Raw genomic sequence first — 56643 nt, 5'->3', positions numbered from 1 at the left:
CGTCGTCTGCGACGACGGCTCGGCCGATTCCACCGGCACGGTGATCAGCCGTGCGGTCACCACGGGCCGCGTCCCGGTCGTGCATCTGCGCCAGGAGAACAAAGGGGCCAACGCCGCCCGCAACCACGCAATCGGGGCGGCACGGGGCGAGCGGCTGCTTATCGTCAACGACGACACCATCCCGTCCCCCGGCCTCGTCGCGGCGCATGTCGCCGCCCATGCGCGGCGGGGCGGGCGCGAGACCGCGATCCTCGGACGCATGACCATCGACCCGGCGCTGCCGTTCTCGCCGTTCTCGGCCCTACACCACGACGCCTCGTACGACGCGCTCGAAGGCCGCGTGGAGGTCGGCTGGGACGCCTTTTTGACCTGCAACGTCAGCGTCGACCGGCGCCTGCTGGAGGAGGCCGGCGGCTTCGACCCGCGGCTGACCTGGCACGAGGATATCGAACTCGGCGAGCGGCTGGCCCGGCGCGGCATGCACCTGTTCTACGCCCCGGAGGCGTTGGCCTATCACCACCACCTCCTCGATGAGGCGGCCTATCTGCGCATCGCCGAGCGCGAGGGCGCGGCCCTGGTGCTGTGGTACCGCAAACGCCCGGACCTCGCGGCCGACCTCACCCGGCTCGGGCTCGTCGGCCCGCCGCCGCTGGCCGCCTCCCCACGCCACCGCGTCGCCGACCTGGCGATGCCGACGGCCCTGCTGCCCGGCTGGCAGATGGCGGCGCGGGCCTTGACGCGAGTCAGCCCGGAAGCCGGCCGCACGATCTGGCGGCGGCTGTTCCAGCGCCAGAAGCGCCTCGCCATCGCCCGGGCGCTGGCGGCGTGATGCTGTACGCCCGACACGTCCTCGCAGTCCTGCTCCTGCCGGCGCTCGCCGCCTGCGGCCCAGCCGATGCGCAGTCGCAGCAGAACATCCTAGTCGATCCCGCGGGCGGCGCGATGGACGGTTTTCGCACGGTGGCGCGTCTCGCCGACGTGCCGTTCGCGAGCCTCGGCCCCGGATCGAGCGTGCTGATCCGCGGCGGCAGCTACGGCGACGTGGCTCTGATCGGGTCCCGCGGCAGCGCCGCGGCGCGGGTCACCGTGGCGGCGGTGGCCGGGACCAAGCCCGTCCTGTCGAACTCGGTGGTGTTCGAGAATGCCGCCTACGTCACGGTCACCGGCCTGACCGTGCAGGGCGCGGTCAATTCCGGCTTCATCATCCGCCGGGGCTCGCACCACGTGACCGTCTCGGGCTCGACCGTGTCGAAATCCGGCCTCGGCATCTGGATCGGGGACGGCGCCGGGGCCGGCCACCGCATCACCGGCAACACGCTCGCCGACAACAAGACCCACGGCGTCGCCGTCGACGTGATCAACGTGCCCCCCGAGGACCCGAGCTACATCCTGGCCAACACCGTGACCGGCAACGGCATCCACGGGATGGAGATCAACGGCTCCGGCTACGTGGTCGAGGGCAACCGGGTCTCGGGCAACGGCGTCGGGATGTCAGGCACTTCCGGCATCCACGTCTACGCCAAGGACGCCGGCCAGGACGCCGGCGACCGCAACACCATCCGGTACAACATCGTCACCGGCCAGAAGGAAACCACCGGCCAGGACGGCAACGGCATCCAGATCGACCAATGGTGCGACGGCAACACCGTCGCTTTCAACGTCGCCACCGACAATGACGGCTCCGGCATCAACCTGTTCGACGCCGGCTCCAATACGGTGGTCAACAACACCGTCACCGGCAACATGCGCGATTCCGGCGGCAAGCATGTCTATCGCGGCGAGATCGTGCTGGCCTCCGACTACACCAAGAAGGTCGATCGCACCGCGGGCAACCGGGTGCTCAACAACATCGCCTTCGCCACGAGGCCCGGCATCGCGGCCATCGCGGTCGAGGCGACCACCGCCGACAACGGCAACGCGATCGGGCCGAACTTCATCGGCAGCAGCGTCGGCGCCCCTCTCTATCGCTGGGCCGCCACGGCCACCAGCGACGGAGCGAGCCTGCCGCTGAACAGCCAGGGCCCCGATCTCGCCGGCACCCCCGCCTTCCGCGACCGCGCGGCTCCGTTCGCGGACGGCCTCGCGCTGACCAAGCCCCCCGCCCGCGCCGGCATCCCGCTCGGCGCGACCCGCGACCTCGCCGGCCGCGCCTACGCGCCCGGCGAGGCCCCGACCTTCGGCGCGTACAGGAGCCCGTAACCATGCTTCGCATCGGCATCGACGCGCACGTGCTGACCGGCAAGCCCCAGGGCAGCCGCACTTGGCTCGTGAACATCATCGGGCGGGCCGCCGCCCGCCATCCGGACGCGACCTACGTGGTCTATTCCGGCGACCCGGAGGCCTGCGCACGGATCGTCTCGGGGCCCAATATCGAGCACCAGCGGCTACCGCGGGTGCCGGCGAGCGTCCGCCTGCTCGCGATCTGGCCCTGGCTGGTCTTCCGCGACCGGCTCGACACCCTGCTCACCACCTACATCGCCCCGCCGCTGGTGCCGGGGAACCGGCAGGTGGTGGTGGTCCACGACATCCTGTTCGAAACCCACCCCGAGTTCTTTTCCTGGCGGATGCGCTGGCGGAACCGCGTCCTCACTCGGCTCTCGGCCAAACGGGCCAAGCTGGTCCTGACCATCTCCGACTACAGCCGCGATTCCATCGCCAAGGTCTACGGCATCGAGCGCGAGCGGATCGCCGAGGTGCGCTGCGGTTCGACCCCGCCCAGGGCCTCGGCCGAGCGGAGCCCGCTGGCGGACGGGCGCCCGTACCTGCTGATGGTCGGCCGCCTGGAGCCCCGCAAGAATCTCGGCCTCGTGCTCGAGGCCTTCGCGCGCCTGCCCGCGGGCGCAGCCCGGCTGATCGTGGTCGGCAAGGGCGACGGCGAGCGGCCCGAGACCCTCGACCGCCTGACCCGGACCCCGGATGCGGTGCACATCGCCGGCATCGACGATAACGGCCTGTCCGATCTCTACGGCCGGGCCGCCGCCCTGGTCTTCCCGAGCCGCGGCGAGGGCTGGGGCATCCCGGTGCTCGACAGCCTCGCGCGCGGCACCCCGGTGATCGCCTCGAGCCTGACCGCGATCCCAGAAGCGGGCGGCAATGCGGCAAGCTATTTCGATCCCGACGCCCCGGACCGGGTCGAGCGGCTGGCCGAGCTGATGCGCGCGGCGATCGACGGGCGCCTGCCCTTCGACGCGGGCGCCGCGAGAGCGCACGCCGCCCGCCACGATTGGGACGGCCCGGCCGCCACCTTCGTCGACCTGATGCGCCGCAACTTCCGAGCCCGGATTCCGGCGCGGGACCTTCACGCGCCGGTTCCGCATCTGCGCGGCTGAGTTCGCCTACTCGGCTACGATGTGACACATCGGTTTGTGGACGGCGGAACGCGCTCCCCCCCCCCCTGCGGGGAGGAGTTGGAGGTGGGGGTGGCTCAGAAGGCACCGTCAGGCTCGATCCTGCACCACCCCCACCCCTATAACCCCTCCCTACAAGGGGGGGGGGGAAAAAGCGTCGCGCTGCACGTGCTTGCTGCTGAATGCGGATCCGTTCAGCTTACTCGGCGGGGGTGAGGCCGGCGGCGAAGGGCTCGGTGGGCGCCTGCGCGGCGATCGGGTCCTGGATCAACACCCAGTATCCAAGGGCCGCCACCACGGCGATCCCCGCGCCGGTGATGAACGCCATGGAAAAATGACCCGTGCCGCCGACGATGAAGCCGGTCACCATTGGGGCCAGGGCACCGCCGATATAGCCGCCGAAATTCTGCATGGCCCCGAGCGAGGCGGTGGCGTTGGCCGGCGCCGCCACGGAGGCCATCGCCCAGGCGGCCGACGAGCTGACATAAACCAGGAACAGCGACGCCGAGATGCACGCCATGGCGAGCGTATCGCTCGGCGTCAGCGCGGCCACCACCGTGCAGGCTGCGGTCGCCAGCAGGCCCAGCACCATCGGGATCTTGCGACTGCGGATCGGATCGATCCCGCGCCGGACCAGGATGTCGACGATCCGGCCGCCTAGAACCCCGCCGATCACCCCGAACGCGAACGGGATCGCCCCGATGATCCCGGTCTTCTGCAGGGTGAAGTGCCGCTCGATCTCGAGGTAGCTCGGCAGCCAGGCGGTGTAGAGCCAGGTCATGTAGATGCAGCCGAAATACCCCATGATCATGCCCCAGCTGGTCCGGTAGCGGAACAGCCGCTTCCACGCCTTCCAAGTGACGCGTCGGTCGGTGTTGGGCGCGTCACCCTCCTCCAGAAAGGCGCGCTCGGCCGGGGTGAGGGTCACCTCGGGCGGGTTGCGGAACACCAGGTAGACGATTCCGGCAAGCACCAGCCCGACTGCGCCCATGATGATGAACATGGCCCGCCAGCCGAAACTGACCATCAGGAAGGTCAGCAGCGGCAGGGCCAGGAAGGTGCCGAGCGAGGAGGCGCAGTTCCAGATGCCCGTGGCGGTGCCGCGCTCGCGGATGTTGAACCAGTCGCGCGAGACCCGGGCGCAGGTCGGGAAATGCGGCGCCTCGCCGAGGCCGAGCACGATGCGCGCGCCCACGAATTGCCAGAACGAGGTCACGGCACCGCCGAGCATCTGGCCGAGTGACCAGCAACTCAGTCCGATAGTCAGCGTCAGGCGCGGTCCCAGCCTATCGGCCAGGGCACCGGCCGGAAGCTGCGCGAAGGCGTAGGCCCACAGGAACGCCGATAGCAGCAGACCCATATCGGGGATCGACAGGCCGAGATCCTGACGGATCAGTGGGTTGGCCACTGCCAGGGTGGCGCGATCGACGTAATTGACCACCCCGGCCGTCACCAGCAGGGTGAGTGAGATCGTCTGGATGCGCTTCACGCGCGGCGTTGCAGCCGTGGCCATTGCGTCCTCCCATTTTAGCTGGCGCGCACTCTTCATGGTGCTGCGGGTCCAACCATGCGTCTCGCGACTCACGGGGCCCGGGCATTATTCTGCATCGAATGCCGTCGAGGGGAAGCTGCTGGCTGACACACCGCCCCCTCGCGTCGCGGCGCCGGGCGTCGTAGACCCCTCGCACCCGTCACCGACCGAGACCGCCCCGCGTGCGCCTGATCCAGATCACCCACCACGACCTCGACGGCTACGGCGCCGCCACGGTTGCCGCCGCCTGCAAGGCGGCCGAGCGCGTGGTCCACGTGCCGCGCTACAGCGATGTTGGTCCGGTCTTCGAGGACGAGACGAAGCGCCTGGCCCGGGCGGGAGAGAGCGAGATCCTGCTCATGACCGATCTCGGGCTGGAGGAGCAGACCATCGCGGGCCTGAAGAAATTTGCCGCCATGAACCGCCGCCGCGAGGACGGCCGGAAGCACCGGCTCGTGGTCCTCGATCACCACGCCTCCTCGTTGGACCAGTTGCGCCGCCAGGGCCTGGAGCCGGTGGCCGATCCGGAGCGGGCCGGTCTGAACCGGATTGACCTCGGCGATCCGGACTGCACTGTGCTGATCGACGAAAACGTCTGCGCCACCCGGATGACCTTCGATCACCGGGCCCTGTTCGCCACCCGCGAGCCCGCGACCGACCTCACCGCCTTGCTGGCCGCGATCGACGCGGTGGACCTCTGGCGCAAGGACAGCCCGGCCTTCGCGGGAGGCTTGGCGCTCGACGAACTGTTCTGGGAGAGCGTGTCGAGCTTCGTACCGGTCGGCCATCCCTGGCATGAGGCCTTCATGTCCGGCCTGCTGCTGGCCGCCGCTGCGGCATTGCGGGAGGGTGCACGGCCAGCCGATCTGGAGCGGCAAGCCCTTGCGTTCCGCTCCGACGTGACCGAGACCCTTCTCCGCGACGCGCCGGACGACGACCGGGCGCTCACGACGCGCATGCGGCTCGCCCGGGCGCTCGCTCGCTCCGACGCTCTGTTCCGTCCACTGAAGGACGGCACGCTCCTGTCCTTCGCCCTTGATTCGGGGACTTTCCAGCGGGTCTCCGACCTCATCATGGATGCGGGCCGGGCCAAGCGCGTCGTCAACGTGCAGCGGATGGGCACGCTGTCGTTCCGCTCCAACGACGGCACGGCCCTCGACGGCGCCCGCCTGTTCCGCGGCGGCGGCCACCGCGACGCCGCCGGCGGCCGGCTTCAAAGCGGCTCGGCCTTTTCGATGGCCGATGCGATCGCACAGATCGAGCCGGTGCTGAACCCGGACAAGCCCCCGGAGGCAGACAGCCCGTTCGCAGCGCTGAAGAATTGGAAGGGGTGAGGCCACGCGCCTGACGCGCGATGGAACTCCTACGACGTCAGAGCCGGAAATCCTCACCCAAATACAACCGCCGCGCATCCGGGTTGGCGACGATCTCCTCCGGGGTACCCTCGGTGAGGATACGACCGGAATGGGCGATGTAGGCGCGATCAATCAGGCCCAGGGTTTCGCGCACGTTATGGTCTGTGATCAGCACGCCGATGCCGCGCTGCTTGAGATGTTTGACCAGATCCTGAATGTCGCCCACCGCGATCGGGTCGATGCCCGCGAAGGGCTCGTCCAGGAGCATGAAGGTCGGCGAGGAGGCGAGTGCCCGGGCGATCTCGCAGCGCCGCCGCTCGCCGCCCGACAGCGCGATTGAGGGCGACTTGCGCAGGCGCGCGATGTCGAATTCCTCAAGCAATGAATCGAGCTTGCGTGCGCGCTCCTTGCGGTCTGGCTCAGCCACCTCAAGCACGGCGCGGATGTTATCTTCGACGGTCAGCCCCCGGAAGATCGAAGCTTCCTGCGGCAGGTAGCCGATGCCGAGCCGCGCGCGCTGGTACATAGGCAGGTGGGTGATCGGCAGGCCGTCCAGGGTGATGTGGCCGCGATCAGCCACCACCAGCCCGGTGATCATGTAGAAAATCGTGGTCTTGCCGGCGCCATTCGGGCCGAGCAGACCCACGGCCTCGCCGGTGCGCACTGTCAGCCCCGCTTCGTGCACAACGGTGCGGGCGCCGTAGCTCTTGCGCAAGCCACGCACGCTCAGGATGCCGGGACCACCCTCTTCGGTGGCCGCAGCCTCGTCCGCGTCAACGAGGGGCGGGCGGGCGCGCCGGCCGAACATGCGGCCGAGGAGCGTCGGGCGGGCCGCCGCATCCTGCGGCTCCGCCCGGAAAGCGACCGCGTCGCTCAATTGACCTGCGCCCGCGGCTTGACGGGCGGCTGCGCGCAGCCCTTCGGCTTGCCATCCTTCGCGTCGGCCTTCTCGCCGGGCACGAAGAGGGCCGAGACACGCCCACCCGCCACCGGGTCCATGTTCGCCCGTCCGGTGCCCATATCGTAGACCAACCGCTGGCCGCGGGTGACGTTCTGGCACTGGCTCAGCACGACGTTGCCGGTGAGCACGATCCGCTTTGCATCCTGGTCGAACACCGCGTGGTCGCCGGTGGCGACCTGATCCTTCTGGACCACCGTGACCGGGCCCGCGCAATCGACCTTCTGGATGCCGTTCTCGGCCGGATTTTTCGGCGCCGGCGCCTCGTCGCCGTCTGCGGTCTTGGCCTCTGCGTCCTTGCTCGCGGAACTCTTGCCGGCACCGTCTTTGCCGCGCTTGTAATAGACGGTCATGGTTGAGCAGCGGATCGTGCTCTCGCCCTGGACGGCCACGACGTTACCGACGAATACCGCGCGGTTCTCCCGATCGAACACGTCGAGCCGGTCGGCGTCGATCTTGATCGGATCCTTGCCGCCGCCGCCGATATTGCCGAAGGGTGAATCCTTCTTTGCCGGCTTCTCGGCGAGCGCCCGGCCGGCGAGCGCGAGGCAGGCGGCGAGGGCCGCGCAAAGCGTTGCGCGCGCACTCATCGGCTGCCTTCCACCGGGTCGGCGTTCGATGTCAGGATGCGCGGTGGCGCCTTGTCGGCCTGGTCGTCGCTCACGATCACCACGTGGACGTTGCCGACGAACGAGATCCGCTTACCGTTCTCGACCACGTCGAGGGCGTTGGCATTCACGGTGGCGCGGGGGGTCGAGACCGTGACTGGCTCCTGAGAGCTTACGGAACCGGTCTTGAATACCACGGCCGCCGAGCGCAGGCGCGCCTCCTCGCCCTTGTCGGTCCAAATCCGGATGTCGTCCTTCAGGTCCAGCGCCTCGCGGGCGGTGTCGAACAGGCCGGACGCGGCCGAGAGCTGGGCCATGCCGCCCTGGTCGTCGGTGGCGAGGTGGCCGCGCATCCGCTCCAGCTCGATCAGGCTCGGTTTGCGCACGTCCTGAAGGGCGGCGTCGGCCGTCACCTCGTAGCCGCGGTTGCCCTGGCGGAAGCCCGCGAGCCGGGGGCTCTCCATACGGACCTTGGAGCCGGCCACCGTCACCGGGCCGACCGACACGCCCGGCAGGCTCGCAGCGAAGGGATTGAACAGGTAGGCGAGCAGCAACGCCACCGCGCCCCCGGCCGCCACCGGGATGAGGCGACGCATGGTGCGCACGCGACCGCTGTGGCGGTACGCCCGGGCGTGAGCCCGCGTGCGCGCTGCCGCGACCGCCTGTCCGTTGCCGGCTGAAGCCTCGACCGGGTTCATGCAGCGTCCGTAAGGCGCGCAGGCCGCGCGCACGAGAGGGATCGGCTTAGACGCCTGCGGCCCCCACCGCGCCCGCGCCTCCAGCCGGGGAATGGCCCCGACCAGTGGCGAAGTTATGGCTCTCCCGTTTCCGAATGATCAACCGAACTTGGAAACTTTCGACGCGCAGGTGCGTGAACACACATCCGCCTGTTGCAGCAACGTACCCGCGAAGAGCCCCGCTGAGCGGATCGCAAGCACCTTTCCGGTCGAAGCCGGGCGCGCATGTCGGGCCCGGCTTCGATCTTCAAGCGCGAATCGCTCGCGTCAGGCGCCCCTGGCCGCCGCCAGGGCCGCCGCGATCGTGCGGGCGAAGCCGGCCGGGTCGCGGGGGCTGTCGCCGTCCTGGATGCGGGCAAGGTCGAGCAATGTGCCGGCCTCCTGCGCGATCTCCGATTCGGACGCGGCAGCGAGAGCCCGGATCAGCGGGTGACGGGGGTTGATCTCCAGCACCGGCTGGGCGGCGCCGGCACGGCCGGCGCGGCGCATCAGGCGCTGCATCTGCAGGTCGGGCCCGGCCGTGCCGGCAGAGAGCACCACGGCCGAATCGACCAGCCGGTCGGTGGTGCGCACGTCGGAGACCTCGGCCCCGAGCGCCGCCTTCACGGCGGCCACGAAGGCGTCGATGACCTCCGGCGCGTCCGGCTGCTCGCCCTCGGGGGCGAATTTGGAGAGGTCGAGACCGCCCTTGGTGATCGACTTGAGCGGCTTCTCCTCGAAGCTGCCGAGCTGGTCGGGCCAGAAGGCGTCGACGTGGTCGGAGAGCAGCAGCACCTCCAGCCCGCGCGCCCTGAAGCCTTCGAGCTGGGGCGAGGATTTCAGCGCCTCGGCATCGTCGGCGACGAGGTAGTAGATCGCGTCCTGGCCGTCCTTCATGCGCGACACGTAGTCGGGCAGCGAGGTCCAGCCCTCGACCGCCGAGGAGCGGAAGCGCAGCAGGGGCGCGATCTCACCGCGGCGCTCGAAATCCTCGTAGATGCCTTCCTTAAGCACCGCGCCGAAATTTTCCCAGAAGGTCTGGTAGCTCTCGGCATCCTTAGCCCGGGTGGTCAGCTCGGAGACGACACGGCCAGTGACCGCGCGGCGGATCCGGGCCAGCGCCGGCGTCGATTGAAGCATCTCACGGGAGACGTTGAGGGGCAGGTCCTCGGTGTCCACCACACCCTGGACGAAGCGCAGCCACGGCGGCAGCAACTCGGCCTCGTCGGTGATGAACATCCGCCGGACATGCAGGCGGACCTTGCTCTGCCGGTCGTTCTCGAGGGCCTGGAACGGCTTCGCGCCGGGCACGAACAGCAGCGCGGAGAACTCGAGCTGGCCTTCGGCCCGCCAGTGCAGCGTCGCCCAGGGCTTGTCGAAGTTCATGCCGATGGCGTGGTAGAACGCCTCGTACTGCTCCTCCGTCACCTCGGATTTGGGCTTGCGCCAGAGCGCGGTGCCCTGGTTGGCGGATTCGTCCTTGCCGTCGCGGGCGATGGCGATCGGCACGGTGATGAAGTCGGCCCATTTCCGGACGAGGTGATCGAGGCGGTAGGGCTCGAGATACTCGTCCGCATCCTCCTTGAGGTGCAGCACGATGTCGGTGCCGGGCTCCGCGCGGGTCGCGGTCTCCAGCGTGTAGCTGCCCTGGCCTTCGGAGGCCCAGGTCCAGGCCTCGTCGCTGCCGGCCCGGCGCGACGGCGCGGTGACCCGGTCGGCGACCATGAAGGCCGAGTAGAAGCCGACGCCGAACTGGCCGATCAGGCTCGGGCGGTCCTCGGCCTTGGCCGAATCCAGCGTCTGCGAGAAGGCCCGCGTGCCGGATCGGGCGATGGTGCCGAGATTGGACGCCAGATCCTCCTTGGTCATGCCGATGCCGGCATCCGAGACAGTCAGGGTGCGCGCCTCCTTGTCGGGGACGATCCGGACCTTGGCGTCCGGCGGCAGGGCGCTCGCCGCCGAGGTCAGCGCCTCGAACCGGCGCCGGTCCATGGCGTCGGCGGCGTTGGCGACGAGTTCGCGCAGGAAGATCTCGCGGTCGGAATAGAGCGCGTGCACAACGAGATCGAGGAGCCGACCCACCTCCGCCCCGAACTCGTGCCGCTCAATCGTCTCGCTCACAGGGAATGCCTCCGCGTAGGGGAAAATGCGGGGCCGATATGTCGGCTTGGCCGGCGGTTTTCAATGAGGCTGCGAAGCGTAAGCGTGCTCGCCCTCAGGCGGCGCTGATTGCGGCGTGTCCGGCGACATCACCGGGAATCGGCGGTCCCAGCATGCGGTCGAGCTGACGGCATGCCAGGGCGATGTAGCAAGGGATCTCCCGATCCCTGGCGAAGTAGGCCAACCGGCGGCGGGCGATGCCGAGTTGGGCCGCCGCCGCGTCGAGGGTCAGGCGGTTGCGCCGCAGAAAATCTGCGAACTCCGCGTTGGTCATCGACGCCGCGGCCAGATCCTCGATCGTCTCGGCTCCGATATCGAGGTCCTCGTCGCCCTCCCAGACGATCGATGCACCCCAGGCGCCTAGCCGTACGGCGCCGAACGGAATCGCACCGTCGCGCAGGGGCCGGAACACTTTGTAGGTGAAGATCACCGGCGCGAGATCGACCCTGTCCGTCCGGCCGATCCGGTCGCCGGCGGACCAAGTCACCACCACATCGAAGGCGCCGCCCGCCGGTGCGACGCTGGACAGCTTCGGCAACGCCCGCCCGACGGTGACGATGTCATCCGCGCTCATTCAGCCGTCTCCATTCGGTCATCAGCGCCTCGGTGTGCACCGACGCCCAATCCACCACGTCGGCCAGGGCTTTGCCGAGATCCAGACCGCCCGCACACAGAACCGCCTTCTCTGGCTCGGTCGTTTCCTGCTCTCAGCGCGAGATACACCTCGTCATTCCGGGGCGCCGCAGGCGAGCCCGGAATCCATAGCAGCCGATGGTTCAAGGCCTTGATCTGTCTGCGGTTATGGATCCCGCGCTCTGCGGCCCCGGGATGACGGGGTTGAAGTTCGAGCGTGATGGAAATCTGAAATTCGGGGGGAGGAAAATCTCGATAGTCGATTGCTCTGTGATTGCCGCCGCTGTCGTGAAGCCACGAAGAAATCAGATCTCGATCTCGGTTCCGACCTCCACGATCTGCCGGGTCGGCAGGCAGAAATGGGCGCCGGTGCGCTCGGCGTTGCGCTTCATGAAGGCGAACAGGCCCTGGCGCCACAGGGCCATGCCGGGCTTCTTCGACGGGACGACCACCTCGTGGCCGACGAAGAAGGTCAGGTCCTCCAGGTATTCGGGCGGCAGCAGGCCGCTCTTCACCGCGCAGTGCAGGCCCTCGGGAATCGAGGCGGTCTGCATGAAGCCGTAGCGCAGGACGACGCGCTCCATCCCGGGGGTGTATTTCGAGATCGCCTTGCGGATGCCCTGCGCGACCAGGGTCACCTGCGCCCGCTCCTCGGCCGGGATCACCGGCGCCTCCTCGTAGATCACGGTGATCAGCAGGATGCGCTCGTGCAGGCAGCGGCTGCGCTCCACCAGCCGGCCCAGGGCCATCGGGATGCCCTCGGTGGCGGCGGTGAGGAACGCCGCGGTGCCGGGCAGGGTCACCGGTGGATGCGAGGCGAGGCGGGCCAGGAACGTCGCCTCGGGCTGGCGCATGGTCTCGCGCACCGCCTCCAGGACGTGGTTGCCCTTCATCCAGGTCAGCATCAGGAAGGCGACGGCCGCGGCCAGCACCAGGGGAAACCAGCCGCCCTCGAACAGTTTCACGCTGTTGGCAGCGAAGAACAGGGCGTCGATGGCGAGGAAGAAGCCGTTGACCGCGAAGACCAGGATCGGGTTGTAGCCCCAGCGCAGCGCGATCAGGGCGGCGAGCAGGGTGGTGATGCCCATCAGCGCCGAGACCGCGATGCCGTAGGCGCCGGCCAGCGCGTCGGAGGAGCCGAACACCACCACGGTGGTGAGGGTCCCCGCGGCGAGCAGCCAGTTCACCGCCGGCACGTAGATCTGGCCGCGCTCGTCCTGGTCGGTGTGGACCACCCGCATCATCGGCATGAAGCCGAGCTGGATCGATTGCTGGGTCAGCGAATACACGCCTGAAATCACCGCCTGCGAAGCGATCACGGTGGCCATCGTGGCGAGCGCGACCAGTGGATAATGCGCCCATTCCGGGGCCAGCCGGTAGAACGGGTTCTCGATCGCGCTCGGGTCGGTGATCAGCAAGGCGCCCTGGCCGCAATAATGGATCAGCAGCGCCGGCAGCACGAGGCCGAACCAGGCCACGCGGATCGCCGGGGCGCCGAAATGACCGAGATCGGCGTACATCGCCTCGCCGCCTGTCACGGCCAGGAAGGCCGCGCCGAGCATCATGAAGCTTACATGCCAGCCGGCATGGGACAGAAACTCCACCGCCCGCCATGGATTGGCCGCTCCCAAGATTTCGGGGGCGCGCAGGATGCTCGGGATCGCCAGCAGGACGAGCACGACGAACCAGACCAGCATCACCGGGCCGAACACCCGGCCGATCACCGCCACGCCCTTGTGCTGGACGGCGAACAGCGCGACCAGGATCGCCAGGGTAAGCGGCACCACGAACGGCGTCAGCACCGGCGCATCGACCTTCAGCCCCTCGATGGCCGAGAGAACCGAGATCGCCGGGGTGATTGCACCGTCACCGTAGAGCAGGGCCGCCCCGACCAGCCCGACCACCAGCAGCACGGCCTTCCAGGTCCGCGGCTGGGCCTGTCGAGCGCCGAGCAGCGCCAGCATCGCGACGATGCCGCCCTCCCCCCGGTTGTCGGCCCGCAGGATCAGCACCGCGTATTTCAGCGACACGATCAGGATCAGCGACCATAAGATCAGCGAGACTGCCCCAACCGCCGACGCCGGCACCGCGGCGCCCCCGGCGGTCGCCGCCTTCACGGCCTCCTTGAAGGCATAGAGCGGGCTAGTGCCGATATCGCCGTAGACGACGCCGAGCGCCCCCAGCATCAGCGCCGGTCCGGGCCCGTGCCGGACGGCGCCGGGCTTTCGTGCCACCGGCGCGGCAGGCAGAGCGACCGGCGGGGCAGCAGCGGGACTGGAGGCTTGGCGCACGGGCGTATCCAGTCGAGGGCATCGCTGTCGTGCGCGACCTTAGCAAGCCGGATGCAGGGCGGAAGACGCAAATCCTCTTCGCCGCGAGCGCGACGACGACCTGTCACCTGAACGTGATGACAGTGGAATGAAGATCAACGTCACTCTCTTGCCGTACAGGGCGACAGAGTAATGCCGATTAGGCCGCGTCCAGCCCGAGGTCGATGATTGCCGCCGAGTGGGTGATCCAGCCGCAGGAGATCAGGTCGACGCCGGAGGCCGCCACCGCGCCCACGGTCTCGCGGGTGATCCGGCCGGAGGCTTCCGAGAGGGCGCGGCCGTCGATCATTGCCACCGCGCGGGTCAGCAGGTCGGGCCCCATATTGTCGAGGAGGACCGCGTCCACGCCGACCGAGAGGGCTTCTTCCAGCTGCTCCAGACTGTCGACCTCGCACTCGATCTTGACCAGATGGCCGGCCCGCGCCCGGGCACGCTCGATCGCCGGCACGATGCCGCCGGCCACCGCGACGTGGTTGTCCTTGATCAGCACCGCGTCGTCGAGGCCGAAGCGGTGGTTCGAGCCGCCGCCGGCGCGAACGGCGTGCTTCTCCAGGGCCCGCAGACCCGGCGTTGTCTTGCGGGTACAGACGATCGACGCCTTGCCATGCGGGCGCGCCGCCTCAACGAGACTGTTCGTCGCCGTGGCGACGCCGGACATCCGGCACAGCAGGTTCAGGGCGACGCGCTCGGCGGTTAGGATTGCCCGGGCCGGCCCTTCGAGACGCAGGACCACGTCGCCGGGCACGACGCGGGCGCCGTCGCCGCGCTCAACCGTGACCGACACAGCCGGATCGATGAGCGCGAAGGCGATCTCGGCCGCATCGGTGCCGGAGATCACCCCGGCCTGACGGGAAGCGATCACGCCGCGCATCCGCTCGCCCGGGGGCACGATTGCGTCGGTGGTGATGTCGCCGGCCCGGCCGAGATCCTCGACCAGGGCGGCGCGCACGATCGGCTCGACCAGGAGCCGCGGCAGGGGCAGGATTCCGTCCGGCAGGACCGATTGCGTCATGGCGTCAGTTCCGTCCCTGCCTTGATGGTCTCGCGGCTTTCGGCCTTCAGCGCGGCGAGGGTCGTCTCGGTATGTGCGGCCGGAGCGGTGTGAGGGAAATCGCTGCGCCAATGGGCGCCGCGGCTCTCCTCGCGGGACAGCGCACCCCGGGCGATCATCAGCGCCACCAGGGCGGCGTCACAGTGCTCCGCACGGGGCTCGAGGACCGCTACCACCTCGGAGAGGCCGGCGGCGTCGCGCACGACGCCGACCTTGGCCTCCATCAGCCGGCGGATCGATGGCAGCTCGGCGATCGCCCGGGGCGCCGCCGCCTCGGGCACGATCGCGCCCGGGAGCGGCGCGTCGAGGGCGTCGGCGATGAAGCCGGCATAGGCCAGCCCCTCCAGCAGGGAATTGCTGGCGAGACGGTTGCCGCCATGCAGGCCGGTGGAGGAGACCTCGCCGCAGGCATAGAGGCCCGGCACCGAAGTGGCGCCGTGGGCGTCCACCTTCACGCCGCCCATGTGGTAGTGCGCCGCCGGGCGCACAGGGATCGAATGCACGGCCGGGTCGATGCCGGCGGCGGCGCAGAGACCCGCCACCGTGGGGAAGCGCTTTGGCATCGCGGCCCCGAGGGCACCGCGGGCATCGAGATAGACGATGCGGCCGCGCTGCAGGGCCTGGAAGATACCCCGGGCGACCACGTCGCGGGGGGCGAGGTCGCCGCCGGCAATACCGGCCATCACGGCCGCGCCGGTCTCGTCGATCAGCCGGGCGCCCTCTCCGCGCAGCGCCTCTGTGGCAAGCGGCATCGGGTCGGCGCCGGCCGCGATGGCGGTCGGGTGGAACTGCACGAACTCCATGTCGCGCATCACCGCCCCGGCCCGGGCGGCGAGCGCCAAACCGCCGCCGACGGCGCCGGGCGGATTGGTGGTCGCCGCATAGAGGGCGCCGACGCCACCGGTGGCCAGCACCACGGCCCGGGCCGGGATGCGGAACCGAGCGCCGTCGCGCTCGGCCACGATGCCAGCCACCGCGCCGTTTGTGTCCCGCAGCAGGTCGCAGGCGCGGGCTTCGACGACTTCGATGGAGGGCGCGGACAGGACGGCCCGCACCAGCCCTTCGAGGACCCGGGCACCGGTGGCGTCGCCGCCGGAGCGGACGATGCGGCGACGACCGTGGGCCGCCTCCAGGCCGAGGGCCATGGCACCGTCCTCGGTGCGGTCGAACGGGACGCCGATCCGCACCAGCCAGTCGATCAGCCCTGGACCCGCCTGGGCGACCCGGAGCGCCACGTCGGGCTCGGTGAGCCCGGCGCCGGCGGCTTCGGTGTCGGCAGCGTGGAGCGACGCCGCATCGTCGGCGCCCACGGAGGCGGCGATGCCGCCCTGCGCCCAGCCGGTTGCTGTGCCCAGCCCGAGGGCGGAGGCGGTGATCAGCGTCACGGGACGCGGCGCGAGCCGCAGCGCGACGCTGAGGCCGGCGACGCGGGCGCCGACCACGACGACACGATCGGCCATGTTGGGAGAGACGGCGTTCATGGCTAGCGCACCAGCAGCATGCGTTCGACCGCCGCCCGGGCTCGGTCGGCGAGCGCCGGATCGACCGTGACCTCGTGGGTCATCGTCTCCAGGGCGCGGCGGATGTTCTTCAGGCTCATCCGCTTCATGTGCGGGCACATGTTGCAGGGCTTGATGAACTCGATGTCCGGGTTCGCCGCCGCGATGTTGTCGGCCATGGAGCACTCGGTCACCAGCACGACCTGTCTCGGCCGCTTCTGGAGCACGAAGTCCATCATCATCGCGGTCGAGCCAGAGAAGTCCGATTCGGCGACGACGTCCGGCGGGCATTCCGGGTGCGCGATCACGGTGACGCCGGGGTAGCTGTCGCGCACGTCGCGGATGTCGCCGGGCGTGAACCGCTCGTGCACCTCGCAATGGCCGGCCCAGGTCAGGATCTCGATCTCGGGGATCTCGGCCTGGACGTTCTGCGCTAGGAACTCGTCCGGGATCATCAGCACCCGGGGGGCGTTCAGCGACTTCACCACCGCGACGGCGTTGCCGCTGGTGCAGCACAGGTCGGACTCGGCCTTCACGGCGGCCGATGTGTTCACGTAGGTGACGATCGGCACGCCCGGGTACTTCGCCCGCAGGCCGCGCACGTCGGCCGCGGTGATCGAATCGGCCAGGGAGCAGCCCGCGCCCATATCGGGGATCAGCACGGTCTTGGCCGGGTTCAAGAGCTTGGCGGTCTCGGCCATGAAGTGGACGCCCGCCAGCACGATCACGTCGGCGTCGACGTTCACCGCCTCGCGGGCCAGCGCCAGGCTGTCGCCGACGATGTCCGCCACTGTGTGGAAGATCTCCGGCGCCTGGTAATTATGCGCCAGGATCACGGCGTTGCGCTCGCGCTTGAGCCGCAGGATCGCCTCGATGTCGGGGGCGAGCGCCGGCCACTCGATCGCCGGAACGTGGCGGCTGACACGGGCGTAGAGATCCGGCAGCGGCAGGCCCGGAACCGACATACGAGAAACGGGTGATACGGTCGCCGTCATGGCGTCCTCCATTATGCTCAGTTTGAGCATTGTGCCGTCTAACTTATGGGCGTCGGACCCGCCTGTCTAGATATGCTAGCCTTGAGCATAAATCTTTTGCGGCGCGGTGTTACGCGGCGTCGCAGCAAGCTGTCTCCTCAGCAAAATGTCGCCGGGTCAGGCCCGATCCGCCCGTCCGGCCGGTCCAGGGCGGCCATCTGCGCCATCTCGGCATCACTAAGCGTGAAGTCGAACACCGCGATGTTCTCAATGAGCCGCTCTGGCCGAGCGGTTTTTGGGATCGCGACGCAACCGCTCTGCACTTGCCAGCGGAGCACCACCTGGGCTGCGCTCTTGCCGTGGGCGCGGGCGATCGCGACGATTACCGGGTCGTTCAGTTCCTTGCCCTGGCCCAGCGGGCTCCAGGACTCGGTCACGATCTTCTGGCGACGATCGTCGTCGCGCGGTTCCGTCCGCTGAAAATGCGGGTGGAGTTCGATCTGGTTGACAGCGGGCGCGACACCGGTCTCGCCGATCAGCGTGGCGATGTGCTCCGGGGTGAAGTTCGAGACGCCAATCGACTTCGCGCGGCCCTCGTCGCGCAGTTGGATCATCGTCCGCCAGCTTTCTACAAACAGGTGCCGCTGGGGACAGGGCCAGTGGATGAGATAGAGATCCACATAGTCCTGCCCCAGGCGCTTCAGGCTCTCGTCGAAGGCCTCACGCGTTGCGTCACGGCCTTGCCGGTCATTCCAAAGCTTGGTGGTGAGGAAGACGTCAGCCCGTGGGACCTGCGCTTCGCGGATACCGCGGCCGACTCCGGCCTCGTTGCCGTAAGCGGCGGCGGTGTCGATCAGACGATACCCGGCCTTGAGCGCGTGACCGATGAGATCGGGCGCCTGCGAGTCCGAAAGTTGCCAGCATCCGAACCCGATCTGCGGGATGCGATGCCCATCGTTGAGGGGCAGGGTCGGGACGGTGACAGCCATTCTTGGGCTCCGGAGACGAGGGGCTGACCGTTCACCTGGGCCGCGTTCACGGATCGCCTAGGGTCCGACGATGCTGGTCATGGATGAGCCGCGGTGAAGGGGCGCAGTCTGGACCGGATCTAAACGACTGACGCTGGCGTTGGGACATTGAATTCCAGGCTGCGTCGCGCCGTGGGCGTCGCGCATGGGCGGGATAGCAGCATGACAGAACCGACTCCGACGAAGCCGTTCGCCCTGACGCGGCGCGCTGTCGTGGAAGGCTGCGCGGCCGCCGGTGCGGTCGGCGCACTGGGTTTCCGGGCGGGACCCGCTGCGGCCGCGCCCGGCGATCCCGCGCCACAGACCATGCCCGTTCGGCTGACGATCAACGGCCAGCCGCGAGACCTAATTCTCGACACACGCACGACTCTGCTCGACGCTCTGCGCGAGAATTTGGCGCTGACCGGCACCAAGAAGGGCTGCGACCACGGACAGTGCGGTGCCTGCACAGTGCTGGTCGACGGCCGGCGGATCAATTCCTGCCTGACGCTCGCGGCAATGCACGAGGGTGACGAGATCACGACGATCGAGGGCCTGGCCTCCGGGGACAACCTGCACCCAATGCAGGCGGCCTTCATCGAACATGATGGTTTCCAGTGCGGTTACTGCACACCCGGCCAAATTTGCTCGTCGGTCGGCATGCTGAGCGAGGCCAAGGCCGGATGGCCCAGCCACGTTACCGAGGACATCGTCTCGACGCCGAGCTTGAGCGACGCCGAGATCCGCGAGCGGATGAGTGGCAACATTTGCCGCTGCAGTGCCTATCCGAACATCGTCGCGGCAATCCGCGATACCGCCGCCAGCAATCTCTGAGGGGGCGGACATGAAGGCTTTCACCTACGAGCGTCCCGCCACCGTGCAGGAGGCGGCCAAGCTCGCGGCCGAGCAGCCGAACGCAAAGTTCATAGCCGGCGGAACCAATCTACTGGACCTGATGAAGCTGCAGATCGAGACCCCGGCGACGCTGATCGACGTCAATCGGCTGCCTCTCGACAAGGTTGAGTCGACGCCGGAGGGCGGTCTGCGTATCGGCGCGCTGGTGCGCAATTCCGACCTTGCTGCCGACCCGCGGGTCCGCAAGGATTACTCGGTCTTAGCCAAGGCGCTGCTGGCCGGCGCCTCCGGGCAGTTGCGCAACAAAGCAACGACCGCTGGCAATCTGCTCCAGCGGACGCGCTGCTATTATTTTTACGATACCGCAATGCCTTGCAACAAACGTGAGCCCGGGTCGGGCTGCTCGGCGATCGGTGGGTTCAACCGGATCATGGCGGTGCTCGGCGCGAGCGAGGCCTGCATCGCCACCAATCCGTCCGACATGAATGTTGCGATGCGGGCCCTGGACGCCACGGTCGAGACTGTCGATCCGAATGGGCAGACCCGCACCATCGCGATGGCCGATTTCCATCGGCTGCCGGGAGACACACCGCAGATTGAGACCGACCTGCGCAAGGGCGAGATCATTACCGCGGTCACGCTGCCGAAGCCCGTGGCCGGCCAGCACATCTACCGCAAGGTCCGCGACCGGGCCTCCTACGCCTTCGCGACCGTGTCGGTGGCCGCAATCATCACAGGTGCCGAAGGCGGCAAGCCTACCGCCGCGCGGCTCGCCTTCGGCGGCCTGGCGCACAAGCCCTGGCGCGTGGCCGAGGCCGAAGAGGCGCTGGTGCGGACCGGCTCCGCCGATGCCGCCGCCGACGCCGCTCTGAAGGGTGCCCGCGGCTACGGCGCCAACGACTTCAAGATCCCGCTGACGCGGCGGACCCTGCGCGCCGTCATGGCGCAGGCGACCCGCGCGTAAAATCCGGCAAGGACCAATCCTATGGAGATGAACCAACCGATCGGCCGGACGCCCCTCGACGACCGTCCGGATGGTCTCGTCGGCAAGCCGCTGGACCGGGTCGACGGCCCCCTGAAGGTCACTGGGCACGCGCCCTACGCTTACGAGACCAAGGCTCTCAAGAACCCGGCCTATGGGTTCATCGTGCCGGCCGCCATCGCGGCTGGTACGATCCAGTCAATCGACGCGGAGGCCGCTCGCCGCGCCCCCGGGACGATCCTGGTCCTGACTCACGAGAACGTCCCTGAGCAGGGTGAAAAGAAGGAACAAGTCTGGCCGCAGCTCCAGGGCACCGAGGTCAAGTTCTTTGGGCAGCCTGTCGCGTTCGTGGTCGCCGAGACCTTCGAACAGGCCCGGGCCGCCGCGATGTTGATCAAGGTGAGCTACAAGACAGCCAAGCCGAAGGCGCTGCTCAAGGACAACATGGCGGCGGCCTACGAGCCGAAGCCGATGAACTCGCCGCCGGATTCCAAGCTCGGCGACTTCGATGCGGCTTTCGCTGCGGCTCCGGTGAAGCTCGACGTCGAATACACGACCCCGCCCCAGATCCACGCCCAGATGGAGCCGCACGCCACCATTGCCTCCTGGGAGGGGGACGGCGTGGTGCTGTACACTGCGAACCAGATGCCGAACCGGGGCCAGAAGGCGCTGGGGTCTGTGCTCAAGCTGGCACCTGAGAAGGTTCGGATCGTCAGTCCGTATATTGGCGGCGGGTTCGGGGCGAAATTGCAGGTCCAGCCTGAGGCGACGCTGGCAATCCTGGCCTCCAAGGTGATCCAGCGGCCGGTGAAAGTGGCCCTGACGCGCCAGCAGGAGTTTCACGTCGCAACCCACCGCACCGATACGGTCCAGCGAATTCGACTCGGTGCCGACAAGGACGGAAAGCTGTCAGCGATCAGCCATGAATCCTGGTCCGACACGGCCGAGGGCGATGGCTTCTTCGAGACCTCCGCCAACGTGACCCGCTCGCTCTACGCCGCGCAGAACCGCGTCACGCGCCACCGGCTCGTCAACCTGAACATGCCGATCGCATCTTCTATGCGGGCACCGGGCGAAGCCGTGGGGCAGCTCGCCTTCGAATGCGCCATGGATGAGTTGGCCGAGCTTCTCAAAATCGATCCCGTCGAGTTGCGGGTGCGCAACGAGCCGGCCGAGGATCCCGAAAAGAAGGTGCCGTTCTCCACACGCCAGCTCGTACCCTGCATGCGCGAGGGTGCCCGTCTGTTCGGCTGGGACAAGCGCCAGGCGGCGGGCAGCCGCCGCGAGGGCAACTGGCTCGTCGGCATGGGCATGTCGGCGGCCGCCCGGCTCAACCCGCTGATGCCGTCCTCCGCCAAGGTCCGGCTCGGCTCGGACGGGGTTCTGGTGGTCCGCATGGCCATGACCGATCCGGGCACCGGGACCTACACGATCCTGACCCAGATCGCCGGTGAGATGCTGGGCCTTCCAATTGAGCGGGTGCGGGTCGAGATGGGCGATACGGATTTCCCGTTCGCGGCGGGCTCGGGCGGCTCGTTCGGCGCCGGCTCGTCGGGCTCGGCACTTTACGTTGCTTGCGACAACCTTCGGCAGGCGCTGCTGAAGGCGGGCGACCTCAACCCGGAGGGCGCGACCTTCCGGGACGGCGCAGTGACCTCCGGAAACCGAACGGAATCACTCCAAGACCTGGCCGGTACCGGCCTGGAAGCGTCCGGTGAGATCAAGCCGGGGGAGATGAAGCAGAAATTCTCGCAGTACTCCTACGGCGCACACTTCGCAGAAATCGGGGTTGACGCCGATACCGGCGAGATCAGGCTTCGAAGAATGTTGGGCGTTTTCACCGGCGGTCGCATCCTCAATGCGAAGACTGCGCGAAGCCAAGCGATCGGCGGCATGACCTTCGGAATCGGTGCGGCGTTGATGGAGGATGCCGTGGTCGATTCGCGCTACAGCTTCTTCGTCAACCACGACATGGCTGAGTACCACGTCCCGGTTCATGCCGACGTTCCCGAGATTGAGGCCGTGTTCCTGCCCGAGCTTGACGACAAATCGAATCCCTTGAAGAGCAAGGGCCTCGGTGAGCTCGGCATCTGCGGCGCCGGGGCAGCGCTCGCCAACGCGATCCACAACGCCACGGGCATCCGAATCCGCGAATACCCGATGACCCTCGACAAGGTGCTCAAGGGCTTCGAGGAGCAGGAGGGCCAGGCCCAGCGCCGGACCTAACGGTGGTCGCATCGGCGCTCGTCCCCACCCACGGTTGACGGGCGGCGCGCCGATGCGGGACACCCGGGCAAAATCCGAGCCCCGGGGAACGCCCTTTGCCCGACGCCGTCCGACCCCATGATCGCCGACCGCCGGCCCGCTTCAACGCGGCCAGGTACTGCCTTGCCGAGAATGCACGGCTGCGCCCCGATAAGACCGCGCTGGTCCTCGTCGGCGACGGTACCGCCAGCTACCTCAGCTTCAGCGCGGTCGACCGGGCGGTCCGAAGCATCGCGGCGGGCTTTCTCGGGCTCGGTCTGACGCCCGGCGACCGGGTGATGATCCGGATGGGCAACGAGGCCGATTACGTCCTGGTCTATTTCGGCGCTCTGGCGGCGGGCTTGGTGGCATTGCCGTCCTCGCCGCAGCTGACCGAGGGCGAGGCCGCGTTCCTGATGGAGAATTCCGGTGCGGCGGCGATCGTGGCCGGCGGCGGCTGCACGGTCCCGCCGGAGGCCCTGGGCACCCGGCTTTTGCTCAATGCCGCCGCCATCGCCGCCCTGAAGGCCGGCCCGCCGCTGCCGGATTACGCCGACACCGCCGCCGACGACCCTGCGATGCTGATCTACACCTCCGGCACCACCAGCCGGCCCAAGGGTGTGCTGCATGCACACCGGGCCGCCTATGGCCGTTGGCCGATGGTCGCGCACTGGATCGGGCTTACCGAGTCCGATGTGATGCTGCATGCCGGCACCATGAACTGGACCTACACGCTGGGCGTGGGCTTGAGCGACCCCTGGTCGGTGGGCGCCACGGCGGTGCTCTACAACGGCCCCCGCGACCCGTCGGTCTGGCCGCGCCTGATCGCGGAATACCGCGCGACCCTGTTCGCCGCGGTCCCGACCCTCTACCGTCAGATCCTGAAGTACGGCGCCCTCGAAAGCCACGACCTGTCGAGCCTGCGCCACGGCTGCACCGCCGGCGAGCCCCTGTCTGTGGAGCTGCTCGAGGCCTGGACCCGCGCCACCGGCAAGCCGCTCTACGAGGCGCTCGGGATGAGCGAGATCTCCACCTACATCTCCAGCGGACCGACCATTCCGGGCCGGCCGGGCTCCCCGGGGCGGCCGCAGCCCGGCCGGCGCGTTGCGATCCTGCCGGTGGAGGGGGAGCCCGAGCCGCTGCCGGCCGGTGAGACCGGCCTCCTGGCGGTCCACCGCTCCGAACCAGCGTTGATGCTCGGCTATTGGAACCGTCCCGACGAGGAAGCCGAGGTGATGCACGGCGACTGGTTCGTCGGCGGCGACATCGCCCGGTTCGATGCGGACGGCTACGTCTGGTTCGAGGGCCGCAACAACGACCTGATGAAGGCCATGGGCTACCGGGTCTCGCCGAACGAGGTCGAGGTCGTGCTCTCCGCCCACCCGTCCGTGGCGGAGGTTGGTGTGGCCGAGCTGCCGGTGCGCGCCGACGTCTCGGTCATCTGCGGCTTCGTCGTGCTCCAGCCCGGCGCCGAGCCAGACGCGGCGGAGCTGATCGCCTGGTGCGAGAGCCGGCTCGCCGCCTACAAGCGCCCGCGGGAGATCCGCTTTCTCGACGCCCTGCCCCGGACCGCCAACGGCAAGGTGCAGCGCAAGCGGCTGTTTGAGGCTATGGGTTGAGTTGGCATCCTCCAAGTCCCTTGCAGGATGAGCGATTGCTTATCGAAATCTAGAATTTTTGGGACGCGTGAAGTTACGCACGGCACGCAAACATCCACTGTGTCATTCCGGGGCCGCGAAGCGGAGCCCGGAATCCAGGACCACAGTCAGTTCAAAACTTCGCTCCGTTGGCGGCTCTGGATTCCGGGTTCGCCTGCGGCGCCCCGGAATGACAGGGCGGCTTATTCTGCCGGCCCCGCAATTTTGAGCCCGGAGGCACCCGCAATCGCCGCTCTACAGCAGCGTCCCCCGCAGGATCAGCAGCGCCACGGAGAAATAGATCACCAGCCCGGTGACATCGACGAGGGTCGCTACGAATGGGGCCGAGGCGGTGGCGGGGTCGAAGCCGATCCGTTGCAGGATGAAGGGCAGCATCGAACCTGTGAGGGAGCCGAACATCACGATGCCCACCAGCGCCGTGCCGACTGTAGCGGCGACCAGCGGCCAGTGCTCGCCGTAATCGTAGAGGCCGAGCTTCTGCCAGGCCACGATCCGGATCACCGCGATCACCCCGAGGATGCTGCCCAGCACGATTCCGGTGGGCAGCTCGCGCAAGGCCACTCGCCACCAATCCCCGAGCCGGATCTGGTGCAGGGCCAACGCGCGGATCAGCAGCGACGTCGCCTGGGAGCCGGAATTGCCGCCCGAGCTCATGATCAGCGGGATGAACAGGGTCAGGACGATCGCCTTCTCCAATTCGCCCTCGAAGCCCTGCATGGCGGACGCGGTGAGCATCTCCGAGAGGAACAAAGCGCAGAGCCAGCCGGCGCGCTTCCGGATCATCGTGAAGAAGCCGATATCCATGTAGGGCTCGGGCAACGCCTCCATGCCGCCGAAGCGCTGCACGTCCTGCGTCTGCTTCTCGACCATGGCGTCGATCATGTCGTCCACCGTGACGATGCCGATCACGTGCCCGACCGCGTCGACCACCGGCAGCGCCAGCAGATCGTATTTCGAGATCAGCCGGGCGGCCTCCTCGCGGCTCGCCGTGGGCGAGACGGCCAGCGGCCGCCGGCCGGGGGCGACGCTGAGCACGTTGTCGTTCGGGTCACCCGAGATCAGCCGGCGCAGGGGCACCGCCTTGGTGAGCGCCCGGGTGCGCGGGTCGAGCACGAAGATCGCGTAGATGGTCTCGCGGGTCTTCTCGACGTGGCGGATGTGCTCCAGGGTCTGGCCCACCGTCCAGGTGCCCGGCACGGTGACGAACTCGGTTGTCATCAGCGAGCCGACCGTCTCCTCGCCGTAGGCCGAGAGGCGGTCAACGGCGCCGCGGGTCTCGGCATCGAGGCGGGCGCGCAGGTCGGACCGGCCGGGCTCCTCGATCTCCCGGAACACGTCCGTGACCCGGTCGGCCGACATGCCGGACAGGTAGCCGGCCACCCGGTCGCGCGGCAGCATCTCGATGATGTCGGCGGCGCAGTCGAGCTCCGGCTGGTCGAGCACCTCGATCGCCCGCTCCATCGGCAGGCCGAGGAGGATCGCGGCGGCGACCTCGGGGGCCTCCTCGTTCAGCGCCTCGACGATGTCGGGCGCGCGCTCGTCCGACAGGCGTGCGGCCAGCACGGACGGGTCGACACGCGCGTCGATGGGGGCGATCTCGTTCATGGCCTCGCCTCGCGGGTTACGAGACGGCGCGCCGCCGGTCTGCTGGCTCTCAGGGCCGCGACCGGTGAGCCACGCCGCTCACCCCGCGGCCGGGCCTCTCAGCGGCTCAGGCGGGATGACGGCGCGTCGCCGGGCACGGCAGGCACGATCGGTCTGGCACGTCGCTTCGCTGGTCGATGCTGAAAGGGAGCGCGGCGTCCCCGGATGGCGGCCCCGCGCGGCTGCCTCGTGCCCCTACGGGAAAATTCCGTCAAGCCGAAACCGATGCCCGTCCCGAGCCGGTTTCGCGCGCGCGACGCGCTGTGGCCGGGACGCCGCGGCGCTCGCACGGCCGAGATAGCCGGGCGCCTATGAGAAATATAAGTGTTGTGCTCACTTGTATTGCGTCCAAGATATTGCCTATATGGATCTCAGCAACAACGAGGAGAAACGCCATGGCTTGGTCTGCCCCGATCGTGTCCGAGATCTGCGTCGGCATGGAAGTCACGAGCTACGAGTCGGCTGAGATCGACACGTTCAACTGAGTCGGCCCAGTTCCCGGGTCGTTGACGAGCCGGGGATAACGGTCTTCATCATTAACCATTCGTCACTTGGAGAAAATCATGGCCTGGTCCGCTCCCGTCGTGTCCGAGATCTGCGTCGGCATGGAAGTTACGAGCTATGAGTCGGCTGAGATCGACACGTTCAACTAAGACGTCACTCTGACGTTTATGGGCGCCGCTTCAGCCGAAGCGGCGCTTTTTGTTTGTGCGTTGTCCCGCTGCACGATCTTGATCGTCGGCGGCACTTCAGATTTTCTCGCCCCGACCTCATCCCTCGGCGCTCGCGTGCAGCGGACGCCGTCCGGGATCCTCCGAGAAGTCGTGGCGCCCTCCGAAACGGGGACGCCGATCCTTTAAGGTCGGGCCATGCACGTCCTGCTCACCGGTTCCTCCGGCTGGCTCGGCCGGTTCCTCGCCCCGCGCCTGCGGGCCCTCGGCCATCGCGTGACCGGCCTCGACGTGGCCCCGGGGCCCGACACCGATCTCATCGGCTCCGTGGCGGATCGGAGCATCGTCAGTCGAGCGTTCGATCGCGGGTGCGAGGCCGTGATCCATGCCGGTGCCCTGCACAAACCCGATATCGCGCGCTACTCGGCTCAGGCCTTCGTCGATTGCAACGTCACGGGCACGCTGAACCTCCTGGAGGCGGCAGTCGCGGCCGGGAACGACCGATTCGTGTTCACCTCCACGACCTCGCTGATGATCAGCCAAGTGATCCGCGACGAGGCCGGCGATGCCGCGATCTGGCTGGACGAGACCAGCGGGCCGCTGGCGCCGCGCAACATCTACGGGGTGACCAAGCTCGCCGCCGAGGGCCTGTGCCGCCTCACCGCCGCCGAACGCGGCCTGGCCTGCGTGGTCCTGCGCACGAGCCGCTTCTTCCCGGAAGAGGACGACACCCATCGCGAACTGTCCGGCGAAAACCTCAAGGCCAACGAGTTTCTGAATCGGCGTCTCACCGTCGAGGACGCCGCCGAGGCGCATGTCGCGGCGCTGATGCGGGCGCCCGCGCTCGGGTTCGGCCTGTTCATCCTGTCCGCGCCGACGCCCTTCGACCGGGCCGAGGCCCGGACCCTGAAGGAGGACGCCACCGCCGTCATCGCGCGCCACTTCCCCGACGCCGCGGAACTCTACGCCCGGCGAGGTTGGACGCTGCCCGCCAGCATCGGGCGGGTCTATGATTCGCGTCTCGCCGAGACCGCGCTCGGCTTCCGCTGCCAAACCGGCTTCACAGAAATCCTGGACGCCCTGCGGGACGGACGGCCCCTGCCCTTCGCACACGACCCGGCTTACGTTTCGCCGAAGGAGAGCGGATACGGCGGGCCGGTCTTCGGTCCCTGACGCGCCTTCTCCTCAGGCCTGGCGGATTTACACATCGCTCCAGCAGCAAGCGTTTGAAGCACCGCGCTTTTCCCCTCCCCCTTGCGGGGAGGGGTCAGGGGTGGGGGTGGTGCAGGAGCGCGTAACAGGGCCGTCTGAACCACCCCACCTCCAACTCCTCCCCACAAGGGGGAGGAGAGCGCGTCGCGCCTCAAGCGATGCGATGTGTGAACATGCCCTCCCCTCAGGCCACGAACATCCCGGCGATCGCCGCGCTGGTGAGGTTCGACAGCGTCCCGGCTAGGATCGCCCGCAGTCCGTAGCGGGCGACCTCGGCCCGGCGCTCGGGGACTAGGCTGGAGAAGCTGGCGAGTTGGATCGCGATCGAGGCGAGGTTGGCGAAGCCGCACAGGGCGAAGCAAACGATCGCCTGGGAGCGTGGCTCGAGGGCGCCGCCCTTCAGGGTCGGCGACAGGTTGGCGTAGGCAAGGAACTCGTTGAACGCGATCTTCTGGCCGATCGCGCCGCCGACCAGGGTGGCGCTCTCCCAGGGCACCCCCAGCAGCCAAGCCAGCGGCGCAAGCGCCCAGCCGAGCACGCCCTCGATCGAGGCCGCCGGATAGCCGCCCAGACCGCCGAGATAGCCCACGATCCCGTTGGCCAGGGCGATCAGGCCCACGAAGGCGATCAGCATCGCGCCCACCGAGACCGCCACCGCGAGGCCCTTCTGGGTGCCGTCGGCCGCCGCCTCGATGATGTTGGCCGCCCGGGTCTCGCCGAACTCCACGCGGGTGGTGGCGATCCGGGTCGGCTCGGTGGAGGGCATCAGGATCTTGGCGTAGAGCAGCCCCCCGGGGATCGCCATCACGGAGGCCGCGAGCAGGTAGGTCATCGGCACCCCGAGCGCCGCGTAGCCCGCCAGGATCGACCCGGCGGTGGAGGAGGCGCCGCTCGCCATCACGGCGAACAGCTCCGCCCCGGTGAGCAGCGGCAGGAACGGGCGCAACGCCACCGCGATCTCGCTCTGGCCGATGGCGATGGTGATCACCGCCGCGAACGATTCGATCGGCGAGGTGCCGAGGATCCGCCGCAGCACTGCGCCGAGGCCCCGGGCGAGCGCCTGCATCACGCCGAGATGGTACAGGACCCCGATCAGCGCCGAGACGTACAGGATCTGCGGCAGCACCCGCAGGGCCAGGATGAAGCCGGAGCCGCCGAACAGCTCGAACATGCGCGGCTCGACCAGCCCGCCGAACAGGAACGCGGTGCCGCGGTCGCCATAGGAGAGCCCCGTCGCCACCACGTCGGCGGCGGCCCTCAGCGTCGCCTGCCCGGCGGGCAGGAACAGCACCAGGGCGCCGAGCCCAACCTGCAGCGCCAGGGCGGTGAGCACGACCCGGGGGCGGATCGCCCGGCGGTTGGTGGAAAACAGCGCGGCGATCGCCAGCAGCAGCAGGATGGAGAGGCCGGCATGGCTCAGTCGGTCGAGCATCGTGTCCTTGGGTGTCTTGCCTGGCAGCCGGATGAAAGGTTCGGGCCAAGCGCGTATCAGCCCGGGCGATCCACCACGAGGTAGGGGGCGAACAGGTCGCTGACCTGCGCGAAACCCCAGTCGAGATCGGTCTGGGTCAGCTCGGTGCCACCCTGGAGCCGGTGGCTCATCCAGTGGCTCGACACGATCCAGGCGTTGTCGATGAGCCGCCCCAGCGCGTCCGGCTCGATCCGCAGCCGCCCGGCCTGCTGGGCCGCCTCGAACACGCCCCGCGCCAGCGCCTGCGTCCGCGCCCGCAGGGCATGGACCCGCGGGCGCAAAGCCGGGGCGATCTCCACCATGGCGATGCCGTCGCGATAGATGCAGCGATAGCGCCAGATCAGGTCGAACCAGCCCCGCTGATAGGTGAGCAGCGCCTCAGGCGCGGCGGGATCGGCCGGCATCCGCCCCGCCCCCGCCTCGGCCTCGACCTCGAAGGTAGAGAACAGCGCCTCCACCAGCCCGCTCTTGCGCGGGAAATGGTACTGGAGATTGCCCTCTCGGATCCCGGACGCCGCGGCGATTTCCGCGGTGGTCACCCGGCCGAGGCCGCGGCCGTTGAACAGGGCGAGGCTCTGCGCGAGAATTTTTTCGCGCGTCCCCGTCGCCCGCTCCAGCGTGGCGGCCCCCCGCCCCGTGCGGCTGACGCCTTCCTGCATGGTCCCCAAATCCGCTTTAGGGTATTCACCCTAGACAATCTGCGCGGCCAGGGCTATCCCCACGATAGCGTCGGGTATGCCCGGCGGAACGGGAGGTACGGCTTGGCCCAGAAACTCCAACTCGCGGGCGCCGTCGTGCTCCTCACCGGCGCCGCGAGCGGTATTGGCGCCGCCCTGGCGGTGGGCTTGGCCGCCAAGGGTTGTCGCCTTCTGCTGGTGGATCGCGACGCTACAGGCCTGGAGACCATTGCCGGCAAGGTGCGCGCCACCGGCGCGGCGGTGGAGACCCAGGCCCTCGACCTCGCCGACGCTGAGGCGATCCAGCGGCTGCCGGAATGGGCCGCGGGCCGGTTCGGCCGCCTCGACATCCTGATCAACAATGCGGGCGTGGCGCTCGGCGGCCGGTTCGAAGAAACGCATCTCGAAGATTTCGAGTGGCTGATGGACATCAACCTGCGCGCCGTCGTGCGGATGTGCCACGCCTTCCTGCCGATGCTGCGGGCCCGGCCGGCGGCCCAGATCGTCAACCTGTCGAGCCTGTTCGGGCTGATCGCCCCGCCCGGCCAGGCCGCCTACGCCACGAGCAAGTTCGCGGTGCGCGGCTTCACCGAGGCCCTGCGGCATGAATATGCCGGCACCGGTCTCGGGGTGACGGTGGTCCATCCGGGCGGCGTCGCCACCGCCATCGCCCGCAGCGCCCGCGGCACGCGCCCGCCCACCGATCCGGATGCGGCCGAGCGCGCCCGGGTGGAGGACGAGAAGGCCCGGGAGGCGTTCGGCAAGCTGCTCACACTCTCACCCGAGGACGCCGCAGCCGCGATCATCCAGGGGATCGAGCGCCGACAGCCCCGCATCCTGATCGGCAAGGATGCCAAGAGTGCGGCCCTGATCCAGCGCCTGATGCCGGCAGGCTACTGGAAGACGATCGTGCGCCTGTCCGGCGGGAAGGTCTGAGATGGCAAGCCTGCGCGCGTATCTCGGCACCTGGATGGTCCGCAACAAGGTCCGCGGTCCTCTGGCGAAGGCCCGGGACGCGGCCGCATTCCGCCGGATCTTCGAGGCCCCGGCCTTCCTCGACCCGAAGGGCGTGACCTACGAGCCCGGCACGGTCGGCGGGATCCGGGGGGAATGGGTCCGGCCGAAATCAGGGGCCGGACAGCAGCGGATGCTCTACATCCACGGCGGCGGCTTCATCGCCTGCTCGCCGAAAACTCACCGGCCGGTGACCGGGGCGCTGGCCCTCCGCGGGTTCTCCCTGTTCGTCCCCGATTACCGCCTCGCTCCCGAGAACCCCTTCCCGGCGGCGGTCGAGGACGCCGTCGCTGTCTGGCAGGCGTTCAGCGCCGAGGGAGCGGCTTGCGTCGCCGGCGAGTCGGCGGGCGCCAATCTGGCCCTGGTTCTGATCGGCGAGGCGCGGGCCCGCGGCCTGCCGATGCCCTGGGCCGCGGCCCTGTTCTCACCCGCCACCGACTTCGTCTCCGAGGACGGCTCCCGGCGCAGCAATGCGTGGCGCGACGCCATGTTCGACCCCGGGGCGCTCGCCGTGATCCGCACGATGTATCTCGGCAAGGCCAACCCGGCCGATCCCCGGATCTCGCCGATCAACGCCGACCCGACCGGCTACCCGCCCCTGCTGTTCCATGTCGGCGAGCGGGAGGTCCTGCGCGACGATTCCATCCGCATGGCCGAGCGCGCCCGGGCGGCCGGGGTCGTGACCGAGCTGAAGGTCTTTCCCGTCGTGTCCCATGCCTGGCAGTTCGCCGCCCATGTCCTGCCGGAGGCGCGGACCTCCCTCGACGAGGCCGCCGCCTTCCTGAAGGCGCACGCCCCGCAGGGTGCTGCCGCATCGGGGAGCCTTTCGCGATGACCGCGCCCGACACCGTCCCTGACATCCTCGAGGTCCTGATCGTCGGCGCCGGATTCTCCGGCCTCGCCATGGCGATCCGCTGCAAGCAATCCGGGATCGGTCCCCTGCGGGTGATCGAGAAGGCCGAGGGCATCGGCGGCACTTGGTACGAGAACACCTATCCGGGCGCGGCCTGCGACGTGCCCTCGCACCTCTACTCGCTGTCGTTTGCCCCCAAGGCCGACTGGACGCGGATGTATGCGCTGCAAGCCGAGATCCACGCCTATCTGCACGAGACAGCCGAGCGCAACGGGCTGATGCCGCTGATCCAGCTCAAGACCACCTTCACCGGCGCGACCTGGGACGAGGCCCGCGCCCTCTGGCACGTGGAGACCGATCGCGGGCCGTTGACCTCCCGGGTGATCGTCTCCGGCATGGGCGGCCTGCACCATCCGGCCTATCCCGACCTGCCGGGCCGGGACAGCTTCGCGGGTCCGGCCTTCCACACCGCGGCCTGGGACCATTCCGTCGCTCTCGCGGGTAAGCGGATCGGGGTGATCGGCACCGGCGCGAGCGCGATCCAGGTCGTGCCGGAACTCGCCAAGGTGGCCGGCCACCTCACGCTGTTCCAGCGCACCCCGCCCTGGATCATGCCCAAGCACGACCACGCCATCGCGGAAGCCACCAAGGCGCGCTACCAGCGCCTGCCGCTGCTCCGGCGGATCGAGCGGGCGCGGCTGTTCTGGCTGCACGAGCTGCGCGCGCTGTTCGGCTTCACCAAGGTCTCGAAGCTGACCAAGCAGGCGGAGGGCCTGGCACGACACCACCTCGCCAAGACGGTGAAGGACCGGGACCTGCGCGCGAAGCTGACGCCGAACTACCGCCTCGGCTGCAAGCGCGTGCTCATCTCCGACGATTACTACCCGGCCCTGCAGCGCTCGAACGTCACCCTGGAGACCGGCGACATCGCCCGGATCACGGAGTCCCGCGTGACCACGGCGGACGGCACCACCCACGATCTCGACGTGATCGTCTACGCCACCGGCTTCGACGTCACCGGGAGCTTCGCCCGGATGGACCTCGTCGGACGCGGCGGCCTGCGCCTGGCCGATGCCTGGGCCGGCGGCGGGATGGGCGCCTTTCAGGGCATCACCGTCGCTGGATTTCCAAACTACTTCATGCTGCTCGGTCCCAATACCGGGCTGGGGCACAACTCGATCATCGCGATGATCGAGGTTCAGGTGCACCACGTGCTTGACTGCCTGGCGGCCCTGCGCCGCGGCGCCCGGGCGATCGATGTCCGCCCGGAAGCGCAGGCTCGTTTCCTGGACCGAATCCGGACCCGGCTCGCCGACAGCATCTGGCAGGCGGGCGGCTGCCGCAGCTGGTATCTTGACGCCGAGGGCCGCAACGCGACCTTGTGGCCGGACTCGGTCATGGCCTACCGCCGCAGCGCCCGGCGCGCCCGGATGACGGATTACCGGCTGGGTTAAGCGACTGCCGCTTGCGGCGCGACGAGCACCGTAGTCTCCAAAGCCTGCACCGGCATCGGCCGGCCGAGATGATAGCCCTGCAGGAACGGGCAGCCCATCGCCTGCAGCGTCTGCAGATCCTCCTGCGACTCGACCCCTTCGGCCACCACCTCGAGCCCGAGCAGGTTGCCGAGGCCGAGCACGGCGAGGACTAGGCCGCGCTTGTCGTCACAGGTGCTGAGGCCGGTGACGAAGCTCCGGTCGATCTTGATCCGGTCGGCCCGGAGCTGGCGCAGGGACGACAGTGATGAGTAGCCGATGCCGAAATCGTCGAGCGCGACCCGGATGCCGGCGCGCGAGAGCGCCTGGAGCTTGCCCTGCACCGCACCGAGATCGAGGGCGGTCTCTTCGGTGATCTCGATCTCCAGTTGGGCTGACGGCAGGCCCAGCGCGCCGAGGCGCGCGATGACGATCTCGTCAACCGGGATCTGCGCCATTTCCCGGGGCGAGACGTTCATCGCCACCCGGACCGTTCCGCGACCCTGGACGCTCAGGATCTGCATCATCCGGCAGACCTGATCGAGGATGAAGCGCAAGAGCGACTCGGTGAGGCCTGCCATCGCAGCCGCGGCGATCAGGTCCGGGGGCGCGATCCAGCCGAGTCGCGGGTGGTGCCAGCGCACCAGCGCCTCAAGCCCGACCAAAGTCCGGGCATCGAGCGCGTAGATCGGCTGGAACCAGACTTCGAGGGCATTCTCGACCAGGGCGTGCGAGAGGTCGCGCTCGAGGTCCCGCCGCATCTCCAGGCGATCGCGCAGCCCCACGTCGAACAGCCGGAAGCGGTTCCGCCCGGCAGCCTTGGAGGCGTAGAGCGCCTCATCGGCGCAGCTGAGCATGGCCATCAGGTCGGGCTCGGGCTCCGCATGGACGCCGATGCTGACACCGAGCCGCGCCTCGTCGAAGCCGTCGAAGGGCTGCGCCACCGCGGCGATCAGGGCGGCCGCCAGGGTCTCGTAGGGCAGGCCGGTGGCTGCCGGATCGTACAGCACCGCGAACTCGTCGCCGCCGAGCCGAGCGGCCAAGCCACCAGGCGGCAAGGCGGCGCGCAGACGGCGCGCCACTTCGACCAGCACCCGGTCGCCGGTCTGGTGGCCGTAGACGTCGTTGACCGACTTGAAGCCGTCGAGGTCGAGGAGCAGCAGGCAGGCGGTCCCGGCGTCCAGACGCGTTTCCGCTTGCTGAATGAAGCCGGCCCGGTTAAGCAGCCCGGTGAGGTCGTCATGGGTCGCGCGCCAGCGCATCTCATCGACCAAGGCGTTGGCGCTGGCCTGAGCCTCGGCCCGGGAGCGGGCCAACGCGGTGGCGTCGTTCTTCAGCCGGCTCGCCTCGCGGAAGCCGGCCTCGCTCTGGAACGCGGTTCGTGACAGGGCGGCCAGGTAGAGCAGCACGCAGGCTGACAGGCAGACGCGGTCGAACCCGCCGGCGGCGAACAGACAGAAGGCCACCGAGAGCAACGGCAGCACAATGAAGCTCAACGGGATCCGGGCATACGCGGTCCCATGCGTGACCGCGCCAGCGGTGATCCCACAGGTTATGGTGAGGTAGAACAAGGTCTGTGGGGACGTGTAGCCGGCACAGAGCAGCGGCAGAAACGCCCAGACCAGTCCCGACAGCAAAGCCGCCAGCGTGCTGGCGCGCAGATGCCCCTCGACCGAACGTGACGCGGCCGCAGCCATAGCTGGTGCCGTCTCGGCCGTCAGCACGAGACCCGGACATGCGGCCCGGCACAGGCCGATGCGCAGGAGGTTGGCCCCGGTCGAGGCCGCGTACCAGATCATCCCGGCGCGGCCATGACCGCTCTGGAACGCCACCAGGACGCTGGCCAACCCGAGTAGCATGTTGACCGGGATCGCGGTGAGGACGCTGCCGCGTACGGCCTCGAGCTGATCCCGACGGACCAGAGCCTGCAGCCGTCCCGCGTCGCCGGAGGCTGCCGTCCCGGGGGCCGTTTCCACCAGGTGGTGAATCGTCATCGTGCGTCCAATCAGAGGCACACGATAATCAACCAAGAGTCGTAAGAGAGTGTTGAATTTAGAGATCCGCACACTCTCCTGACTTGGCGCGCGGCCTTGGGGCGGCGCGTCGCAAGCCATTCCGGTCGCGCCGCCCCGCGCCATATTCGATCCAGGGCCGCCACCGGGCCCCGGATCCTTCATGGCCCTGACCAGTGACCTCCTCGATATCCGGACCATCTATCACGAGCCGTCGGTGGGCGATTTCCCGATCGGCCGAGAGATCCTGACGCGCTTTCCCGATGCGGAGCGCATCCCGGTGCCATCGCACTGGAACATCCCGGCGCTCCACGGAAATGCGGGCTCGGTGGAGGACTGGGTGCGGATCAAGCGCTCAACCCTGGTGCTTGGCGTGAAAAAGAGCCTGACGATGCGTCCGAACGGCCGCAGCGCGCACTTCATCGCGCCCTCCACCTCGAACGGCTGCGCCATGGCCTGCGCCTATTGCTACGTGCCGCGGCGCAAGGGTTTCTCGAATCCGATCTCGCTGTTCGTGAACATCGATCAGGCCTGCGCAGCGATCGCCCGCCATGCCGGACGCCAGGGGCCGTTACCGGAACCCGATTCGATCGACCCGATGTACTGGATCTACGATATTGGCGAGAACGGCGACCTCTCGGTGGACGCGGCTGTGAGCCGTGGCGTCCGCACCTTCATCGAGCAATTCCGCACCCTGCCAAACGCGAAGGCCTCCTTCGCCACCAAGGCGGTCAATCGCGACCTGCTGGCCTACGATCCACAACGCAAGACGCGGATCCGGTTCTCGCTGATGCCGGCCCGGATCGCCAAGATCGTCGACGTCCGCACGACGCCGATCCCGGAGCGGATCGCCGCGATCGACGACTTCGTGGCCGCCGGATACGAGGTCCACGCCAATTTCTCGCCGGTGATCCTTTACGAGGGTTGGGAGGCGGATTGGCGTGCGCTGTTTTCAGAGATCGACGGCACGCTATCGGACGCTGCCAAGGCGCAGCTCAAATGCGAGATCATCATGCTGACCCACAATGCGGGCCTGCACGACGTGAATCTCGGCTGGCACCCGAAGGCCGAGGAGCTGCTGTGGCGGCCCGACATCCAGGAGGCGAAGGTTTCCGAGGGCGGCGGCACCAACCTGCGCTACCGAACCGGCTGGAAAGGCCAATGGCTCACCCGGTTCAAGGCCCTGCTGGCCGAGACCATGCCCTATTGCACCGTCCGGTACGCGTTCTGAACCCTCGGGCCGACGGCGCGTTGGCGCGGGCAGTTCGGGAGTGTCGCAGCGATGTCGGATCACGAGACCTATATCCGCGAGGCAGTCGCGCTGGCCGAGGCGAATGTGCAGGCCGGCGGCTCCCCCTACGGTGCGGTCATCGTGCGCGACGGCGCCGTGCTGGTCCGAGCGGCCAACACGGTCCATGCCACCAACGACCCGAGCGCGCATGCCGAAATGGTGGCGCTGCGAGAGGCCAGCCAGATGCTGGAGCGGCGCGACCTCTCCGATTGCGTGATGTATGCGAGCGGGCGCCCCTGCCCGATGTGTCACGCCGCGATGCGGCTCGCGGGCTTTCGCGAGGGGTACTTCGCCTACTCGGCCGAGGAGGCTGAAGAACACGGCGCGGGCAGCGCAACCATCTATGCGGAACTGTGCCGTCCCCTGGAGGAGCAGCCGATGCGCCTCAGGCAGATCCGGCCCGCTGGCGAGGCACCCTACGCCGCGTGGGAAGCGCGCCGGAAGACTTGAAAAGCGGCGGTCGCTTCACTCGACGATGCCGGAACGGCTCAGTGGGTCCAGGGTGCCGTACGGTTGAACTTGAAGTTGTCCGAGTAGGACAAACCCTTGCGGAACACCGGTTTGGCCGGCTGTTCGACCCGATAGGCGATGCCCTCGCGCTTGGCGTAAGCCACCGCCTCCTCCTCCGTGTCGAATTCCAGACGCACCTGCTGCATCATGTCAGCCGATCCGTTCCAGCCCATCAACGGATCGATCTCGCGCGGGCTGGTCTGGTCGAACTCCAGGATCCACTGCTTGGTGCGAGCCAGGCCCGACTGCGTGGCGTCCCGGGATGGACGGAAGATGCGAGCACTCGGCATCTGAACTCGACAAGCTCCTGATCGAATGGTCGGGGCGATAGGATTCGAACCTACGACCCCCTGGTCCCAAACCAGGTGCGCTACCAGACTGCGCCACACCCCGACTGCCCGTTACGGCACGTAAGCCCTAGCGTTTCGGGGGGGCTGACGCAACGGGGCAGCCGGCACTAGCTGACCCGCCAGGCCGATTAACCGCATCGGGCAAGGGCCGATCGGCAAACGCGTCGATCACTTGTCAGACAATTCTACTGCGACTAAGCTCTTCCTTGGGACGGCGAGGGCTGATTCTCGCACCGACGAACCGGCTGCATGTCCATTGGGGGGCGGTGGAGGTGCGGCTCGGAAACAGGCGGTGGGGGATCTTGGTCCTCGTCGCGCCCGCGAGGTCGCGCTGCGGGTTTCTTGTCTTAAACCGCAAGCGCCCAAGCTAGCGTTTGCGCGGCGACCAAGCCTTCGGCAACGTGGTAGCCTTTCCTCCTCTGGCATCTCTTCGGCGATTCTGTATCGCGGGCGCCGCGCGCCGAATTGCGCGCCGATGGGGGAGATCAGATCCGTGTGGATACCGAGCACCCGCTATCCGGATCCGGCCATCGAGATCCTCGATGCGTCCTTCGCCCGCTATCGGGTGTTCAGCGCGGCGGTCGAGCGTCTGGCGACCGGCTGCCGCTGGTGCGAGGGCCCGGTCTGGTTCGGAGATGGGCGCTATCTCCTATGGAGCGACATCCCCAACAACCGGATCCTGCGCTGGGACGAGGAAAGCGGTGCGGTCGGCGTATTCCGCAAGCCGTCGGGTTTTGCCAACGGCAACACCCGCGACCGGCAGGGGCGGCTCGTCACCTGCGAGCATGGCGGCCGCCGAGTCGTGCGGACCGAATATGACGGGGCCATCACGGTGTTGGCGGAGGCGTTCGAGGGCAAGCGCCTCAATTCGCCGAACGATGTCGTCACCGCCCGCGACGGCTCGGTCTGGTTCACCGACCCGACCTTCGGCATCGCCGGGTTCTACGAGGGTGAGCGGGCCGAGTCGGAGCTGCCGCAGAACGTCTACCGGGTGGACGCCGAGACCGGCGCGCTCGCGGTGGTCGCGCACGACATTGCCGGTCCGAACGGCCTGTGCTTCTCACCCGACGAATCGAAGCTCTACCTTGTCGAGTCCCGCGGGCTGCCGACCCGGCGCATCGTCGCGTTCGACGTGGTCGGCGGCCGTACCCTAGGCGACCGCCGGGTTCTGATCGATGCCGGGCCGGGCACCCCGGATGGGATCCGCTGCGATACCGACGGCAATCTGTGGTGCGGCTGGGGTATGGGCGACGACGCGCTGGACGGCGTGATGGTGTTCAACCCGGACGGCCGCCTGATCGGCCGCATCCGCCTGCCGGAACGCTGCGCCAATCTCTGCTTCGGCGGTCGGCACCGGAACCGTCTGTTCATGGCGGCGAGCCAGTCGCTCTACGCCCTCTACGTGGACGTTCAGGGCTGCGCCGGCGGGTGAGGCCGCGATGGATCGGCTGGCCCGGGCCATGCTTGACCGAGGCGCGTCGCGGGCCCACCTCCCCAGAACAGGGGCTCGGGGCCTCCGCCGGATCGTGCATCCACGAGGCGGCGCGCGAGCTTTGTTTTGGCATCATCTTTTCCGAAAGCCGGCATCGCCGCCAGGGTGATGCGTCAACAGGACACAATCCGATGATCGATCTGTACTATTGGCCGACGCCGAACGGCCACAAGATCACGATGTTACTCGAAGAGACCGGCGTTCCGTACCGGATCAAGCCGGTCAACATCGGCAAAGGCGAACAATTCAACCCGGATTTTCTCAAGATCGCGCCGAACAATCGCATGCCGGCGATCGTCGATGATGAGCCGGCCGATGGTGGCGCGCCGGTTTCTCTGTTCGAATCGGGCGCGATCCTGTTGTATCTCGCCGAGAAGACCGGGCGCTTCATCGCGCGTGATCTGCGCGGTCGGGCCGAGGTCCTGCAATGGCTGTTCTGGCAGATGGGCGGATTGGGGCCGATGCTCGGCCAGAACCATCACTTCTCGCAATACGCCCCCGAGAAGATCGACTACGCGATCAAGCGCTACGTCAACGAGACCAACCGGCTCTACGGCGTGCTCGACCGGCGCTTAGCCGACCGCCCCTACATCGCGGGTTCCGAGTACTCGATCGCCGACATAGCCAGCTACCCGTGGATCGTGCCGTGGGAGAAGCAGGGCCAGAACCTCGACGAGCACCCCCATCTCAAGCGCTGGTTCACCGCCATCGCGGAGCGGCCCGCCACCAAGGCGGCCTATGCCCGGGCGCCCGAGGTCAATCCCGACCACGGCAAGACCATGAGCGAGGACGCCAAGAAGGTCATGTTCGGCCAGACCGCCGCGACCACCCAGCGCTGATCCGTCCATGACCGGCACGCAGACCGCCCTCCCCCTGCGGGTGATCCACAGGGGCTGGAACACCTTCGGCATCGCCACGCTCACCCAGCCCGACGGCAGCACGGTGCCGCGGGCCCTGGAGGACCACGGCGAGGCGGCATGCGTGCTGCCCTACGATCCCGGGCGCCGGGTCGCCCTGCTGGTCCGGCAGAACCGGGTCGGGCCCGCCTTCTGGGGCGAGCCCGCTTCCCTCGACGAGGCGCCCGCGGGTGGCCTCGACGGCGGCGAGCCGGAAGAGACCGCGATCCGTGAGGCGATGGAGGAGGCGGGCCTGCGGCTTGAGCGGCTCGAGCCCGTGACCCACGCCTACAGTATGCCGAGCGTCTCCTCCGAGCGGCTCTGGCTCTACCTCGCGCCCTATGCCGAAACCGACCGGGTCGGCCCCGGCGCGGGCCTCGCCGGCGAGGGCGAGCAGGTCGCGGTGCTGGAGCTGCCCCTGTCCGTCCTGGCAGAACAGGCGCGTTCCGGCCGCCTGGTCGACCTCAAGACCCTGGTGCTGGTCCAGGCGCTGATGCTGCGCCGCCCGGATTTGTTCGCCGCATGATTCAACCCGACGCTTCGATCGACGCCGTTTTGGCCGAGATGCTGGCCTTCACCGAGGCGGCCGCCCTGCTGGCCCTCACGATGCGCGCATCCGGGCTCGACATGACCAACAAGGGACCGGATCTCGGGCAGGCGCTCACCGAGGCCGATCTCGCGGTCAGCCGTCTGCTGCACGCCCGCTTCGGGCCCGATCTGATCGAGGAGGAGACCGCCGGCGATCTGGGCCACGCGGCCGCGAAAGCGATGCTCGCCCGGGATGCCTGGACCTTCGTGGGCGACCCGATCGACGGCACGCGGCCCTTCGCGGGCGGCCTGTCGGGCTGGGGTGTCATGGTAGCGGCGTGCCGCGCCGGCTGGCCCCGGGCAGGCGTGATGAACCTACCGGCCTGGAACGAGGACCGGTCCGGCCCCGCCCGCATCGAACCCGCGGACGCGGCCCGGGGTATCCTATTCGCGGCCTATGAAGGCCGGGCGTTCTGGGCGCCGACCCGGGGCGGCCGCCGGACGGAGGCCCTGCGCGCGCTGAAACCCTCCACCAGCCGCACGGGCCATGTCGGCTGGCTCGCCGTCGCGGCGCAGCGCTTCACCCTGGATTATGCGCGGGCCTGGTTCCCCTGGAGCGAGGGCGGATCGATCTCGGACGCCGCGCTCCTGGCCACCGGGCGGCTCGACGCGACGGTCGTCAACAGCATGCTCTGGGACCTGGCGCCGATCCTGCCGCTTTTCGAGGCGCTGGGCTTTCGCCTCTACCACTGGCCGGACCTCGCCGCCCCACCGACCGCCTTCATCGATCTGTTCGATGCGGAGCTGTCGGCCCACGACGACCTGTGGATGGTCTGCCGCGGCCGCGACCAGGCAGCCGATCTGGCGAAAGCGATCCGCAAGGCCTAGCGGCCTGCCCGACGCTTGAAAAACCCTGGTTTCAAAAGGTCTTCGACTTTTTGCGGGTGCAGGGCCGAGCCCTGCAACATCGGGGCTCGGCCCTGATAACCCGCCGAAGGGCATGCCCTTCGGAAACCCGTTCCTTACGGCGCTGACGCCTCGGCCCCGCCATGAGCCATGATCGCGTCGAGGAGCCCGGGGAAGCGCGCGTCGACATCCTCCCGGCGCAGCGAGATCAGGCAGCGCATCCCCTCCGGCCGGGTGCGCGTCACGCCGGCCTCCCGTAGGATCTTGAGATGGTGCGTCATGGTCGAGCGCGGCACGCTCTCGGCCAGGAGATCGCCCGATGCGCGCTCACCGTCCTTCAGCAGATCCAATACCACCGCCAGGCGAGTCGGATCGCTCAGGGCGAACAGGATCCGGTGCAGGGTCAGCTCGGAAACGTCCGGATGGAAGAACTTGCGAGGGCTCATGACGCCGTTTATGTACGATTTTCGTCGTACATCGTAAAGAGGCGGCGAGACATGAGACGAATCGCGGTTCTGGCGCTCGGGATGTTCGCCCTGGGCTTGGATGCGTATGTGGTCGCGGGGCTGCTGCCGGGGATCGGCGCCGCGTTCCAGGTCGAGCCCGGCGAGGCCGGGCAGGCGGTCACGGTCTTCACCCTGGCCTACGCGCTGGCGGCCCCGGTCTGTGCCACCCTGCGGGCCGGCAAGCCGGTGCGGCGGATCCTCGGGCTGGCGCTCGCGGTCTTCACCATCGCGAACATGCTGAGCGCCCTCGCCACCGGCCTGTTGGGGCTGCTCCTGGCCCGGGCGCTCGAAGCCGTCGCGGCCGGTCTGTACGCGCCGGTAGCGATCGCGTCCGCGGCCACTCTGGTGGAGCCGGGCCGCAAGGGCCGCGCCCTTGCGCTGACCCTCGGGGGCATGAGCACCGGGACGGTCATCGGCGTGCCGGCCGGGCTGCGGATCGCCGAACGGCTCGGCTGGCAGAGCGCCCTCTGGATGGTGACACTTCTGGGCGCCGTCGCCACGGTCGCCATCCTGGTCCGCCTGCCCGACATCGAGGTTGCGGAGCCGCCCTCGTGGCGGGCCCGGATCGCCCTGCTGACCGACACGTCGGTGGTTGCGACGGTGGCGGTGACCTTCCTCACCGCCATCGCCAGCTTGGGGCTCTACACCTACCTGGCCCCACTCCTCGACCGGGTCGGGCTCGGCAACGCCGCGGCCTCCTATTTCTGGGCCTGGGGCATCGGCGGGATGGTGGGCAGCTTTTCGGTCGGCCCGGTGATCGACCGGACGCGCGATCCCCGCCGGGTGATGGCCGTGATCCTGGCCGCGCTGACGCTGGCGCTCGCATTGCTCCCTGGCCTGCTCGGCACCCCGCTCCTCGGCTACCTGCCGCTACTGGTCTGGGGGGCGATGGGCTGGGCCTCGCAGGCGCCGCAGCAGCATGCCCTGCTGCACCTTCAGCCCGATCACGGCAGCGTCGCCGTCGCGCTGAACAGCTCGGCGAACTATTTGGGCGGCGCGGCCGGTGCGGCGCTCGGCGGCGTGGTGGTCACGCTGGCGGGAATCTCCGCCCTGCCGATCACCGCCGCCGCTGTGGCGGCTGCGGGCCTCGCGCTGCAGGTGGCGATCCTCGCTCGCGTCAGGCGCATCGCTGTGGGCTGAGGGTCCAGAACGCACGACTCACACGAAAATGGCGGCGCACCGTCATCCGGCGCACCGCCCCGCTCGCAACCAAGCCGCTCAGTTCAAGGCCACGTTGGCCGGCCGGCGCTCGGCGCCGACCGTGACGTCGCCGATCATCAGGCCCATCGGGCCCAGCCGAACCGGCACCGTCTCGCCGTCATGGATCTTGCCCGAGAGCACCAACTCGGCCAGCGGATCCTGGACGTTCTTCTGGATCACCCGCTTGAGCGGCCGCGCGCCGTAGGCCGGGTCGTAGCCCTTGTCGGCGAGCCAGATCTTGGCTTCCTCGTCGAGGTCGAGGGTGATCTTGCGATCCTCCAGGAGCTTCGCCAGGCGGCCGAGCTGGATCTCGACGATCGCCCCCATCTCCGACCGCGCCAGGCGGTGGAACAGGATGATCTCGTCGACCCGGTTCAGGAATTCCGGCCGGAAGTGGCTCCGCACCACGCTCATCACCTCGTCGCGGACCGCATCGGTGTCCTCACCCGCGGGCTGGTTCACCAGGTACTCGGACCCGAGATTCGAGGTCATGATCAGCAGCGTGTTGCGGAAATCGACCGTCCGCCCCTGCCCGTCCGTAAGCCGGCCGTCATCGAGCACCTGCAGCAGGACGTTGAACACGTCCGGATGCGCCTTCTCGACCTCGTCGAACAGCACGACCTGATAGGGCCGGCGCCGCACCGCCTCGGTCAGCGCGCCGCCCTCCTCGTAGCCGACATAGCCCGGAGGCGCGCCGATCAGCCGGGCGACCGCGTGCTTCTCCATGTATTCCGACATGTCGATGCGCACGAGCGCCGTGTCGTCGTCGAACAGGAAGCCGGCCAGCGCCTTTGTCAGCTCGGTCTTGCCGACGCCCGTGGGGCCGAGGAACATGAACGAGCCGATCGGCCGGTTCGGGTCCTGCAGCCCGGCCCGGGCGCGCCGGACCGCCCTGGAGATCGCCTCCACCGCCTCGCGCTGGCCGACGACGCGCTTGGCGAGCGCGTCCTCCATGGCGAGCAGCTTCTCGCGCTCGCCCTCCAGCATCTTGTCCACCGGCACGCCGGTCCAGCGGGAGACCACCCCGGCGATGTGGGCGGGCGTGACCGCCTCCTCCATCATGCCGTCGCGACCGCTCTCGGCGTTGCCGTCCGACTGGGCCTCGATCTCGGCGAGCTGCTTCTCCAGGCCCGGGATCACCCCGTAAGCGAGTTCGCCCGCGCGCTGGTACTGGCCCTGGCGCTGCGCCGCGGCCAGCTCGTTGCGGGCCTCGTCGAGCTTCTTCTTGAGGCCGGCTGCCGTGCCGAGCTTGTCCTTCTCGGACTTCCACCGGGCGGTGATCGACGCAGAGCGCTCCTCCAGGTCGGCCAGTTCCTTTTCCAGGCGGACCAACCGGTCGCGGGAGGCGGAATCGGTCTCCTTCTTGAGCGCCTCGGCCTCGATCTTCAGCCGCACGATCTCGCGGTCGACCGAATCGAGTTCCTCGGGCTTCGAATCGACCTGCATGCGCAGGCGCGAACCGGCCTCGTCCATGAGGTCGATCGCCTTGTCGGGCAGGAACCGGTCGGTGATGTAGCGGTTCGACAGCGTCGCCGCCGCCACCAGGGCCGAATCCTGGATACGCACGCCGTGATGCTGCTCGTACTTCTCCTTGAGGCCGCGCAGGATCGAGACCGTGTCCTCCACGGTCGGCTCCGACACGAAGACCGGCTGGAACCGGCGGGCGAGCGCGGCGTCCTTCTCGACGTGCTTGCGGTACTCGTCCAGCGTGGTCGCGCCAACGCAGTGCAGCTCGCCGCGAGCCAGCGCGGGCTTGAGCAGGTTCGAGGCGTCCATCGCCCCGTCCGCCTTCCCGGCGCCGACCAGCGTGTGCATCTCGTCGATGAACAGGATGATGCCGCCTTCGGCCGCGGTGACCTCGGAGAGCACGCCCTTGAGCCGCTCCTCGAACTCGCCGCGATACTTAGCGCCGGCGATCAGCGCGCCCATGTCGAGCGCCAGCAGGCTCTTGTCCCGCAGGCTCTCGGGGACGTCGCCGTTGACGATGCGCAGGGCCAGCCCCTCGACGATCGCGGTCTTGCCGACGCCGGGCTCGCCGATCAGGACGGGGTTGTTCTTGGTGCGCCGGGACAGGACCTGGATGGTCCGCCGGATCTCCTCGTCGCGGCCGATCACCGGGTCGAGCTTGCCGTCCCGGGCGGCGGCGCTGAGGTCGCGGGCGTATTTCTTGAGCGCGTCGTAGGCGTTCTCGGCCGAGGCGTTGTCGGCGGTGCGGCCCTTGCGGAGCGCGTTGATCGCCCCGTTCAGCGACGCGGGCGTGACGCCCGCCGCCTGCAGGGCGCGGCCGGCCTCGGATTCCTTCTCCACCGCCAGGGCGAGGAGCAGCCGCTCCACCGTGACGTAGGAATCGCCGGCCTTCTTCGCCGCCTGCTCGGCGGTGTCGAACAGGCGCATCAACTCGCGGGTCGCCTGCGGGGCCGACGCGTTACCGGACACCTTCGGCTGCTTGGCCAGCCACTGCTCGGTCTGCGCCAGAGCGACCCGCGACTGGCCGCCCGCGCGGTCGATCAGGCCGGCGCACAGGCCCTCGGGATCGTCGAGCAGCACCTTGAGCAGATGCCCCGGCTGAAGCTGCGGATGGCCCTCGCGCATGGCGAGGTTCTGAGCCGCCTGGACGAAGCCGCGGGCGCGCTCGGTGTAGAGTTCGAAATTCATGCGTGTCTCACCCTCCCGTGCCGGCATCCGCCGCCCGAGATGGCGCGGCCCTGCCGAAACGTCGCCCCCCGGCACTCTGCCGCGAGGGGCCCCGGCGCCGAAGGCCACCGGTAGACCCGATGTGGTGTTGTATTTGCGCACCACAAGGGGCTCGGGCCTTGCGCGACGCAGGTTTTCCGAGCCACCCTCCGCGTATGCAAACCGCGCTCAGAATCGCCCTCCTGGGCCTCTACCGCTACCCCGTGAAGGGCCTGAGCCCGGAGCCGCTCGACCGAGCCGAGCTGGAGACCAGCGGCTTCTTCCCGGGGGACCGTCTCTACGCCATCGAGAACGGCCCTTCGGGCTTCAATCCGGTGGCGCCGCGGCACCAGCCCAAGACCAAGTACCTGATGCTGATGCGCGACGAGGCGCTCGCCCGCCTGCGCACCCGCTACGACGATTCCTCCGCCACCCTCACGGTGGAGCATGCCGGGGAATCGCTGGCCTTCCGACTCGACACGGAGGCCGGCCTGGACGGGCTCGCCGACCTGATGCGGCGCACGCTGCCGGAAAGCCTGCGGGGCGAGCCGAAGGTGCTGGCGGCGCCACCGCAATACCGATTCACCGATTCGCCCACCGGCTACGTCTCGCTGATCAACCGGGCGAGCGTGGCGGCGGTGGAAGACTATCTCGGCGCGCCGGTCGATCCGCTGCGCTTCCGGGGCAACCTGCTGATCGAGGGGCCCGCGCCCTTTGCCGAGTTGGACATGGTCGGCCAGGTGATCGAGGCGCCGAGCGGGCTGCGGCTCAAGATCACCAAGCGCACGGTGCGCTGCGCCGCCACCAACGTCGATCCGGTGAGCGGCGTGCGCGACCACGACATCCCCTGGACCCTCGACGCGCGACTCGGCCACCGCGACCTCGGGGTTTACGCCGAAGTGATTGCCGGTGGAGCGCTCGCGGTGGGCGATACGCTCCGCGTGGTGGGGTAGGCGCGGCCCTCAGAGCCGTGACACGTAGGCCGCGAGATCTTGGATGTCGGCTTCGCTCAGGCCCTGCGCGACCTCATTCATGGCGGGGTCGTAGCCCGGCCGGTCGTTCGACTTGTAGGCCATAAGCGCCCGAGCGAGGTATTCCTCCCGCTGGGCCCGGATTCGGGGAATCGCATCCCGGCCGGCCAGATCGGCGCCATGACAGGAATTGCACTGGTGCTTTGAAACCAGCGCCTGTGCGCGCGTCACCAGGGCCGGGTCTGCGGCCGGCCCCGACCACGCGGGCGGCGGCAGGGTTGCGACGGCATCGGCATAGGCGCGCAGGTCGTCGTCGGAGAAGCCGGCGGCGACGTCGTTCATCGGGGGCGCTATGCGCTGCTTCTCCCGGAACTGGAACAGCTGCGTCACGACGTAATCCGCCTGCTGGCCGCCCAGGGAAGGTACGCCCTCCGTCTCCGAGGCTCCACCCCCGTGGCAGGCGACGCAGGGGGCGAGACGCTCCTGCATCGCCGCATCGGGCGCAGCCAGCGCCGCACCCGCCAGCGGGACACCGAGGACGGACGCAAGCCCCCGGATCAGCCCCATCCTCACCCCAAGGCGCATCACTGACCGTAGCTGACGCGGTAGATCGCGCCATTATAGTCGTCCGAGACGAGCAGAGACCCGTCCTTAGCAACCAGCACGTCCACCGGTCGGCCGGCGTACTTATTCTCCTGAAGGAAGCCGGTCAGGAACGGCTCCACGGATGCAACCTTGCCGTCCGGGCCTGGCCGCGCCACCACCACGTCGCCGCCGAGCTTGGTCGTTCGATTCCAGGAGCCGTGCCGAGCGATGAACATGGCATCCCTGTAGCCTTCCGGGAACTGAGCGCCGGTGTAGAACCGCATGCCGAGCGACGCCGTATGCGGCCCGAGCAGGGCCGCCGGCGCCGTGAATTCCGTGCAGGAATGGCCCCAGCCGTATTCCGGATCCGTGAATGTGCCCTGGTGGCAGAACGGGTAGCCGAAATGCTGCTTGCCCGGCTCCGTCAGCACGTTCAGCTCGTCGTTCGGGATGTCCTCCGAGACCCAGTCGCGGCCATTATCGGTGAACCAGAGTTGCTTGGTCTTCGGGTTCCAGTCGAAGCCCACCGTGTTGCGCACCCCGCGGGCGATCACCTCGGCGTTCTTGCCATCGAGATCGATGCGTCGGATCTGGGCGTGCGTGTCCGGGGGCATCACGATGTTGCCGGGCGCGCCGATCGGGACATAGAGCTTGTTGTCCGGCCCGATGGCGATGAACTTCCAGCCATGGGCCTCGTCCTTGGGCAGGTCGTCGTAGACGAGGCTCGGCTTCTCGGATCCGTCGAGGTGCTTGGCGATGTCGTCGTAGCGCCAGATCTTCGAGAGCTCGGCCACGTAGAGCGCGCCGTCGTGGAACGCGACGCCGTTCGGCCGGTGCAGGCCGGACGCAATGGTCTTGACCTCGCGCTTTCCGTCCGAGCCGGCCTGCGGCAGAACGGCGTAGACCTTGCCGACGGTGCGCGTGCCGACGAACAGCGTCCCGTCCGGCGCCTGAGTCATCGAGCGGGCATTGGCGAGGCCGCTGGCATAGACCTCGACCTTGAAGCCCTCCGGCACCTTCAGCTTGTCGAGCGGCAGCTTGGCGGCAGCTGTCGCCAAGGGCGGCCCCGCGACGGGCGCGAGCTTGGCGGCGTCCCCGCCTTCGGGGCGTCCGTAGAGGGCCGAGCCGCGGTCGATCTGCACGCTGGCCGGCGGCGCGGAGCTGGCCTTCGTCTCCTGCGCACGCGACAGGCCTGGGGCCAGGGTCCCGAGACCCAAGCAGGCGAGCGCGGCGGCGAATCCACGGTTTCGAGTCGGCCTGCTGGCTGGCGTCATGATATCTCCCGATACAGCCGGGATTTTGGATCGCCCGGTCCGGTCTGCACGCGTTATTCAACGTTGAGCCGCAGGACGCGAGTCCATGGACAACCCTGGCGCGACAGCGGAGTGCTGTCGTCACCCACGCGGGCGCATCAGCGGATCACCGACCGCCTGTTTGCCAGAGATGGCGTCGCGCCCCGGCCGTTGACACGCATGGCCTGCTCCACACGCGAAAACCTTGCGTTTTGGCGGGTGATCTCCGACAACGCGCGCGTCCGGAACGCTTGAGCTTGACCGGGGGCTGCGGCCCGGCGGGGGGCGACGTTCCGATCCGGTTCGAGGACACGTATCGATGATCGATTACGCGCAGGCGCGGCGGATGATGGTCGACTGCCAGTTGCGAACCTTCGACGTGAACGACAACGCGGTTCTCGACGCGTTCGACACGGTGCCGCGCGAGACCTTCGTGCCGAAGGGCCGTGAGCCGTTCGCCTATATCGATCAGACCCTGCAACTTGATGGTGCGAACGGTGGGAGCCGCTGCCTGCCGGCCCCCATGGTGCTGGCCCGCCTGGTCCAGGCCCTGAAGATCCGGCCCGACGCCAAGGCTCTCGATGTCGGCACCGGTACCGGCTACGCCGCAGCCGTGATGGCGAATCTCGGGGCGCAGGTGACGGCGCTGGAATCGGTGCCAGACCTCGCCGAGAAGGCCCGCGCCAAGCTCGGTTCCTCGATCCAGGTGATCGAGGGCCCCCTTCAGGCGGGGGCCCCCGAGCAGGGGCCGTTCGACGTGATCCTGATCAACGGCCGCGTTGAGGTCCGGCCGCAGGCACTGCTGGAGCAGCTCAAGGATGACGGCCGCCTCGCCTGCGTGTTCGGCCCGCATCGCAACGCGAAGGCGACTTTGTTCGTCCGCGCCGGAAACGCGTTCGGGGCCCGCCCGTTGTTCGACGCCTCGCTCCCAATCCTCGACGCCTTCGCGACAGAGGTCGGGTTTGCGTTCTAGGTTAGATGATAGCTGTTTGAGAGAGCGAACCTCAAACCCACGGCATGAATGCGGGGTAAAGGGTGGGGCTGGCAATATTTCGGAGCAACATGATTTATACGGTAGCAACGTTCGCTGCATATAGATACACTAACGTTTGCGCTTCTGTTCGCGGTGGATTACAACGGCAAGGCAGCAGGTTTCTGATCGTCAGCTTGTGGTGCACAATGGTAACGCCGATAGACCTCCTCGCTCCGGTAAAGAGTCCCGCATGGGTTCAGCCTCGCAAACATCCGGCCTATCTAAAGAGGGTAAGCCGCGCGTCAGGGGCAACCGTAGCAATTTGTCCGGACCTTGCGGCAACTAGTCGGCAGGCCTCCAGGTATTGACTTGCAGAAAAAATTATCAAATTGTTCTGACGTGCGTCATGTCTCTAGAACCCGACTTAAAAATCCAAAATGATCTTAAATGAACAAAAGTAATCATTATACAGATCTCATTTTAAGGATGACGTATGCCCCCGCCGGATGAACTTCCATCAAGCGCTATCGAATATAATTTAAGCGGCGCAGGTGCGCTATGGCGCAGGATTTATCGCTTCGTATCATTTGCGAGACTCCGAGCGGGCAATACGGAATTCGTTTCTGTCTCCCCAGAACAATACTTAGTACTGGATAGGCTGTCGAAAAGTAAGTTACACTCGATTTTTGATATTAATTCTGCTGACGGTCAATTTATTAACGCCTGTGTTGATCGGTTTTCGACCGCGAAAATACATTCCTTTGAAACCGATCCAATCGCTTGTAAATGGCTTGAGCGCGCCTTTCCGGCGAGTAAGGTTTCAATTCATCGACTTGGGTTATCCAGTAAGCCTGGACTGCGTGTGATCGAGTATATTGCAAATGTTCGAGAAACGTCGACCCTGATACATGGCAGTCCAGTCAAAAATGGTAAACCTGAGAAAATCATAATTGAAGAAGTTGTGGGTGACGATTTCTGTAAAAAACACAATTTGGTGGCAATAGACTTGTTAAACGTGAATCTTGATGCTCATACCGATCGCGCACTGAAAGGATTTAGTCAAAAACTTTCCGCGGGCAGTCTTGCTGTAATAATGTTAAATTGCCAATTAAGAGACGAGCAAGATTACTTGAACCTTCGTCTTGTGTCAGACACATTGGCAAGTTTCTTGTTTCGCATAGGCAAGGTAACCAAGAAGGGCTTTAACTTTGATAGGCCGTTTGATTCTATTGATCCAACAACGGTTGGTCACAGCTTCGTAGCAATACATCAATCAAAAAAAGAATTCACAAGCGTTATGACCTGAGGTTGTTTTCTTCGATAACAGCCAGTGGGTAAGAAATGTTTGTGCATGAACCGCTCTTCTCTTGCCCCTGATAGCACGACACTCACATTGGCCCTTGAATATCGAATATTTGTCGCGCTCTAGCGTTTGGAGGGCTCCACCGAAACTTACAGATGCATTCGAGACTGGCCGCCAATTCCTAAAATTTATACAATTCGGGTGCAGCCTCTTGAGCTCATCGCAGCGACAAAAACGCTGGGATCAGACGGGACTTAAGTAGTAAAATAATTTCCGCACACATCTAATATTTTGGTTCCGACAAAATGAAAATGAATGTCTAATTTGGCCTCAAAATTCGATGGTGGTTGACTGTCGTGCCGGTTCTCCCGCCCATCGTCGACGCATTCGCCGATGCCGGCTATGCCGCCGACGAACTGGCGACCGCTACGATCATGGCTGCCGCGATCGTGCGCAAGCCACCCGATCAGGTTGGCTTCGCCGAGCATTCATACCGGCAAGTTGTCGACCGGGTCTTCGCCTGAATCAGCCGCATCCGACGCCTCCGGAGTGGCTCGAAGACCGCGCTCGCCTTTGTCAAAACCTTCCTCTGGACCGCAGCCCGCATGATCCTCGTCAGGCGCCTTGCCCGGAGGCCCACCTCCTCGAATGGCCTCTGGGTTGACGGGATCGCATGGGGTTGGATCATCTCGCTTGCAGGTCTGCCGATGAGCGACGCTGCTCCATCGATGTCTTGGTACAGCGCACAGAAGCTTGCCCCACGCTTCGGCTGCCGTGTCGACTGGATCGAGGCGCTCACCCAGCGCTATCACTAGCCACTGGTGCACAATGAGAACGGCGGCTGAGTTGGGGTGATCTGGCCCCCGCATAAAATGCGGTGAGCGGTACGCTGTTGCTGCAAACGGTGGCCTGCACTGAACTCGTATTGTCGGTGGCCTCGGTGATCGCGACCGCCCGATCGACCGTCCGGGATCAGATCGCTTTCCTCGAGTTGGGTGAGCGGGAGGGTTCTCAGGACTCTTCCCCGGTGGGCGCCGGCGCGCGGCTTCGAACCCCGTCATCGCAGCCGCTTTATGCTAGTGTGAGAGGCCCCCATCCTCCGAGGGACACCATGCGCTTACACCTCGCCGCGGCCGCACTTGGCCTTCTCGCTCTGTCAAACGACCGAGTCCTAGCCCAGACGACGGACTCCCTCGCGCCCCTTACGGCACCTGCGGCGCCAGCGGAGGTGCCGGACGCCAGCATCAAAGCCAAGATCCAGGCGACGGAGAAGGCGCGCGACAACCTGATGCAACGGTTCGAGGCCGAGAGCGCGAAGAAGGGCAGTTGAGACACGAAGCGCGATGCTCAGCTCCATGCCCTCAGCAACACTGTGTGCTCGGGGTGTGGTGGAGGCACACCGTCATCTGCGCCGCCGCGGCGGAGCCCGCCGAAGCGGTCCGCACCTAAGCGCGAGCGTGCAGCCCCGGACGAGCCAGCCAAGGTAGATGATCTTTACTGATCGCCCCGGTCGCAGTGTGCTGTTGGTGAGACAACGCGTTCATGCCGCAGGGCAGCGCAGGCTGGCTGACGGCACGGGTGGGGGGCGTGAAACGCCGTTGGACGCGCGGCGATGCGGCAAGGCCGCCACGCTGGCGGTAGATAAGCGGCGGCCGTACACGGAGCGACCGGCTCGGCCGCGTCTCAGGATCGACGGGCGCGTACGATCACGGCTAGTCAGAACCGTCTGTCGTGGCATCTCGGGGGGCGTCTCTTCGGCGATAGCGGCCCACCTCCAGGTTCGGGCGCAAGCGGCGCGTTCCTTGGCGCTTTTCCGGGCGTCACGCCCGGAAAGCTGGCGGCCAACCAGATCCAGCAGGCTGCCAGGAATTGGCCGACCTCGACGAGCCGCGCCAAATGGAAGACGTCGCCGCCACGGTCGAACTCACGGTAGTCCCACACGCCCTACAGGTGAGTGCCGTCGCCTTCATCCCATCCCCGCAGACGCGCTTCCTGGCACGCCTCACCGTGAGCGTACATGAGGGGGGCGTGCCCAGTAGCGTTCCGGCCGCCTCGGACGCAGTGCTGTGGCTTGCGGCGCCGGTCCTGCTGTACCCGCCTGAAGACACGCGGGGGACTTTTTCGGCGCCGCGGCCACAGTATGGCTGCAGCGTGTCGTCGCCAGCAGCCGCGCCGCTCGCGCTGGTGCCGTCCGAGCGCCTATCGCGAACGGGTGGTACATGCCGTTGCTCGACGTCGGACGGCAACTCCGCCCTCTGGGCCCGGCGCTGGCTGCCGGGGCGCGACCTCGTGGTGGTCGGCGACAGCGGCTTCTCGGCCTTGCTGTTCCGCCACGCGATGCGCCGTGCCCGCGTCTCGGCGATCACTCGCCTGCGGCTCGAGGCGGCGCTCTACGATCCAGTCTCGCCGCGGCCGCCCGATACGATCGGGCGCCCGCGGACTACAAGGCTCGCGGTTGCCTACGCTCGCGGCGACTCTGGCGGCCAAGGACACGCGCGCTGGCACGCGGTCGTGGTGCCGAGCTGGTACGGGGCGGGCATGCGCACGAGCGAGATCGCCTCGGACACCGCGGTGTGGCGGCACGGCGGCCTGCCCGTCGTGCCGATCCGCTCTCGTGCTCATCCGCGCTTCCGCGGCGCGCTTCCCGCCCCAGGTCCTACTCTGCACCGATCCGACGCGTGAGCCCGCGCAGAAACTGGGACGGTTCGTACGGTACTGGACCGTCGAGGTCACTGTCCAGGAAGTGCCCGCCCATCTCGGCGTCGAACACAGCGGCAGTGGTCCGACATGGCGATTGCCCGCACCAAACCCTGCCCGCTCGCCCTGTTCTCGATCGTCGCGCTGCCGGCCGCACGGCTCCCGGTCCGTCAACGGCGCCGCGCCGCCGCCGCATGGTACCCCAAACCGCGTCAGAGTTTCGCCGATGCCTTGACCGCCGTGCGCTCTGCAGCTTGGCGCGAGCGGACGTTGGCGACATCATCACGCCCACACGCTCGAACAAAACCTCGCTTTCGCTTGCCCGCAACCTTGGCCTATGCCCTCCGCCACGCCGCAGGAATGCCGAAGTCGAGCTTAGCTTTCCACGAGGAACCACGGTCCCGCCCACGTGTCTCCCATGCTTCCAAGCGTTGACCTATCAGCCCCGCCGGCATCCGCCACGCGGGATTTCTTATGTTTAAACGTCACTGTCCGAACGACCAAACGCCTAGCTGGATTTATTCGTCACACTAAATCCGGGGACCCATGCCATGCTGAAGGACACTTACATCGACTTTCACGAGAAGCCGGACTGCACCGTGCATAGCGGCTGGAACATCGCCGACGCCGACGGGGCGATGATCGGCGGAACGCATCGCTACGAGGATCGGGCTAGCGGCATCCGAGCGCTGATGGCGCTGTCCTGACGCCGAACATCGAATCGATCAGCAAGACCGCCCATACATTCGCCACGGCGGGCTTTTCTTGGGCCGCGGTCTGGCTAGGCGGCTGCCGGGATCGAGTTTGCTCGCCCCTGGAGGACCGGATCTGAGCTCGCTCGCCCGGTTCGCCGGCGCGAGCTTTTTCGTGCGCAATGATGGTCACCGGGGTTGCAGACCCTCAAGCTGGTCGAGCGCTACGTCTGCGCCGGATGATAGCGACAGTTGCAGCCGCCAGAAACAAACTCAATACACAATTGACCTCCGAAGAAGATGCTCCTCCAAAGTTGTTTTCGCCACCACCTGAGCTGAAACTTGAGCCAGAGTAGCCGGAGCTGCCGCTCGCGGCGCTATATGAGACTGTATTGATCGGCTTGGCGCTGGAGGCAGCATCGGATAGAGTAGGGTGCGCAGCAGCTGGTTGGGCGACGGTGCTCGAAGCCGAAGAAGCTTCCGGAAGCATTCCGCTCTAGGTTGCAGCTGCGGTATCGCCACCACTTCCAGCAGTTGAACTACATGAACAGCGTCCGGTAGCTGTATGATAGCATGTTTCTACGTAATTCACGATGAAAGCCCAAGCTGTCTTGCATCTAAACCTACAATCATCATGCAGTATTGCAAATCAAGCGGCTAATTTTGGTTAACCTCAGCAGGATACAGGATATACGTTAATCGAGGCATGATATCGTCGGCGAATGAAAGGATGCATGCGTCCACAAAGCTCGAACTTGTGGATGCGAGAGAAGGCAGCCTCAAGCCGTGACGGTTTTCGGTTGGCGCCCGCACAGCGTACTAATGTGCCGCCCCTCACCCTGCATCGCGAGCTGCGTTGCGTATGGGTTCGACCGTTGGTGCGACTGGACGCTCACCCGCCCCTTAAGCCGATCGCGGCGGGGCCGAGCCGTCTCTGCCTATCTCACTACTCCCTTGCTGTGGGCCAATGCTGCCTCAAGACGCGATGAATCGATGCGCCTGACGATGACCCCATGCTTAGAGCTGCCGTCGAAATTGGCGAAGTAGAAACGGCCAGCAGTGTCCCTAGCATTGAACCCGGTGTGGACGTGCAGATGCTTTAGGGCCGGATCCAAATCAGCAATCGCACAAAGACGCTGCGTCTGGCCGGTCTCGAAATCGAACTTGTAAAGCGCCGTGTCCACGCTCAGTTGTGGTGAAGTGCTGGTGCCGACGTAAACGCTCATGCCGCCTCGTTTAACTGCAAAGAGCCAGAACTCGACACCGCCCCAACCCGCTGTCTTACCTGTTTCCACTTGGCCCAAGTACGCCCACGTATGGGCGTCCTGATCAAAACGGTAGACATGGCCGCGGTCGTCTGCGAAGACGCATCGCTTGCCCCCATCCATGCACTGGCCAGTCTCCAAAGCCAGGCCGTCCTTCAACAACCAGTCCTTCTCCTCGCCGAAGCCGGTCTCAGGGTCGTAGTAGTGAACATGGTCGTGCACCCCGGGCTCATCCCAGTTGCTCGCCGTGAAATAGAGGCGGTCGCGCCCATCCACCCACATCACCCGCCCAGTGTAGACGTAGGGCTGCCCATAGGAGGTTGGGCGACCAAGATCCTGGGTACGCCCACTCGCATCGTCGTAGCGATAGATCGTGCCGGTTGGTACGCCCGCGCCGTATATGACGTTGTGGATCGGGTCTGAGGCGAGGGACACGAGGTTGCCGTGAGGCACGGCGCCACCGCGGGGCTCGGATGCACTCAGATATGTGAAGCTCTCAAGCGCGGGATCATAGGCGTACCAGTGGAAGCCACGGCGTTCGAGGTAGCCTGCGTCGAGGTCCGATCGATCCATGGTTGCGACGTAGATCTTACCGTTGTGCCACAGTGGTCGTGTGTGAAACTTCTGCGCCGTCTCTCCGGGTAGCCAGTTATGAGCAGCCTCCGAAGCAGAGCGCGCATCACCGACGTATCGGAGAGTACCTGCCTGAGCATCAATGCGATATAGAGCTGCGTTCGTCGCGTGGTCCATGCCGGCGACGTAGACGCTGCCATCCGGCACGGAGCCGGTAGCGTGCCAGCTCTGGGTCGGGTGCAAACCATTCGATGTGTCCGGGAGCCGCCAGAGCTGCGTGCCGTCGAGAGTTCGAGCCTACCCGGCCCCGATCTTTTTAGGCTGTGAAGTCTGCTGGTCGGCAGCTTGGCCTGTGGAGGGCAAAGCCAAGAGGGCGAGCGTCGCACCAAACCAAATGAGCTGACGCAGCATGGGGTATCCGTCCTCGAGTACCGACGCACTTTGCGCCTGCTGCGCTTTTGTCCTGTGTCAGCAAGCCAACACCCGCTCGCACGCCCCGTTCCTTGTGCGCCCGGGTGAATGCCCCCGCATCCTGCCGTTTGGGGGGACGAGCCGCACCGCCTCGCTTGGACGGCGGAGAAGTTGTTTGGCATCCATGCCGAGCACGGCGCGCTGCCGGCGGAGTAGTCCGGGGCGCCAATGATTTCCGGCCACCAAGCGCAGGGCGTCGAGCCTCATTAGGTAATGTTCGAGCGTGAGCGGTCCCGCCGGGATGTGTCTGCCCAGGAATGGGGCTTCGATCTGCGAGTTCGCGGCGAAGGGCGGCTAGGTCTCCCACGGCTCGCCCGTACCGATCTCGGCGTGCAGGACGGCAATCCCGGCGCTGGCGATCATCAGTAGCGCATGTGCTGGTCTCATCGGTCGCGTGGAAGGGACTTCCTTAGAATGCGTTCGAGAAGCAGGGTGATCGGGCGAGGCGTCTGACGAGGATCATGACGGCTGCGGCGTAGAGGAAGGCTCTGGCGGAGGCGAGGGTCGCTTCCGCATCTCTCCAGAGGCGCCGGTT

47 protein-coding genes, 1 tRNA gene and 1 pseudogene (1 of these 49 only partly in view) are annotated in these 56643 nt (G+C 67.5%); 27 read left to right on the top strand and 22 right to left on the bottom strand.

What is annotated here, in order from left to right; genetic code table 11:
* The 3 genes in view from AO398_RS06355 to AO398_RS06345 are tightly spaced (at most 2 nt apart) and all read left to right on the top strand, a layout consistent with a single transcriptional unit that may run on beyond the window.
* Positions 1-829, top strand: partial view of a glycosyltransferase gene (locus AO398_RS06355; RefSeq protein WP_058191183.1) — the 3' portion only. It extends 113 nt beyond the left edge of the window; only the last 829 of its 942 coding nucleotides appear in the window; its start codon lies off the left edge, out of view; the stop codon is at positions 827-829.
* Positions 829-2199, top strand: a complete 1371-nt coding sequence (locus tag AO398_RS06350) for a right-handed parallel beta-helix repeat-containing protein (RefSeq protein WP_058191182.1) — start codon at positions 829-831, stop codon at positions 2197-2199. Before AO398_RS06355 ends, AO398_RS06350 begins: the two co-directional genes overlap by 1 nt.
* 2 nt (positions 2200-2201) lie before the next feature.
* Complete coding sequence (locus AO398_RS06345) at positions 2202-3329, top strand: glycosyltransferase family 1 protein (RefSeq protein WP_058191181.1); 1128 nt, start codon at positions 2202-2204, stop codon at positions 3327-3329.
* Between the two features lie 217 nt (positions 3330-3546).
* Here AO398_RS06345 and AO398_RS06340 read toward each other — a convergent pair whose 3' ends face one another.
* Positions 3547-4860: an MFS transporter gene (locus AO398_RS06340; protein ID WP_058191180.1), complete on the bottom strand. Its 1314-nt coding sequence runs from the start codon at positions 4858-4860 to the stop codon at positions 3547-3549.
* Positions 4861-5060: 200 nt separating this feature from the next.
* Here AO398_RS06340 and AO398_RS06335 point away from each other — a divergent pair, with 200 nt between their 5' ends.
* Positions 5061-6212, top strand: coding sequence for a hypothetical protein (locus AO398_RS06335; protein ID WP_058191179.1), 1152 nt, complete (start codon positions 5061-5063; stop codon positions 6210-6212).
* A 37-nt stretch (positions 6213-6249) separates the two neighbouring features.
* Here AO398_RS06335 and lptB read toward each other — a convergent pair whose 3' ends face one another.
* From lptB to AO398_RS06285, 10 genes are all read right to left on the bottom strand, one after another.
* A complete protein-coding gene (gene lptB / locus AO398_RS06330) occupies positions 6250-7110 on the bottom strand; it encodes an LPS export ABC transporter ATP-binding protein (RefSeq protein WP_152997433.1) in 861 nt (286 codons plus the stop codon).
* Positions 7107-7781: an LptA/OstA family protein gene (locus tag AO398_RS06325; protein ID WP_058191178.1), complete on the bottom strand. Its 675-nt coding sequence runs from the start codon at positions 7779-7781 to the stop codon at positions 7107-7109. Before AO398_RS06325 ends, lptB begins: the two co-directional genes overlap by 4 nt.
* On the bottom strand, positions 7778-8497 hold the full coding sequence (gene lptC, locus AO398_RS06320; protein WP_058191177.1) for an LPS export ABC transporter periplasmic protein LptC: 720 nt from the start codon (positions 8495-8497) through the stop codon (positions 7778-7780). The genes AO398_RS06325 and lptC overlap by 4 nt, the downstream gene beginning before the upstream one ends.
* Before the next feature lie 306 nt (positions 8498-8803).
* Entirely contained in the window at positions 8804-10636 is a 1833-nt protein-coding gene (gene htpG / locus AO398_RS06315) for a molecular chaperone HtpG (protein WP_058191176.1), read from the bottom strand.
* Positions 10637-10730: 94 nt separating this feature from the next.
* Positions 10731-11249 carry a DUF2442 domain-containing protein gene (locus AO398_RS06310; RefSeq protein WP_058191175.1) on the bottom strand — a complete coding sequence of 173 codons (519 nt, stop codon included), beginning with the start codon at positions 11247-11249 and terminating at the stop codon, positions 10731-10733.
* A 364-nt stretch (positions 11250-11613) separates the two neighbouring features.
* Positions 11614-13494: a KUP/HAK/KT family potassium transporter gene (locus AO398_RS06305; protein WP_244498686.1), complete on the bottom strand. Its 1881-nt coding sequence runs from the start codon at positions 13492-13494 to the stop codon at positions 11614-11616.
* A gap of 283 nt (positions 13495-13777) precedes the next feature.
* Positions 13778-14650 (bottom strand): carboxylating nicotinate-nucleotide diphosphorylase, encoded by an 873-nt coding sequence (gene nadC, locus AO398_RS06300; RefSeq protein WP_058191173.1) that lies wholly within the window; start codon positions 14648-14650, stop codon positions 13778-13780.
* Complete coding sequence (locus AO398_RS06295; RefSeq protein WP_058191172.1) at positions 14647-16170, bottom strand: L-aspartate oxidase; 1524 nt, start codon at positions 16168-16170, stop codon at positions 14647-14649. Before AO398_RS06295 ends, nadC begins: the two co-directional genes overlap by 4 nt.
* Positions 16171-16172: 2 nt before the next feature.
* On the bottom strand, positions 16173-17183 hold the full coding sequence (nadA, locus tag AO398_RS06290; RefSeq protein ID WP_058191225.1) for a quinolinate synthase NadA: 1011 nt from the start codon (positions 17181-17183) through the stop codon (positions 16173-16175).
* A gap of 137 nt (positions 17184-17320) precedes the next feature.
* Positions 17321-18151, bottom strand: a complete 831-nt coding sequence (locus AO398_RS06285; protein WP_058191171.1) for an aldo/keto reductase — start codon at positions 18149-18151, stop codon at positions 17321-17323.
* A 201-nt stretch (positions 18152-18352) separates the two neighbouring features.
* Here AO398_RS06285 and paoA point away from each other — a divergent pair, with 201 nt between their 5' ends.
* The 4 genes from paoA to AO398_RS06265 all read left to right on the top strand — a co-directional run bounded on the left by paoA (position 18353) and on the right by AO398_RS06265 (position 23869).
* Positions 18353-19003, top strand: a complete 651-nt coding sequence (gene paoA / locus AO398_RS06280) for an aldehyde dehydrogenase iron-sulfur subunit PaoA (protein ID WP_058191170.1) — start codon at positions 18353-18355, stop codon at positions 19001-19003.
* A gap of 10 nt (positions 19004-19013) precedes the next feature.
* On the top strand, positions 19014-19988 hold the full coding sequence (locus AO398_RS06275; RefSeq protein WP_058191169.1) for a xanthine dehydrogenase family protein subunit M: 975 nt from the start codon (positions 19014-19016) through the stop codon (positions 19986-19988).
* A 21-nt stretch (positions 19989-20009) separates the two neighbouring features.
* Positions 20010-22232: a xanthine dehydrogenase family protein molybdopterin-binding subunit gene (locus AO398_RS06270; protein ID WP_058191168.1), complete on the top strand. Its 2223-nt coding sequence runs from the start codon at positions 20010-20012 to the stop codon at positions 22230-22232.
* 95 nt (positions 22233-22327) lie between these two features.
* Entirely contained in the window at positions 22328-23869 is a 1542-nt protein-coding gene (locus AO398_RS06265) for an AMP-binding protein (RefSeq protein WP_058191167.1), read from the top strand.
* A gap of 273 nt (positions 23870-24142) precedes the next feature.
* On the opposite strand, the gene mgtE is transcribed toward AO398_RS06265, so the two are convergent.
* Positions 24143-25513, bottom strand: a complete 1371-nt coding sequence (gene mgtE / locus AO398_RS06260) for a magnesium transporter (protein WP_058191166.1) — start codon at positions 25511-25513, stop codon at positions 24143-24145.
* A gap of 434 nt (positions 25514-25947) precedes the next feature.
* Between mgtE and pqqA (AO398_RS06255) the strand changes: the two genes are divergently transcribed.
* From pqqA (AO398_RS06255) to AO398_RS06245, 3 genes are all read left to right on the top strand, one after another.
* Entirely contained in the window at positions 25948-26037 is a 90-nt protein-coding gene (pqqA, locus tag AO398_RS06255) for a pyrroloquinoline quinone precursor peptide PqqA (protein ID WP_007559223.1), read from the top strand.
* Between the two features lie 78 nt (positions 26038-26115).
* Positions 26116-26205: a pyrroloquinoline quinone precursor peptide PqqA gene (pqqA, locus tag AO398_RS06250; protein ID WP_007559225.1), complete on the top strand. Its 90-nt coding sequence runs from the start codon at positions 26116-26118 to the stop codon at positions 26203-26205.
* Between the two features lie 216 nt (positions 26206-26421).
* On the top strand, positions 26422-27396 hold the full coding sequence (locus AO398_RS06245) for an NAD(P)-dependent oxidoreductase (RefSeq protein WP_058191165.1): 975 nt from the start codon (positions 26422-26424) through the stop codon (positions 27394-27396).
* Positions 27397-27619: 223 nt separating this feature from the next.
* Here the strand turns inward: AO398_RS06245 and AO398_RS06240 are convergent, their stop codons facing one another.
* Both AO398_RS06240 and AO398_RS06235 read right to left on the bottom strand, forming a co-directional pair.
* Positions 27620-28867 carry a nucleoside transporter C-terminal domain-containing protein gene (locus AO398_RS06240; protein ID WP_058191164.1) on the bottom strand — a complete coding sequence of 416 codons (1248 nt, stop codon included), beginning with the start codon at positions 28865-28867 and terminating at the stop codon, positions 27620-27622.
* A 56-nt stretch (positions 28868-28923) separates the two neighbouring features.
* Positions 28924-29565, bottom strand: coding sequence for a TetR/AcrR family transcriptional regulator (locus AO398_RS06235; protein WP_058191163.1), 642 nt, complete (start codon positions 29563-29565; stop codon positions 28924-28926).
* Between the two features lie 102 nt (positions 29566-29667).
* Between AO398_RS06235 and AO398_RS06230 the strand changes: the two genes are divergently transcribed.
* From AO398_RS06230 to AO398_RS06220, 3 genes are read left to right on the top strand one after another with little or no spacing between them, the layout of a single operon-like run.
* Positions 29668-30519 (top strand): SDR family NAD(P)-dependent oxidoreductase, encoded by an 852-nt coding sequence (locus tag AO398_RS06230; RefSeq protein WP_058191162.1) that lies wholly within the window; start codon positions 29668-29670, stop codon positions 30517-30519.
* A gap of 1 nt (position 30520) precedes the next feature.
* Positions 30521-31432, top strand: coding sequence for an alpha/beta hydrolase (locus AO398_RS06225; RefSeq protein WP_058191161.1), 912 nt, complete (start codon positions 30521-30523; stop codon positions 31430-31432).
* Positions 31429-32904, top strand: coding sequence for an NAD(P)/FAD-dependent oxidoreductase (locus tag AO398_RS06220; protein ID WP_058191160.1), 1476 nt, complete (start codon positions 31429-31431; stop codon positions 32902-32904). Before AO398_RS06225 ends, AO398_RS06220 begins: the two co-directional genes overlap by 4 nt.
* On the opposite strand, the gene AO398_RS06215 is transcribed toward AO398_RS06220, so the two are convergent.
* Positions 32901-34916, bottom strand: coding sequence for an EAL domain-containing protein (locus tag AO398_RS06215; RefSeq protein ID WP_058191159.1), 2016 nt, complete (start codon positions 34914-34916; stop codon positions 32901-32903). The genes AO398_RS06220 and AO398_RS06215 overlap by 4 nt on opposite strands.
* Before the next feature lie 181 nt (positions 34917-35097).
* On the opposite strand from AO398_RS06215, the gene AO398_RS06210 reads away from it, so the two are divergent.
* Together AO398_RS06210 and AO398_RS06205 are read left to right on the top strand one after the other, a co-directional pair.
* The gene (locus AO398_RS06210) at positions 35098-36165 is read left to right on the top strand and encodes a spore photoproduct lyase family protein (protein ID WP_058191158.1); all 1068 of its coding nucleotides are present in this window, start codon (positions 35098-35100) and stop codon (positions 36163-36165) included.
* A gap of 51 nt (positions 36166-36216) precedes the next feature.
* Positions 36217-36675 carry a nucleoside deaminase gene (locus AO398_RS06205; protein WP_058191157.1) on the top strand — a complete coding sequence of 153 codons (459 nt, stop codon included), beginning with the start codon at positions 36217-36219 and terminating at the stop codon, positions 36673-36675.
* A 38-nt stretch (positions 36676-36713) separates the two neighbouring features.
* Here AO398_RS06205 and AO398_RS06200 read toward each other — a convergent pair whose 3' ends face one another.
* The gene (locus AO398_RS06200; RefSeq protein WP_058191156.1) at positions 36714-37025 is read right to left on the bottom strand and encodes an ETC complex I subunit; all 312 of its coding nucleotides are present in this window, start codon (positions 37023-37025) and stop codon (positions 36714-36716) included.
* 26 nt (positions 37026-37051) lie between these two features.
* A tRNA-Pro gene (locus AO398_RS06195) sits at positions 37052-37128 on the bottom strand.
* Between the two features lie 432 nt (positions 37129-37560).
* On the opposite strand from AO398_RS06195, the gene AO398_RS06190 reads away from it, so the two are divergent.
* The 4 genes from AO398_RS06190 to AO398_RS06175 all read left to right on the top strand — a co-directional run bounded on the left by AO398_RS06190 (position 37561) and on the right by AO398_RS06175 (position 40889).
* Positions 37561-38517 carry an SMP-30/gluconolactonase/LRE family protein gene (locus AO398_RS06190; RefSeq protein WP_058191155.1) on the top strand — a complete coding sequence of 319 codons (957 nt, stop codon included), beginning with the start codon at positions 37561-37563 and terminating at the stop codon, positions 38515-38517.
* Positions 38518-38708: 191 nt separating this feature from the next.
* Positions 38709-39416 (top strand): glutathione binding-like protein, encoded by a 708-nt coding sequence (locus AO398_RS06185; protein ID WP_058191154.1) that lies wholly within the window; start codon positions 38709-38711, stop codon positions 39414-39416.
* Positions 39417-39423: 7 nt separating this feature from the next.
* Entirely contained in the window at positions 39424-39999 is a 576-nt protein-coding gene (locus AO398_RS06180; RefSeq protein WP_058191153.1) for an NUDIX hydrolase, read from the top strand.
* Complete coding sequence (locus AO398_RS06175) at positions 39996-40889, top strand: inositol monophosphatase family protein (RefSeq protein WP_058191152.1); 894 nt, start codon at positions 39996-39998, stop codon at positions 40887-40889. The genes AO398_RS06180 and AO398_RS06175 overlap by 4 nt, the downstream gene beginning before the upstream one ends.
* A 134-nt stretch (positions 40890-41023) precedes the next feature.
* Here the strand turns inward: AO398_RS06175 and AO398_RS06170 are convergent, their stop codons facing one another.
* Entirely contained in the window at positions 41024-41353 is a 330-nt protein-coding gene (locus AO398_RS06170; RefSeq protein ID WP_058191151.1) for a helix-turn-helix domain-containing protein, read from the bottom strand.
* A gap of 51 nt (positions 41354-41404) precedes the next feature.
* Here AO398_RS06170 and AO398_RS06165 point away from each other — a divergent pair, with 51 nt between their 5' ends.
* Positions 41405-42553, top strand: a complete 1149-nt coding sequence (locus AO398_RS06165; RefSeq protein WP_058191150.1) for an MFS transporter — start codon at positions 41405-41407, stop codon at positions 42551-42553.
* 78 nt (positions 42554-42631) lie between these two features.
* Here the strand turns inward: AO398_RS06165 and clpB are convergent, their stop codons facing one another.
* The gene (gene clpB, locus AO398_RS06160) at positions 42632-45268 is read right to left on the bottom strand and encodes an ATP-dependent chaperone ClpB (RefSeq protein ID WP_058191149.1); all 2637 of its coding nucleotides are present in this window, start codon (positions 45266-45268) and stop codon (positions 42632-42634) included.
* Between the two features lie 194 nt (positions 45269-45462).
* Between clpB and AO398_RS06155 the strand changes: the two genes are divergently transcribed.
* Positions 45463-46239 carry an MOSC domain-containing protein gene (locus AO398_RS06155; protein ID WP_058191148.1) on the top strand — a complete coding sequence of 259 codons (777 nt, stop codon included), beginning with the start codon at positions 45463-45465 and terminating at the stop codon, positions 46237-46239.
* A gap of 9 nt (positions 46240-46248) precedes the next feature.
* Here AO398_RS06155 and AO398_RS06150 read toward each other — a convergent pair whose 3' ends face one another.
* Entirely contained in the window at positions 46249-46842 is a 594-nt protein-coding gene (locus tag AO398_RS06150) for a c-type cytochrome (protein WP_058191147.1), read from the bottom strand.
* Positions 46842-48116 (bottom strand): PQQ-dependent sugar dehydrogenase, encoded by a 1275-nt coding sequence (locus AO398_RS06145; RefSeq protein WP_201025718.1) that lies wholly within the window; start codon positions 48114-48116, stop codon positions 46842-46844. Before AO398_RS06145 ends, AO398_RS06150 begins: the two co-directional genes overlap by 1 nt.
* Before the next feature lie 337 nt (positions 48117-48453).
* On the opposite strand from AO398_RS06145, the gene AO398_RS06140 reads away from it, so the two are divergent.
* The 5 genes and pseudogenes from AO398_RS06140 to AO398_RS28765 all read left to right on the top strand — a co-directional run bounded on the left by AO398_RS06140 (position 48454) and on the right by AO398_RS28765 (position 53814).
* On the top strand, positions 48454-49107 hold the full coding sequence (locus AO398_RS06140) for a protein-L-isoaspartate O-methyltransferase (RefSeq protein WP_058191146.1): 654 nt from the start codon (positions 48454-48456) through the stop codon (positions 49105-49107).
* Positions 49108-49600: 493 nt separating this feature from the next.
* Entirely contained in the window at positions 49601-50413 is an 813-nt protein-coding gene (locus tag AO398_RS28135) for a hypothetical protein (RefSeq protein WP_152997431.1), read from the top strand.
* A gap of 380 nt (positions 50414-50793) precedes the next feature.
* Positions 50794-51042, top strand: a pseudogene (locus AO398_RS29300) (IS5/IS1182 family transposase); the annotation flags it as partial.
* 1264 nt (positions 51043-52306) lie between these two features.
* Positions 52307-53092, top strand: coding sequence for a hypothetical protein (locus AO398_RS29295; RefSeq protein WP_244498680.1), 786 nt, complete (start codon positions 52307-52309; stop codon positions 53090-53092).
* 566 nt (positions 53093-53658) lie between these two features.
* Positions 53659-53814, top strand: a complete 156-nt coding sequence (locus AO398_RS28765; RefSeq protein ID WP_160329311.1) for a hypothetical protein — start codon at positions 53659-53661, stop codon at positions 53812-53814.
* Positions 53815-54737: 923 nt separating this feature from the next.
* Here the strand turns inward: AO398_RS28765 and AO398_RS06125 are convergent.
* Positions 54738-55814 carry a hypothetical protein gene (locus AO398_RS06125; RefSeq protein ID WP_152997430.1) on the bottom strand — a complete coding sequence of 359 codons (1077 nt, stop codon included), beginning with the start codon at positions 55812-55814 and terminating at the stop codon, positions 54738-54740.
* Positions 55815-56643 lie beyond the last annotated feature (829 nt).

This window comes from Methylobacterium sp. GXS13 (genome assembly GCF_001455965.1).
In the GTDB taxonomy this organism is placed as follows: domain Bacteria; phylum Pseudomonadota; class Alphaproteobacteria; order Rhizobiales; family Beijerinckiaceae; genus Methylobacterium.
The sequence above is the reverse complement of the archived record's forward strand: the minus strand, read 5'-3'. Positions and strand labels throughout refer to the sequence as shown.

What these genes read in the sequence shown, in the direction of transcription:
- AO398_RS06350 (WP_058191182.1), top strand. Translation starts at nt 829, where the DNA reads ATGCTGTACGCCCGACACGTCCTCGCAGTCCTGCTCCTGCCGGCGCTC.
- AO398_RS06345 (WP_058191181.1), top strand. Translation starts at nt 2,202, where the DNA reads ATGCTTCGCATCGGCATCGACGCGCACGTGCTGACCGGCAAGCCCCAG.
- AO398_RS06340 (WP_058191180.1), bottom strand. Translation starts at nt 4,860, where the DNA reads ATGGCCACGGCTGCAACGCCGCGCGTGAAGCGCATCCAGACGATCTCA.
- AO398_RS06325 (WP_058191178.1), bottom strand. Translation starts at nt 7,781, where the DNA reads ATGAGTGCGCGCGCAACGCTTTGCGCGGCCCTCGCCGCCTGCCTCGCG.
- lptC (WP_058191177.1), bottom strand. Translation starts at nt 8,497, where the DNA reads ATGAACCCGGTCGAGGCTTCAGCCGGCAACGGACAGGCGGTCGCGGCA.
- AO398_RS06310 (WP_058191175.1), bottom strand. Translation starts at nt 11,249, where the DNA reads ATGAGCGCGGATGACATCGTCACCGTCGGGCGGGCGTTGCCGAAGCTG.
- AO398_RS06305 (WP_244498686.1), bottom strand. Translation starts at nt 13,494, where the DNA reads ATGCTGGGGGCGCTCGGCGTCGTCTACGGCGATATCGGCACTAGCCCG.
- nadC (WP_058191173.1), bottom strand. Translation starts at nt 14,650, where the DNA reads ATGACGCAATCGGTCCTGCCGGACGGAATCCTGCCCCTGCCGCGGCTC.
- AO398_RS06295 (WP_058191172.1), bottom strand. Translation starts at nt 16,170, where the DNA reads ATGAACGCCGTCTCTCCCAACATGGCCGATCGTGTCGTCGTGGTCGGC.
- nadA (WP_058191225.1), bottom strand. Translation starts at nt 17,183, where the DNA reads ATGACGGCGACCGTATCACCCGTTTCTCGTATGTCGGTTCCGGGCCTG.
- AO398_RS06285 (WP_058191171.1), bottom strand. Translation starts at nt 18,151, where the DNA reads ATGGCTGTCACCGTCCCGACCCTGCCCCTCAACGATGGGCATCGCATC.
- paoA (WP_058191170.1), top strand. Translation starts at nt 18,353, where the DNA reads ATGACAGAACCGACTCCGACGAAGCCGTTCGCCCTGACGCGGCGCGCT.
- AO398_RS06275 (WP_058191169.1), top strand. Translation starts at nt 19,014, where the DNA reads ATGAAGGCTTTCACCTACGAGCGTCCCGCCACCGTGCAGGAGGCGGCC.
- AO398_RS06270 (WP_058191168.1), top strand. Translation starts at nt 20,010, where the DNA reads ATGGAGATGAACCAACCGATCGGCCGGACGCCCCTCGACGACCGTCCG.
- mgtE (WP_058191166.1), bottom strand. Translation starts at nt 25,513, where the DNA reads ATGAACGAGATCGCCCCCATCGACGCGCGTGTCGACCCGTCCGTGCTG.
- pqqA (WP_007559223.1), top strand. Translation starts at nt 25,948, where the DNA reads ATGGCTTGGTCTGCCCCGATCGTGTCCGAGATCTGCGTCGGCATGGAA.
- pqqA (WP_007559225.1), top strand. Translation starts at nt 26,116, where the DNA reads ATGGCCTGGTCCGCTCCCGTCGTGTCCGAGATCTGCGTCGGCATGGAA.
- AO398_RS06245 (WP_058191165.1), top strand. Translation starts at nt 26,422, where the DNA reads ATGCACGTCCTGCTCACCGGTTCCTCCGGCTGGCTCGGCCGGTTCCTC.
- AO398_RS06240 (WP_058191164.1), bottom strand. Translation starts at nt 28,867, where the DNA reads ATGCTCGACCGACTGAGCCATGCCGGCCTCTCCATCCTGCTGCTGCTG.
- AO398_RS06235 (WP_058191163.1), bottom strand. Translation starts at nt 29,565, where the DNA reads ATGCAGGAAGGCGTCAGCCGCACGGGGCGGGGGGCCGCCACGCTGGAG.
- AO398_RS06225 (WP_058191161.1), top strand. Translation starts at nt 30,521, where the DNA reads ATGGCAAGCCTGCGCGCGTATCTCGGCACCTGGATGGTCCGCAACAAG.
- AO398_RS06220 (WP_058191160.1), top strand. Translation starts at nt 31,429, where the DNA reads ATGACCGCGCCCGACACCGTCCCTGACATCCTCGAGGTCCTGATCGTC.
- AO398_RS06215 (WP_058191159.1), bottom strand. Translation starts at nt 34,916, where the DNA reads ATGACGATTCACCACCTGGTGGAAACGGCCCCCGGGACGGCAGCCTCC.
- AO398_RS06210 (WP_058191158.1), top strand. Translation starts at nt 35,098, where the DNA reads ATGGCCCTGACCAGTGACCTCCTCGATATCCGGACCATCTATCACGAG.
- AO398_RS06205 (WP_058191157.1), top strand. Translation starts at nt 36,217, where the DNA reads ATGTCGGATCACGAGACCTATATCCGCGAGGCAGTCGCGCTGGCCGAG.
- AO398_RS06200 (WP_058191156.1), bottom strand. Translation starts at nt 37,025, where the DNA reads ATGCCGAGTGCTCGCATCTTCCGTCCATCCCGGGACGCCACGCAGTCG.
- AO398_RS06190 (WP_058191155.1), top strand. Translation starts at nt 37,561, where the DNA reads ATGGGGGAGATCAGATCCGTGTGGATACCGAGCACCCGCTATCCGGAT.
- AO398_RS06185 (WP_058191154.1), top strand. Translation starts at nt 38,709, where the DNA reads ATGATCGATCTGTACTATTGGCCGACGCCGAACGGCCACAAGATCACG.
- AO398_RS06180 (WP_058191153.1), top strand. Translation starts at nt 39,424, where the DNA reads ATGACCGGCACGCAGACCGCCCTCCCCCTGCGGGTGATCCACAGGGGC.
- AO398_RS06175 (WP_058191152.1), top strand. Translation starts at nt 39,996, where the DNA reads ATGATTCAACCCGACGCTTCGATCGACGCCGTTTTGGCCGAGATGCTG.
- AO398_RS06170 (WP_058191151.1), bottom strand. Translation starts at nt 41,353, where the DNA reads ATGAGCCCTCGCAAGTTCTTCCATCCGGACGTTTCCGAGCTGACCCTG.
- AO398_RS06165 (WP_058191150.1), top strand. Translation starts at nt 41,405, where the DNA reads ATGAGACGAATCGCGGTTCTGGCGCTCGGGATGTTCGCCCTGGGCTTG.
- clpB (WP_058191149.1), bottom strand. Translation starts at nt 45,268, where the DNA reads ATGAATTTCGAACTCTACACCGAGCGCGCCCGCGGCTTCGTCCAGGCG.
- AO398_RS06155 (WP_058191148.1), top strand. Translation starts at nt 45,463, where the DNA reads ATGCAAACCGCGCTCAGAATCGCCCTCCTGGGCCTCTACCGCTACCCC.
- AO398_RS06150 (WP_058191147.1), bottom strand. Translation starts at nt 46,842, where the DNA reads ATGCGCCTTGGGGTGAGGATGGGGCTGATCCGGGGGCTTGCGTCCGTC.
- AO398_RS06145 (WP_201025718.1), bottom strand. Translation starts at nt 48,116, where the DNA reads ATGACGCCAGCCAGCAGGCCGACTCGAAACCGTGGATTCGCCGCCGCG.
- AO398_RS06140 (WP_058191146.1), top strand. Translation starts at nt 48,454, where the DNA reads ATGATCGATTACGCGCAGGCGCGGCGGATGATGGTCGACTGCCAGTTG.
- AO398_RS28135 (WP_152997431.1), top strand. Translation starts at nt 49,601, where the DNA reads ATGCCCCCGCCGGATGAACTTCCATCAAGCGCTATCGAATATAATTTA.
- AO398_RS29295 (WP_244498680.1), top strand. Translation starts at nt 52,307, where the DNA reads ATGGAAGACGTCGCCGCCACGGTCGAACTCACGGTAGTCCCACACGCC.
- AO398_RS28765 (WP_160329311.1), top strand. Translation starts at nt 53,659, where the DNA reads ATGCTGAAGGACACTTACATCGACTTTCACGAGAAGCCGGACTGCACC.
- AO398_RS06125 (WP_152997430.1), bottom strand. Translation starts at nt 55,814, where the DNA reads ATGGACCACGCGACGAACGCAGCTCTATATCGCATTGATGCTCAGGCA.